The organism is Chitinophaga sp. GbtcB8 (assembly GCF_019091455.1).
Lineage (GTDB): Bacteria > Bacteroidota > Bacteroidia > Chitinophagales > Chitinophagaceae > Chitinophaga.
This window is the reverse complement of sequence record NZ_JAGXJN010000012.1, coordinates 115,343-164,633: the sequence shown is the minus strand read 5'-3', so window position 1 is coordinate 164,633 and position 49,291 is coordinate 115,343. Positions and strand designations below refer to the sequence as shown.

Sequence of the window (49,291 nt, the reverse complement as noted above, 5' to 3'; positions counted from 1 at the left end):
GGCTGCATTTGCTGCACCCTGCGGGAGGACCTGCTGCGCGAAGTAGCTGCCCTGGCGGAACAACAGCGCTTTGACTATTTGCTCATAGAATCCAGCGGTATCTCTGAACCCCTGCCGGTAGCACAAACTTTCTGTTACCAGGATGAGCATCATAACATAGACCTGAGCCGTGTAAGCCGCCTGGATACCCTGGTAACGGTGGTAGATGCCTATAACTTCAGCAAAGATTATGACAGCACCGCTTTGCTGCAGGACCGTGGTTTAACAGATGATGAGCAGGACCAGCGCACGATTGTAAACCTGTTAATAGAACAAATAGAATTTGCCAATGTAATAGTGCTGAACAAGTGCGACCTGGTAACACCCCGGATGCTCAATACCCTGAAAGCCTTGCTGCGCAAGCTGAATGCAGAAGCACGTATCATAGAAAGCATTAACGGCGCCATACCCCTGCATGAAATACTGAACACCGGTTTATTTGATTTTGAACGGACCTCCCAAAGCGCCGGCTGGATAGCGGAGCTGGAAGCTGTGCACACACCGGAAACAGAAGAATACGGCATCAGCTCTTTTGTATACCGCAGCCGGGAGCCATTTCATCCTGAGCGTTTGTGGCGTTATATAAATGAAGCATGGCAGGGCAACATTTTACGCAGCAAAGGTTTATTATGGCTGGCCTCCCGCCCGGATACAGCGGTTAACTGGAGCCAGGCCGGCGCCTCGCTGCGGGCCGATAAAGCCGGGTTCTGGTGGTGCGCTATTCCCAAAGCGCAGTGGCAAATGGATGCAGCAGCTTATGAATTACTGCGCAGCCGCTGGCACCCGCAGTTTGCAGACCGGTATAATGAAATAGTGATCATAGGCCAGGAGCTGGACCCCGCCCGCATTACCCGGGAGCTGGATGCCTGCCGCTGTACGCCTGAAGAGGTAAAGCTGTGGCAGAATGGTTACGTGTTTAAAGACCCTTTCCCGGAATTATAGATGCCATTGCCCTGCCAGGGGATCCGGGGATTTTTAGGCGTTCGGTGGAAGGTGGGAAAGTGATAATTCGTAATTTTATCCATGCGCTGTTTAATATCATTGGCGTTCTCCCTCTTACTTGTACACCCTGCCTCCGCCCAGGTGCACTATACTACTTTTGAAAAGCTGGATAGTGCGGTGCAGGCATCCCCGCGTAAAACTTTTGTATTTATTCATACCAGCTGGTGCGCATACTGCAATATGATGGAGCATACTACCCTGCAGGACAAGCCGGTGGTACAGCTGCTCAATAGCTGCTTTTACAGCATATCGCTGGATGCGGAGCAAAAACAAACCATCTTATTTAAAGGAAAAACCTATGCCTTTGAACCGCAGGGTATGAGCAGCGGGCAAAATGAGCTGGCTGCGTTGTTAATGAAGGGAGAGAAGGCGGCCTTATACCCGTCTTTTGTACTATTGGATGAGCAGTACCGTATTATTTACCGTTACGGAGGGTATGTGAGCAGTAAACAATTACTGCGTTTATTACAAAGAGCCTGTGCAGGGGAAAAAGATATTACGGTGCACCCACAACGGGATTCAGCAAAATGAACTATAACTTCAATCCCAGCTTAAGTCCCAGCTGTAAGCTGGGCAATATACTCACCAGCTTATCGTCCGTGGCCTGTACAATGCCGTTATTGTTCTCAAAATTGTGGTAGTAATAGATCTTACTACGAACGCCCAGGCCAATGTAGGGGTCAAAGACCACTTTGCCCTTGGTGAACTGGCGCCCCAGCAGGAACTGCAGGCCGTATACATCCTTACTGGCGGATTCTTTATACTTATTACCCAGGAGCTCCACTTCCTCATTGGGGTAAAACACTTTTTTAAAGAACAGCACCGGCTGAAAGTAGGTACCGCCTGCGCGGGAATTCCCATCGTAAATAGAAAATATGTACCAGCGTAGCGCCGCGCGGAAACCCAGTCCCCGGCCTTCCACAAACTGTTCGGTACTGATGTTGGGTTTCTTTTGGCCAAAATCTATCTTCTTGGCCAGGTAATAATCCGGGTAATCCGTATAAATGCCGGTAATACCCAGCTCCAGGCTTAACTTTTCGGTGAGCTCCTGTTCAATATATACATCCAGCTCATTAATGAGGGTAGTAGGGTTTACCTTAATGTAGGTGCCGTTGCGGAAGGTACCGGCCGGCTTGCGATCCTGTGCCCATGCGGTAACTGCATAACAGCAGATGAGCAGTAAAGCAAATAGTGTACGTTTCATAAACAGCAGCTGGGGAAATTTGCGCATAATAGCTATAGCTACAGGCTAATGGCTAACTGCTTCGTTGGTCAATAATCGTTCCACAATAACCGGGTACCAGGTATGTTCCAGCACCTGTACTTTTTTGGCCAGTGTCTCCGGCGTATCGCCCGGTACAATGGTGCAGCGCTCCTGTAAAATGGTGGCGCCGTCATCGTACTTTTCATTTACGAAATGAATGGTGATGCCGCTTTCCGCATCGCCGGCGTTGATCACGGCCTCATGCACAAAATGTCCGTACATACCTTTACCGCCATACTTTGGCAGCAGGGCCGGGTGAATATTAATAATACGGTTGGCAAATGCCTGCACCAGGTTGGCGGGTACTTTCCATAAAAAGCCAGCCAGCACCACCAGGTCTATCTGCTCCCGCTGTAACAGTTGTACATAATCATCTCCACGGAAAAAAGGATCTTTTTCAATCAGTATGGCCGGTATGTTCTCCTTCTCTGCTATCCGGAAAATTCCGGCGTCCGGTTTATTACACAGGATCAGGGTAACCCTGGCAATTGTTGAATCTGAAAAATGGTCTATGATCTTTTGGGCATTGCTGCCGGCACCTGAAGCAAAAATGGCAATATTTTTCAAAACGGCTGTAGTTTTTTAACCAGCGCAAAGATAGAATTACGGATTGTCAATTACGAATTACGAATTTGTTGACGCTGCTCACAAACCTATGCGGCAAAACCGTTATATACGCATGTAGGGTTTTATGTAGGGGGGAGGAGTTGCGCAGCAATGTCGCAGCAATTACGGGGCCTTTTTAGGAGGGGAGCATACCAGTTGCACCCGAATAGAAGGGCCATTAAACAGGGGGCCTGTTAACTACCGCAAATACTCCCCGCAACCCTTATAAGTACTATCCTTCAGCTGTACCTCCACCGCATAGGGGCGCATAAAGCCATTTACATCATCTATACAGGCGCTGTTGCGGATGGTAAGAATGAACTCCGCCTTTTCCGTTTTAGCGGTATATACCCGAAGGGTATCTGTGTCCGGGCGGGGGCGGGGTGCTGGTACGCGTACGGAATCGCCCTGCACCGTCTGGAAGAAGATGGTTTTCTGCCGGTCCATTTCCAGGCTCCAGGCAGGGTGGATACCTGCGGCCATAAAATCTATACCTTCGGCAGCTTTCTGCTGCAGGCGGGCGGGATCTCCACCCTTTACCGGGCGTAATATATAATTATCTGCCAGGGCGCCGGTAATGCGCTGGCCATGTTCATCCAGCTGGTAAAGCCTGCCGTCTTCAAACAGGAAGGTTTGTTTGGATTGTCCGCTGAGGGTAATGCGTACCATGGAATCCTGCTCCATTTTCCAGGTACCGGTATCTACCACCGGGCGGTTCTGGTTGCGGTCCCGGTACACCATCAGGGTTTTGTAGCGGTTATTGTCATACAGGCTGATCTGGTAATCAATGCCCGGGCAGTCGGCGCAGGGCAGCGTACCCTGGTAGCTGCCATTGGGGGTATTCGTACCGGCATCCGGTTGGGCAGGCGTTAGCAGGGCGCTGCTATCGGCCGCAGCTGGCGCTTGCTGGTTGCCGCCGCAGGCGGTTAATATTATTCCCAGTATGGAGGTAAAAATGAAAATACGGTATAACATGGGGAACTTTTTTAAGCAGGTTGGTTAAAATTACATCAATTAAAAACAAAAACTGACAAGCAAACTATGCCTTTATATTATAGGGGAGCCCGCACTTATAACAAATAAATTCATTACATGATATTTATCATAAAATTTGCCCTGTAAAGTGCTTATGTATAGAAAAAACAGTTTATAGCTGCAACCAAATAATTTTTTATTTGTTGATAAATTGTCAACATTGTGTCTTATTTTTGCTGGCACTTTTAAGAAACTAAGGTCAAATCTAAACTTAATAGGCTGTGTATCGTCGTGTTTCCATTCGTATGCGTAAGCATTTTGTGAGTGTTCTTATCCTATGCGCGGGTCTTGTACTCTCGGTTTCAACAACAGTTAAAGCGGCAGATCCGGGTAAGGGTAAGGCATTATTTCAACAGAATTGCGCATCTTGTCATAATGTACATAAAAGGGTAACCGGTCCCGCGTTGAAAGACGTTGAGGGAAGATGGTCTGATAAGAAATTATTGCACCAGTGGATCCACAACTCTGCTTCTGTGTTAGCGTCAGGCGACCAGTATGCCAATACGCTGTATAACGAATACAATAAGCAGGCGATGCCCGCTTTCCCTTCGTTTACAGATGAGGATATTGATAACATCCTCGCTTACATTGGGCAGGAAGGCGCCAAAGAACCCGGAGGCGGTGCTAAAACAGCTGTAGCTGCCGGCGGCGCAGAGGAATCAGGTGAGGACAACAGCCTGCTGTTTGGTATCATAACCCTGATACTGGCAGTAGTAGCCCTGATCCTGATGCAGATCAACAGCAACCTGAATAAGCTGGCTGCAGATAAAGAAGGCGTAGCTACGCCGGAACCCGTTCCCTTCTATAAGAATAAAGCTTACATCGCACTTGCAATAGTAGTATTGTTCATGGTTGGCGGTTACTTCACCATACAGGGGGCCATTGGCCTGGGCCGCCAGAAAGACTACATGCCTGAACAGCCTATCCACTACTCGCATAAAGTACACGCCGGCATTAACCAGATCAACTGTTTATATTGCCACGCCGGTGCGGAAAAGAGCAAACACGCTATGATCCCTTCTGAAAATATCTGTATGAACTGTCACAAAGCCATCAACGAATATCATGGCCCTGACCTGTTCACTGCAGAAGGCAAGAAGATCAACGGCAGTGCTGAAATTGCGAAATTATATGATTACGTAGGCTGGGATCCGCAGGCACAGAAATATACCAAACCCGGTAAACCTATTGAATGGACCAAGATCCACAACCTGCCTGATCACGTGTACTTCAATCACTCCCAACACATAGTAGCCGGTAAACAACAATGTCAGACCTGTCACGGAGCTATCCAGGAAATGGATGAGGTGCACCAGTTTGCCGACCTTTCCATGGGCTGGTGTATTAACTGCCACCGCACCACTAAAGTGCAGTTTGCAGATAATAAATACTACAGCATTTTTGAGAAGTTCCACCAGGATGTGAAAGATGGTAAAATTGACAGCGTAACCGTTGAAATGGTGGGTGGTACTGAATGTCAGAAATGCCACTATTAATATTTTAGATTTCAGATTTCACAAATCATAGATCATATCAAATCTGAAATCGTAATCTAAAATCACAAATAACAATCACGTAACTCGTAATAAATAACATGGAGCAGAAAAAGTATTGGAAAGGCCTGGAGGAGTTGCATAATACCAAAGCGCATCAGGAAATAGTGAAGAATGAGTTTGGAGAAGACCTGCCGTTTGATGAGAGTGATAGCCTGTTAGGCGCAACAACCCCCCGCCGGGACTTCCTGAAGTACCTGGGGTTCACAACTGCTGCCGCTACCATAGCTGCCAGCTGTGAAATTCCGGTGAAGAAAGCCATCCCTTACGTAAATAAGCCGGAAGAAATTACCCCCGGCGTACCTAACTACTACGCATCTACCTACGCTGTAGATGGCGAGTATGTGCCGCTGGTGGTGAAAACCCGTGAAGGCCGTCCCATCAAAATAGACGGTAACACATTAAGCTCCGTAACCGGTGGCGCTACCACTGCCAAAGTGCAGGGCGCTGTACTGGGCCTTTATGATACAGCCCGCCTGCGTTACCCTACTATCAACGGTACGGAAACCACCTGGGCTGAGCTGGACAAACAAGTAACCGCTGCCTTAGGTGCATTAAGCGGTCAGCCGGTAGTATTACTGAGCTCCACCATTTTAAGTCCCTCTACCAAAAAAGTAATTGGCGAGTTCCTGGCTAAATACCCCGGCTCCCGTCATGTAACATACGATGCAGTATCCTACTCCGGTATGCTGCTGGCTAACGAAGCTGCTTACGGTAAAAAAACACTGCCTTCCTACCATTTTGAAAATGCAAAGGTGATCGTAAGCCTGGGCGCCGATTTCTTAGGCACCTGGTTAAACCCGGCTGAATTCTCCAAAGGTTACGGTGCTACCCGCAAAATAGACCAGGAGAAGCCGGAAATGAGCAAACATTTCCATTTCGAAAGCACCATGAGCCTCACCGGCGCTAATGCTGACGAAAGATTTACCCATAAACCTTCTGAAACCGGTGCAATAGCACTGGCACTGTTTAGCGCATTAGGCGGTTCTGTAACAGCACCTGCCATTGCAGACAAACGTGTGGCAGACGGTATCAAAAAAGCAGCAGCAGCATTACAGGCCAGCCAGGGCAAAGCACTGGTAGTATCCGGCTCTAATGATGTGAATGTGCAGCTGATCGTAAACGCCATCAATAACCAGATAGGCGCTAACGGTACTACCATTGACTGGGCTACCACTGCCAACTACCGCCAGGGTGTTGACAGCGACATGGTGCAGCTGGTAACTGACCTGAATGCCGGCAGCGTTGGCGCTTTGCTGGTATTTGGCGTAAACCCTGTATATGATTACTTCGACGGTAAGAAATTTGCCGACGGTTTAAAGAAAGCTAAGCTCACCGTTACTTTCAATGACCGTAAGGACGAAACTTCTGAACTGTGCAAATACGCCGCTCCTGATCATCACTTCCTGGAAAGCTGGGGTGATGCAGAAGGTAAAACCGGCTACTTCAGCTTTACACAGCCTACTATCGCTCCCCTGTTCAAAACCCGTGCGTTTGAAGATACCCTGCTCTCCTGGAGCGGTAATACCGCTACCAACTGGGTAAGCTACCTGAAGAATGAGTGGATGAGTAAGCTGGGCGGACAGGAAGCCTGGGATAAAACCCTGCAGGATGGTGTAATAGAGCCCACTACCGCCCCTGCTTTGGCAGGTGCTACCTTTGCAGGTGATATTGCCTATGCAGCCTCCAAAATCACCGGCGCTAAAAAAGGCGGTGAAATAGAGCTGGTGCTGTATGAAAAAGTAGCTATCGGTAACGGTAAGCTGGCAAACAACCCCTGGTTACAGGAAATGCCGGATCCTATTACCCGCGCTACCTGGGACAACTACGCCTGTATCTCCAACTCACGCGCTAAAAAATACGATGAGGAGCTGGGCGATGATTATGAAATTCATGCCGGTAAAAAGGTATTGAAAATAACCGCTAACGGTAAAACAGTTGAGCTGCCCTTGCTGATAGTTCCCGGTATCCACCCTGACGTAATTGCGATTGCCGTAGGTTATGGCCGTAACATGAACGCAGGTAAAGCAGCCGGTGAAGTTGGTAAGAACGCTTATCCGTTTGTAAGTTATAATGGTCAAACCTTTGATTACTTTTCACCCGCCATTACCATAGAAGATGCCGGTAAAAAGTATGACCTTGGCTTAACCCAGACACACAACAGCTACGAGGGCCGTCCCATTATTAAAGAAACCACGCTGCAGGAGTTCATCAAGAACCCGAAAGCCGTGAATGAGGATCGCGAAGAGCTGAGCAAATACGGTAAAGATTTCCGTGCAGACGGTACTTTATATCCCAACCACCCTTACCCGGGTATCAAGTGGGGCATGTCTATTGACCTGAACACCTGCTTTGGTTGCGGCGCCTGTACCATAGCCTGCCAGGCAGAGAACAACGTTTCCGTAGTAGGTAAGGAGCAGGTGATCAAGGCGCATGAAATGCACTGGATCCGTATTGACCGTTACTTCAGCGGTGATGAAAATAACCCGGAAGTAGTGTTCCAGCCTATGCTGTGCCAGCACTGCGATAACGCTCCGTGTGAGAACGTTTGCCCGGTAGCTGCTACCAACCACAGTTCCGAAGGTATTAACCAGATGGCGTATAACCGTTGTATCGGTACCCGTTACTGCGCTAACAACTGCCCGTATAAAGTACGCCGCTTTAACTGGAGAGACTGGAATGGTGCTGATAGCTTTGAAAACAACCTGTACGATGTTTCCGATATGAACGATAACCTGACCCGTATGGTGCTGAACCCTGATGTGGTGGTACGCAGCCGCGGTGTGATGGAAAAATGTTCCTTCTGCGTGCAACGCCTGCAGGATGCTAAGCTGGCTGCAAAGAAAGCTGGCCGCCCTGTTAAGGATGGTGAGGCTAAAACTGCCTGCCAGCAAGCTTGTGCTGCCGATGCAATTGTTTTCGGTAACGTAAATGATAAAGAAAGCCGCGTATTCAAGATCCGTAACGAAGAGCAAACCGAAAGGCTGTTCTACGTACTGGAAGAAACCCATACGCTGCCTTCCGTTAACTACCTCGCTAAGATCAGGAATAAAGATGCCGCTCCGAAAGCTGAAGGTCAGCATGAAGAAGCTGCGCATCACTAAACCTGGATATAGCGAAGTCCGGTAAGGAAGTAAGAAGAAATCGATGAAGGAGATTAGATTCATCGAGGCCGTTGAAAAAGACGGAAGACTGTGAGATAAAGAGAATCAGAGATCATAACAAAGACAAGGGCTGCTAGCCAGCAACTAACAGCTAAAAGCTTTACGAACTATGCATTTAAAGTACGAATCCACACTGAGAGAACCTTTAGTTGATGGGGTAAAGGATTATCATAAGGTAACGGAAGATATCATCGGCCCCATTGAAGCCAAGCCTGGGAAGCTGTGGTATGTAGGTTTCTTTATATCGCTCTCATTGTTAGCGTTTGGGGTGTTTTCTGTAACCTGGGAAGTGTACTTCGGTACCGGGGTGTGGAATCTGAACAAAACGGTAGGTTGGGGTTGGGATATTACCAACTTCGTATGGTGGGTAGGTATCGGTCACGCCGGTACGCTGATCTCCGCCATCCTCCTGCTGTTCCGCCAGGGATGGCGTACAGGGGTGAACCGTGCGGCAGAAGCCATGACCATCTTTGCGGTAATGTGCGCCGGCCAGTTCCCGATCTTCCACATGGGCCGTGTTTGGATGGCCTTCTTTGTACTGCCTTATCCTAACACACGTGGTCCGCTGTGGGTAAACTTTAACTCCCCGCTGCTGTGGGATGTGTTCGCGATCTCTACGTACTTTACAGTATCCCTGCTGTTCTGGTACTCTGGCCTGCTGCCTGACTTTGCTACGGTACGTGACCGGGCTAAAACCAAGCTGCGTAAGCTGCTGTATGGTGTTGCCTCTTTCGGCTGGACCGGTTCCACCAAACACTGGCAGCGTCATGAATCCTTATCACTGGTGCTGGCCGGTTTATCTACCCCGCTGGTACTTTCCGTACACACCATCGTATCTTTTGACTTTGCTACCTCAGTAATACCCGGTTGGCATACCACCATTTTTCCGCCCTACTTTGTGGCAGGTGCTATCTTCTCCGGTTTTGCGATGGTAAATACACTGCTGATCATTACCCGTAAAATATTACACCTGGAAGATTACATTACCATCGGGCACCTGGATGCCATGAACAGGGTAATTGTATTAACCGGCTCTATCGTAGGTTGTGCCTACCTGACAGAACTGTTTATGGCGTGGTATTCAGGATCTCAATACGAATTTGCAGAATTCTATAAATACCGCGCTGCAGGTCCGCTGGGTTGGTCATACTGGATCATGATGACCTGTAACGTAATTACGCCGCAGGTGTTCTGGTTCCGTAAAATGAGAAGGAATATAATGGTCTCTTTCATTATGTCCATCATTGTGAACATTGGTATGTGGTTCGAACGTTTTGTGATCATTTGTACCTCTCTGTACCGCGACTACCTGCCTTCCAGCTGGGTGTATTACCGTCCGGCCTGGCCTGAAGTTGGTTTTTACATGGGTACTTTTGGCCTGTTCTTTACCTGTTACTTCCTGTTCGCCAAATATTTCCCGGTAATTGCTGTTGCGGAGATCAAGCATGTGCTGAAGACATCCGGCGAAAGCTTCAAGAATGATATGACGAAGTACGAGCAGGAAAGCCCGGAAAAGTTTGCACACGATCTGGAGCACGCGCACTAAAATAGTCCGCAGTTTATAGTAGGCAGTTTGCAGTAATTGTTACACTAAAATTGCCGGCAGGTAAGTAAAACGTTAGATATTTTAGACTCTGAATTTTTTAAATATGGCTGCAAAAAAATTTGTTGTAGGTTGTTTTGACGATGAGGCGGTGTTGTTTCCGGCAGTAAAGAAAGTACGTGCCGCAGGGTACAAGATCCATGATGTTTACACACCGTTCCCGGTGCATGGCCTGGACCAGGCCATGGGCCTGCGTGAAACCAGCCTGCACACGGCCGGTTTTATATATGGTATTACTGGTACCACTACAGCATTATCTTTTATGAGCTGGGTGTTTGTATCCGATTGGCCATTGAACATAGGCGGTAAGCCGCATTTTCCATTGCCGGCTTTTATACCCATTACCTTTGAGCTAACGGTATTATTCTCTGCGGTAGGTATGATGATGACTTTCTGCTACCTGTGCCAGCTGATGCCTTTCGTAAAGAAGCATGTCTTTCACCCACGGCAAACAGATGACAAGTTTGTAATGGTTATTGAAGTAACCAGCAAAAGCAATGCAGGAGAAATTAAAGATTTCCTGGCCAGCGTAGGCGCTGCTGAGATCAATGAGCAAATTGCTGAAACAGGCTGGTGGTATGGCCGCTTTGACCGTGAAGACCGTTTGTACGCTGAGCAGCCGGCACCCTTGAATGTATAATTAACGACTTAACAGAAAAGACGAAGAATTTTATATAAATGAAAAGGACTTCCAACATATTAGTAGTAGCTGCTTTGGCAGGCGGAGCTTTGCTGGCGGCCTGTAATACAGGAGAACATCACAGAAAGCCCGGCAGGATCTATATGCCAGATATGTATGAATCCCGTGCGTATGAGTTCTATAGCGAGCGTGTAGCCAGCATGAAACCGGTAGATGGTACTGTGAAAAGAGGCGAGCTGCTGCCCTATCACCTGAAAGCAGAAGATACGGCCCAGGCTAACCTGGTAAAGAACCCGCTGGTAATTGGAAAAGCGGATGTGGAGGAAGGAAAACGTTTATTTAATATCTATTGCGGTATTTGCCATGGTACTGCCCTGGATGGTAACGGCCCCCTGTACAAAGGTGGCGACGGTCCTTACCCGGCAGCACCCGCTAACCTGGTAAGCGGTCCTAAAAGCGCTTACTCAGAAGGCCGCCTGTTTCACGTAATGACCTACGGTTATAATGCCATGGGTAGCTACGCCAGCCAGCTGGATCGTGAGCAGCGCTGGAAAATAGCCGCTTATATTAAGACCATGCAACCCGGTGGTTCCAAACCGGCTGCAGATACTGCTACTGCTGCCCCGGCCGCAGGCGCCGCTGCACCTGCCGCTGACAGTGCTGCCGCAAAAAAATAGGATAAGAACTACCCTAAGGAAGTAAAAGATATAGTGACTCGAATAAAAAATTTCAAATGAAGGACCAATTTGTAGTACCGGCAAAATTAAAAACGACCAGCTTCGTGTTAATGGGCATTGGCGTACTCACTTTATTGATCGGATTAGTGGCCCTTGGCGGCGAGCATGGCGCTACCCGTTTTTGGGCAGGCATTTTACAGAACAGCACCTTCTTTCTGCTGATAGCACTGGCCTGTACTTTCTTTATTGGTGTTACTACCCTGGCGCATGGGGGCTGGCAAATAGCTTTTCGCCGTGTGCCGGAAGCTATTTCCATGACAGTACCTGTACTGGGCGGTATTTTGTTTGTAGTACTAATGATATTGGTTTTCGGAGAAAAAGATGGTGTATATCACTGGGTAAATGCTGAACATGTAAAGCATGACGCAATATTAAACGGCAAATCTGCCTTTCTGGGCAACACGTTCTTTACCACTGCTACTGTTATTACGCTCGGGTTGTGGATCTTTTTTACCATCAAGCTGCGTAACATGTCGCTGGAGGAAGATACCTGGGATCTGAGCCCTGAAACCGGCCGCCGCATTCTGTGGAGGAATACGGTTTGGTGTGGTGGTTTCATTGTGATCTATGGGCTGAGCGTAGGTTCTACTACCCCCTGGTTGTGGTTAATGAGCATTGACCCGCACTGGTTCTCTACCATGTATAGCTGGTATACATTTGCCAGCACCTGGGTATCCGGTCTGTCACTGATAGCATTATTTGTGATCTACCTGAAAAAGAACGGTTACCTTTCCTTTGTAAATGAAGAGCATTTGCATGACCTGGGTAAATTCATGTTTGCGTTCAGCATCTTCTGGGCTTACCTGTGGTTCTCACAATATATGCTGATCTGGTATGCGAATATGCCGGAAGAAACCGAATACTTTAAACCCCGTGTTTGGGGTGAATGGCGCCCGATCTTCTTCCTGAACCTGATCATCAACTTTATTTTACCGTTACTGCTGTTAATGAAACGCGATACCAAGCGTAACTATACTTCAGTAACCTATATTGCCATCCTGATCATCTTTGGTCACTGGCTGGATTTCTTCCAGATGGTTATGCCGGGTTCTGTTCATGAGCTGAACTTCCCCTGGTACGAGCTGGGAATAGGTCTGGGTTTTGTGGGTCTGCTTATATTTATAGTTGCTAACCAGCTGGCAAAAGCCCCGCTGGCGCCCAGGAATCATCCTTATCTGAAGGAAAGTATTGTACACCACACCTGATCAAAGGACGTGAACGATAGTAACAACGAAAAGCATTAGATAACTTAATTATTTCAAATAGCAATGTCAGGTTTTTTAGCAGTCTTAGTTGTTGTGCTCATATTCATAGTCATCTTCCAGATTGCGAAGGCGAGCGAATATGTGTCCATATTGAAAGGGGAAAAGAAGGCCCGCCAGCAGAATAACCGCATTAACGGCTTTTTGCTGATCGCTTTCCTGGTGCTGGGACTCATTGGCGTATATTACTGCAATGAGCTGTTGAAAGGTAAGATATTGGGCGAAGCGGCATCCGAACAGGGCGATTCCATTGATAACATGATCATGTGGACGCTGGTAATTACCGGGGTGGTATTTGTAATTACGCAAATACTGCTGTTCTGGTTCGCATTCAAATACCAGGAAAAAGAAGGCCAGGCTGCCTTTTATTTCCCGCACAATAACAAGCTGGAAGTGATCTGGACCGTGATCCCCGCCATTGCGCTCACCATACTGGTAGCCATTGGTTTGCGCCACTGGTTCGCCATTACCTCTGAAGCGCCTAAAGATGCTATGGTGGTAGAAATTACCGGCAAGCAGTTTAACTGGCTGATCCGCTACCCCGGTAAAGACGGGCAGCTGGGCAGCAAGTTCTTCAAGAATATTAATGATGCTACCAACCCGGTTGGCCAGGATTGGGATGATAACCTGAATAAAGATGATTTCATGGCTACTGAAATGCACCTGGTAGTAGGTAAACCGGTAAAGCTGATCATTGGTTCCCGCGATGTGGTGCATGACGTAGGTTTATCTCACTTCCGCCTGAAAATGGATGCGGTGCCCGGTATCCCTACCACCCTGTGGTTTACGCCTAAGTTCACTACTACGCAGATGAAAGACAAAACCGGCAACCCGGATTTTGTATACGAAATTTCCTGCGACCAGATGTGCGGCGCCGGCCACTACTCCATGAAAGCCAACATTGTAGTAGAAAGCCAGCAGGAGTTTGACGCCTGGGTAGCCAAACAGAAATCACAATACGGGCTGGCACATGAGGCGCAAGGTTCCGGTGCCCCGGCACAGCCTGTTGCTCCCGCTAAAGACAGCACCCAGAAGGCAGTAGCGGCATTATAATTCACTAAATTTGTGAACAGCATTATTTAAGACATAACAGTAAGATACTTCCAAATAGATCCGATTATGAGTAACGAAGCAACCCTGCACAGTCATCATGAGGTAACGCACGGCGCAGCGGCGCATGACCATGGCAACGGGCATGATGAACATCATCATGAAGACAGCTTCATATCGAAGTATGTTTTCAGCATGGATCATAAAATGATTGCCAAGCAATTCCTGATCACCGGTATCATCTGGGCGATCGTAGGCGCTGGTTTTTCAGTATTGTTCCGCTTACAGCTGGCTTTTCCTGACTCCACTTTCCCTTTCCTGGAATCTATCCTGGGCCATTGGGCTAAAGGCGGCCGTATTACACCGGAGGCGTACTACGCCCTGGTAACCATGCATGGTACCATCCTGGTATTCTTTGTATTGACGGCAGGTTTGTCCGGTACTTTCTCCAACCTGCTGATACCCCTGCAGGTAGGTGCGCGCGATATGGCTTCTCCCTTCATGAACATGCTGAGTTATTGGTTCTTCTTTATGGCCAGCGTAGTAATGACCTGCTCCCTGTTCGTACAAACAGGACCTGCTTCCGGCGGCTGGACATCTTACCCCCCGCTGAGCGCCCTGGGCGATGCTTCTATCGGTTCTAAAATAGGTATGGATCTTTGGTTAACCAGCATGGCGCTGTTCGTAGTATCGCAGCTGCTGGGTGGCCTGAACTATATTTCCACCATTCTGAATATGCGTACCAAAGGTATGAGCATGACGAAGCTGCCACTGACCATCTGGTCATTCTTCTTCACTGCTATCCTGGGCGTATTATCTTTCCCGGTACTGCTGTCAGGTTTCATCCTGCTGCTGTTTGACCGTCATGCAGGCACCAGCTTTTACCTGAGCGAGCTGTTCGTAGCCGGTAAAGCCCTGTCTAACGAAGGCGGTAGCGCCATCCTGTACCAGCACTTGTTCTGGTTCCTGGGTCACCCGGAAGTGTACATCATCATCCTGCCTGCAATGGGTATGGTGTCTGAAGTACTGGCCATCAATTCCCGTAAACCTATCTTTGGTTATCTGGCAATGATCGGCTCCCTGTTTGCAATTGCGATCCTGGCCTTCCTGGTATGGGCGCACCACATGTTCGTAACAGGTTTGAATCCCTTCCTGGGCGCATTCTTTGTACTCTTAACATTACTCATAGCCGTACCATCGGCCATCAAGGTATTTAACTGGCTCACCACTATCTGGAAAGGCAGCATACGGTTCACTCCGGGTGCGCTGTTTTCCATCGGTTTTGTGAGCACCTTTATCTCCGGCGGTTTAACCGGTATCTGGCTGGGTAACTCTTCTATTGATATTCACCTGCACGATACTTACTTCGTGATCGCGCACTTCCATATAGTAATGGGTGTATCTGCCTTCTTTGGGATGTTTGCCGGTATTTACCACTGGTTCCCGAAATTGTATGGCCGCTATCTGAATGGCACGCTGGGTTACATTCACTTCTGGATCACGCTGGTAGGCGCTTACTGCATCTTCTGGCCTATGCACTATGAAGGTATGGCCGGTATGCCCAGAAGGTATTATGATTACTCTAACTGGGAATCTTTCAAACAGTTTGCAGAGCTGAATAAGTTTATCAGTATCGTGGTATTTATTGTATTTGCTACACAGCTGCTGTTTGTGTTCAACTTCTTCTACAGCATTTTCAAGGGCCGTAAGTTAACCACTACCAACCCCTGGGATGCTACTACACTGGAATGGACCACCCCCATACACCCGGGGCATGGCAACTGGCCTGGTGAAATTCCGGAAGTACACCGTTGGGCGTATGACTACAGCAAGGACGGAAAAGACTTTATTCCGCAAACCGTGCCGTTGGGCCCTGACGAAACAGCGCATTAATAAACAGCTATTAGCTGTTAGCCATTAGCTCTTGGCAGCTAACCGCTAACCGCCAATAGCTACAGCTAAAAGCTAGAATAAGTGTTGCAAGAAAACTCCATAAAATTGTCGTTATCGTATGCAGTAGCCAGCAAGGCGAAGGATTACTTCCAGCTCATGAAGTTCAACCTCACGTTCATGGTGGTATTCTCCTGTGTGGTAGGCTATCTGCTGGTGCCGGGAGTGGAGTTTAACCTGGTAAAAGTTCTTTTATTATTTGCAGGCGGCCTTTTAGTATCCGGTTCTGCCAACACCATTAACCAGGTGTGGGAAAAGAATACAGATAAGCTGATGGCGCGTACCGCTAACCGCCCTTTACCAGCCGGCCGGCTTTCTGAAACAGAAGCCTCCGTGGTGGCAGTGGTTACAGGTTTGGCCGGCATTGGCATTATGGCGTATAGCTTTAACTGGCTGAGTGCTATTATAAGCTTAATCTCCCTGGTATTATACGGGTTCGTATATACGCCCTGGAAAAAGTGGAATTCACTGGCAGTGCTGGTAGGCGCTATTCCCGGTGCTTTGCCCCCGTTAATTGGGTGGGCAGCCGGTGCTAACCAGCTGAGCGAAGGTGGCTGGTCTTTATTCGCCATCCAGTTCCTGTGGCAGTTCCCGCACTTCTGGGCAATTGCCTGGATAGCGCACCAGGACTATACCAAGGCAGGCTTTAAGCTGTTGCCAGCTGCGGGCGGGCCCAATAAAATGACGGCATTGCAATCTGCTACCTATGCGCTGTTACTGATACCGGCAGGCTTAGCGCCTTACCTGTTAAAGATCAGCGGTAGCATATCTGCCATCATTTGCATACTGGCCGGCATTTTTTACCTGTACCGTGCAGTTACACTGTACCGGAAATGCGATGTGCCTGCTGCCCGTAAGCTGATGTTTGGTTCCTATATTTACCTGGTAATAGTACAGCTGGCATTGCTGGCTGATAAAGTATAAATGAAAAGAGCGTGATGCAGGCAATGAGTGTACAAAGAAAAAAAATACATCCGCATAAATATTCCCTGTGGATTGCTATGGGCAGCATAACTATGATGTTCATAGGTTTTACCAGTGCCTATGTTGTTAAACGGGCACAGGCGAACTGGCAGGTCTTTGATTTACCCCACATCTTCTGGATGTCTACCGCGGTGATACTCATCAGCAGTGGAACCATCCAGTTAGCTGTAAAGCAGTTCAAGCAAAGGAATATGCAGCGCTACAAGCAGCTCATAACCCTTACAGCCGCTTTGGGTGTGGTATTTGCAGCATGTCAGTGCCTGGGTTTTTCCCAGTTAAGCCAACGGGGCTTACCGCTGAGCGGGCCGGTATCGGCCTCCTTTATTTACGTGATCGTAGGCATGCATATGCTGCACGTACTGGGAGGTGTGGTAGCCCTGCTGATCATGTTTGCCCGGGCTTACAGAACAAGGGTGCGCGTATACAGCGCCGTACCTATTGAGGTAGCATCGCTCTACTGGCATTTTGTAGATGTGTTGTGGATCTACCTCCTGGTATTTTTAAGCATAGCCAGGTAAAACAAGGGTTCATTCAAACAATTGAATAAAGACATAAAACGCCGAAATAAATAACAACGAATTAAATTAAAAATGGATACAGCAGTTACAGCGAAGAAAAAATGGTGGGGTGGAGGATATTCTCCCTTTAATGTGAGCTATGGAAAGTTGATGATGTGGTACTTCCTGATGTCAGATGCTTTTACTTTTGGCGCATTACTGATCTCATACGGTACTATCCGCTTCATGAGCACCTCCTGGCCTGATCCTAATGAGGTTTTCCGTTCATTCCCGCTGATGGGAGAGGCACACATGCCATTGGTATTTGTGAGCTTAATGACCTTTATCCTCATTATGAGTTCTGTGACCATGGTATTAGCTGTACATGCCGGTCACCACAGGAACCAGAAAGATGTGGCCAAATGGCTCACCTGGACCATCATTGGTGGTATTGCCTTCCTGTCTTGCCAGGCCTGGGAATGGACACACCTTTTCCATGAAGGCGCCTGGTGGGGCCGTAATCCTTTCCCTAATGTGAATGGTACGGTAGCTTCTACCAACTTTACTAACTTCTTCTTTACCATTACCGGTTTCCACGGCCTGCACGTAACTTCCGGTGTGGTGCTGAACATTGTGATCCTGGCCAACGTACTGAAAGGTACCTACGAGGATCGCGGTCATTATGAAATGATTGAGAAAGTAGGTTTGTACTGGCACTTTGTAGACCTGGTTTGGGTATTTGTGTTCACCTGTTTTTACCTGCTGTAATAGCGGCAAAGGGAATTGAAGTTGTTATTTTAAATGTAGAATCTTAAAAAAATTATTGATAATGGAACATACACATACGGTAGAAGGGCATGAACACCAGGAGCATGAAGGCTCCACCAAAACCATCTGGAAAACGTTCTGGATCTTATTGTGTGTGACTGTAGTGGAAGTGGCGCTGGCTTTCTTACACCTGGAAACCGGCTTTCCCAGCCGCCTGGTGCTGAATGCCATCTATGTAAGCTTAACCATGGTAAAAGCTTTTTTCATTGTAGCTGAATTTATGCACTTGCGTCATGAGATCAAGAACCTGATCCTGACCATCATGATACCTTTAATGCTGTTCGTATGGTTTATCATCGCCTTCCTGGCAGATGGTGATTCCTGGAAGAACATGCGCAAGGATCTTTCTCCCGGTACGCCCCGTCAGGAATTACCTGCTGTGCATACTGAAGAAGGACATCACTAAAAGACACAACGCGTTTTTAATTTATAAAACGACATGTTATTTCACGCAGGGCAGTTATAGGATTAATGTTGGCGGTTTTATTACCGCTTGTAGGGTACCTGATAGTAGATCATTACGGTAGAAACGTGGTACCTGTACCACGTTTTTACATTCCGGAAAGAGTGGATACCGTGGTGAAGAATGGTGAAACCCGTTACGATACTGTGTTTCATACTATCCGCAATTTTACCCTTACCAACCAGTTAGGGCAGCAGGTAGGGCTGAAGAACCTGCCCGGCAAAGTAGTGCTGGTAGATTTCTTTTTTACTTCCTGTACCAGTATTTGCCCCACCCTTACCAAAAACCTGAAGAAAATACAGGATGCGTATGTGAAGAACGATACGCTGCTGCAGCTCCTTTCTTTTTCTGTAGACCCGGAACGCGATTCATCCGAACGCCTGCGCTGGTATGCAAATAAGAACGGCATTAGCCCGGATAACTGGTGGCTGCTGACAGGTCCCAAAAAAGAGATCTACGACCTGGCCCGCCATGATTTTTTTGTATCGGTAACAGAAGGCAGCGGTGGCCCGGATGATTTTATTCATACGGAAAAGCTGGTGCTGATAGATAAGAACGGCCATATCCGCGGTTATTATAATGGGCTGGATAGTAACGCCATCCGTCAATGCGCCAATGATATTGCCGTACTGCATTTAGAGAAAGACCGGAACCGGCCGCCTTTCTGGAAGCGGTTGTTTGCAGGTACTGAATCATTGAAGTGATATTTCAGGTATACGGGTTACGGTTTTAGGTCTTAAAAGATCTAAGATCGCAGATGTAAAATCGTACATGAGAATGAGTAGTCTTAAGAACAGGAACCTTAACCTTCCTATAACCATCATATCCATCGTAATACCGGTGCTGGTGGCCATCCTTTTTTACCTGCCCCGCCCGCATATGGAAGCAGGGTTTAATGTGCAGCTGCTGCCCTTATTCCATGCCATTTTAAATTCCATTACCGCGGTGCTGCTGCTGGCCAGCCTGTATTTCATCAAGAATGGGCATATTAAGGCGCATAAAGCCACTAATTTAACCGCGGTGGTACTAAGTGCCATCTTCCTGATATCGTACGTTACATACCACTTTTTTACCGAAAGCACTAAGTTTGGTGATACCGATCATAATGGTGTGGTGGATGCTATGGAAAAGGCCGCTGTGGGCGGCAGCCGCTATTTTTACTACTTTATTCTGCTTACCCATATTGTGCTGGCGGCGGTAATTGTACCGCTGGTACTGTTCACCTTACTGCGGGGCCTGCAATCTGATTTTGTAAAACATAAGAAAATAGCCCGTGTAACCTGGCCTATTTGGTTTTATGTATCCGTAACCGGTGTAGTGGTGTATATAATGATCTCCCCGTATTATTAATGGGCGTAATTTTGTAACCGCACTTTAAAGGACACACATGAAGCAGTTTGGATTATTTTTAATGATATTATTGTGCAGCGTGCAGGCAATGGCGCAGTGTTCCCTTTGTACCAAAACCGCGCAGCAGCTGGGAGAAGGCCCTGCCAAAGGCTTAAACAGTGGTATTCTTTACCTGGCCTTAACACCCCTGCTCATTATCGGCATTTTAGGCTACCGCTGGTGGCGCAGCAACCGTACGAATGAATAGTACTGCACCGTTTTAATTAATAATGAATAATTAAGAATTAATAATCGTTATTCAGTACTGCGGGGTATACCGTGCTTTCGTTTAGCTGATTGTTTCTCTTGGAGCACATACAAATAATTTCTCTCACTACTGCCCCTATTAATTATTCCCATGATTTAACTGCAGCTGCATACATCCTCACCTATTTCACCACCACCTCACGATTATTAATCCTTCATCCTTAATTATTAATTATTCTAATTCCTCCGTAGAAGGGAATCGAAACTCCGGGCAATCCACCCGCAGATCGCCGGCTTTTAGTGGAGACTTTACCAGGTTGCAATAATGGCCGCCGTTCTTTTGGGAATAGAACCTGCAGTTCTGGCACATCGTCTGAGGGGTGATCACCTCAGCCTGGTTCAGCTGGTAAATGAGCTGCAACAAGCTTTCCAGCAGGGCCGACTGCTTATCTTCCGTTAACTGGCTTACAACATCCAGCATGGGAACAGCAAACCGTTCCACCTTCCTGGCCATGGCCTTACCTTCTCTGCTCAGGTGCAGGCTATGGCTGCGGGAATCGCCTTCCGTAACTTTGCGGGTAAGCAATTGTTTGCTCTCCAGCGATTTTATGGCATCACTGATAGTGGCCTTGGTCATGTTGAAATAATGCGCCAGGTGTGTTACCGTCCTTTTTTCTTCAGGATAGTAAAGTAAAAATATGAGGAGCTGTACCTGTATAGGGCTTAGTCCGTGCTGCTTGGCCTCATTCCATAGCAATACCCGAAAGGTGGCTGACAGTCGTTCTAAAGCGGCTACCACCTTACTGGATAAATTTCCGGCTTGTTGTTCGGGGCTGAAAATTGAAGTTTTCCCCATCCTGCTTCCTGCTTACTTTTTGTAACCGGCTAATATACAGAAATTTTGGATCGTGGAAAATACAATCAATGTATTACTAGCAGCCTTCAATTTCATGGATGTAATATCCCTGCCGGGCAATTGTTTTTTCCCATACGGGTATTACCTCTTCAAGGTGGCAGAAACGGCAGTCCCGGGTAGAGATGTGCGGGGAGGTGCGTTGTTTGGATTGCAGGTAAGCTTTACCAAAAGTAAGCACGTGGTCATACTGTGTATTGGCGGCAACAATAATGTCAAAGTGCATGTATCCGCCGTTCTTCTTCTTTACGTAGGTGTCAAAAACAGCAACTTCCATAGTCTATGGTTATGGTTCAAATGGTTTTCAGCAGGATTCCAATAAGTTGATACGGGTAAATAAGGAGAGGTGCGTTAGCAGGGCTGTTGTGCAACAGGGTCAGGATACGTCCACAGGATTACGCTCAGGCTTACAGCTTTAAACCATGCCTGGTGCATTTTTTCAATTTCCTCAGGCCGGTGGCCGTTTTTACTCAGGAAAGGCCGGATAGCATTGGTTACCGGGTAAATGAAGGTGACCAGGTAGCGCAAAAAAACAGCCGGGAGGTCGGGCATTTGCGGGGTAGGCACCGCCTGATCCTGGTAACGTTGTGCAATAGCCTGTTCAAGCTGGGACCAGGGATTATCAGCAGGCCGCTGGCATAATTGCCGTATCCAGCTGCCAAAACGGGGACGCAGGGTCCGCAGGTATTCGGCATCCGGCTTACCATCCCGGGTAAAATAATGGGCCAGGTAATCGTTGGCAACCATGTGATCGTACCAAATGTCCAGTATTGTTTCTGATTGATCGGAAAGTATTTCACCGGCCATTTGTAAATACCGTTCATCTTCACGTGTAAACAGTAACATGCGTTTTATTAAAACTAGCTCCCGTAAACTCAAAGTGGATGAGGTAATACCGGCCGACGTACTTTCATAACGCTTGCCATTTATCATAGATGTATTTTTAGGTGGGGTCGCAACCCATTTTCGTACCTTACAAATATAATAAGGGCTCCTAACTAACAAAATCTTTAACATTTCGTTCACCCGGTTAATTTCATTGTATTCAGCTTTTATCGTATGTAAAATCAATTTATATACAGTTTATAATAATGAATACTGCAGTACTTGTCCAATTTAGCTTAGTATTTCGCTTAACAATTCATTAACTTATTATGTCGCACACGTCACGACAAACGCCGGGCCTATAATGGGGCTATCCACACTAATATTTATATATAATACTACCAGTGGCCCCATTTTATTTGCGGTTGTGGTCATCAGTATATAGTTTTGAGGTCTCTTACATATGCACCCGCGCTTTTTCTGATGCAAATTATATTACGAGATCATTGACCATGAAGAACATTTTTTTTACGCTTAACCGGAGTGGTATTCCGGTGTCTCCTTCTATGGACCCCGCGCTGGCAGATGCCCATGTGGCACAACCTCCCGCCGGGATCAACACCAGAAGGGTTTTGTATTTATCCGCTTTAACCGTAATGAATGCAGCCATTATCAGCTTAATTGCCAAGGTGCTGTTACTGCTCATTAACTTTATCACCAACCTGTCGTTCTATGGCCGGATTTCTGTAGGGGAAGGCACGCCTCTCCACAACCAGCTGGGTTATTGGGTAATAGCAGTACCGGTGATCGGCTCTGTGATTGTAGGCTTAATGGCGCGTTACGGTTCTGCCGCCATCCGTGGGCATGGTATACCGGAAGCTATGGAGCAGGTGCTGGTGAATAAAAGCCGCATTAAACCTATTATCACTTTCCTGAAACCTCTTTCCGCAGCCATTTCCATTGGCACCGGTGGTCCCTTTGGTTCAGAAGGGCCTATTATTGCTACCGGGGGCGCCTGGGGTTCTTTTATTGGCCAGGTATTAAAGATCTCAGCCAATGAGCGCAAGATCTTGCTGGCCGCAGGTGCTGCAGCCGGTATGAGCTGCATATTCGGGAGCCCGTTGGCAGCCATGATCCTGGCAGTTGAGCTATTGTTGTTTGAATTTTCTCCCCGCAGTATTATCCCGGTTATACTGGGTTGTATTACCGGTTCGGCCTTTCACCATTTATACTGGGGCGGTGCGCCGGTATTTACTATGCCGGATGTTACACCAGCCACCAATACTGCGCTGCTGGCCTATTCCGCCATTGGAGTGGTTATTGGCTTACTGGCTGCATTGGTTACCAAAGCAGTGTATGCTATAGAAGATGGTTTTGAAAAGCTGCCCATTCACTGGATGTGGTGGCCCACCCTGGGCGGTGTGGTAGTAGGGGTGGTAGGTTATTTTGCACCGGCCACTTTAGGTGTAGGGTATGTGAATATTGATCTTTTGCTGACAGGTAAGGTTACCCTTCACATGTTGTTTGTGCTGGGCGTGCTGAAGTTTATATCCTGGTCTTTTTCTTTAGGCAGCGGTACCTCCGGTGGAACCCTGGCGCCTTTGCTCACCATTGGCGGCGCTTGTGGCGTATTCATTGCATTGATGCTGCAAATGGTATTTCCCAACGTAGCTATCAACATATCTGTAGCAGCCTTAATCGGTATGGCGGCTATGTTTGCCGGCTCTACCCGCGCCTTGCTTACCTCTATTATTTTTGCGCTGGAAACTACCCGCGACGGGGATACCCTGCTGCCATTGATCGGCGCCTGCGTAGCTTCTTATTTCGTTTCCTTCTTCCTGATGCGCAATACAATTATGACGGAGAAAATTGCCCGCCGCGGCATTCTGACACCGCATACCTACAAACCGGACCCATTGGAAGGTATTCCCGTAAAAGAAGCCATGGTGAATAACCTGGTAATGATAAGCCAGGAGAATACTATTGGCGAGCTACGGAACTGGTTATACGAAAATAAGCTGGGCGGTTATGAGCTGGCCTACCCCGTGGTAGATGCGCATCAGCAGCTGATAGGTATACTCAGAATGGAAGATGTGCTGCTGCCTGATACGCCGGAAGATGCCTCTGTTACCTATGTTACCAATACCAATATGGTAACGGTGAAGGAAGATAGTTCCCTGCGTTTTGCAGTAGACCTGATGGCCCGACACCAGCAGGATATTTTACCGGTGATCAGCGGGCCTGATAAATTACTGACAGGGTTGATCAGCTACCGTACTGTGTTTAACGCTTACCACATTGCGAAAGATGCCGATGAGACGAGCAGCCGTAATATCTCCATTAAACGGCAGGTAATGAAAGTGCTGATCAAAAATGGGGTATTAAGATAACAGGAATGTAAAATGCAAAATATTAAATGTTAAATGTAAAAGGGGAATGCGGCAACTGATAGGCTGCATTTCCCTTTTACATTTATCTCGTTCATAAAGTCTTTTAAATGGTCTCTATGAACCTCCTTCGTCGGTTTGAAATTTTACATCTAATGTTTTACATTTTCCATCACCAGCTTATACAGGTTAAACGTACCCGCTTCCAGCTCCTGTAATATTTGTTGCTGCAGCTCCTTTTTATTTACATCCTGCATACGCCGGTGTTGTATCAGCTGCCAGGCCTTTTCCGCCAGCAGCAAGGCATGCCGCTCTTTATGATCCATTTGTTGCTGGTGCCGGTCAATGGCTTGTATCAATTCATCAATACCTTCATTGCGGGTGGCAATGGTTTTAAGCACAGGTATTTGCCAGCCGGTATTATGATGCCTTTCTGCAGATAACAGGCGCAGGTTTTTTACAAACGCATCTGCATTATCACGGTCTGCCTTGTTCACCACAAATATGTCGGCAATCTCCATCAGCCCGGCTTTCATCGTTTGTATCTCATCACCGGCTTCCGGTACTACTACTACCACCGTGGTGGTGGCAATGCCCGCAATATCCACTTCACTCTGGCCTATGCCAACAGTTTCTATAAACAGGTAATCGAATCCCGCGGCTTTAATTACATCACTTACCTCAATGATCTTGGGGCTCAGGCCGCCTAATGCACCCCGGTTGGCCATAGAGCGTATGAACACCTGTTCATTGTTAAAGTGCTGGCTCATGCGGATGCGGTCGCCCAGCAGGGCGCCAAAGTTAAAAGGGGAAGATGGGTCCACTGCTATAATAGCAACCCGCTTTTGCTGATCTGCCAGCGTTTGGATCAGCGTATTCACCAGCGTGCTTTTGCCGGCGCCGGGCGGGCCGGTAATGCCTATTACCCGCGTGGGGCTGTCTGCAGGCAATTGTTCCAGCAGCTGTGTATAACCCGGCGCTTCATTTTCTACCAATGAAATGCGGCGGGCCAGTGTTTTCAGGTCAGGTATCTCTGCCGGATGGTGCAACATAGGTGCAAAATAAAGATTTCCTTTATACCTTCGCTCCGGCACATTAATCATCATTACATGAAAGTAACGGGATTTACCTTTGTACGTAACGCCATAAAATATGATTACCCGGTGGTGGCTTCCATACAGTCTATTTTGCCCTTATGTGATGAGGTAGTGGTAAGTGTAGGTAATTCTGATGATAATACGCTGGAGCTTATTCAATCCATCGGTTCCCCCAAGATCCGCATTATACAAACCATTTGGGACGATTCCCTGAAAGAAGGCGGGCGTGTGCTGGCCGTAGAAACCAACAAAGCTTTTGATGCCGTAGGCGCTGATGCCGACTGGGCCTTTTACATACAGGCCGATGAAGTAGTACATGAAAAAGGCTATGACAACATACGCGCTGCCATGCAGCAATACCGGGATGATAAACGGGTAGAAGGGTTGTTGTTCAACTACGTGCATTTTTACGGTAGCTATGATTATGTGGGCGATTCACGCACCTGGTACAAAAATGAGATCCGCGTGGTCCGTAATAATAAGCAGATCCGCTCTTATAACGATGCACAGGGCTTTCGCAGGGAGGGGCAGAAGCTGCTGGTAAAACCGGTGAAGGCAGAGATCTATCACTACGGTTGGGTAAAAGACCCCGCATTACAGGCGCAAAAACAAAATAACTCTCACCACTTATATTACGGCAATAATGAGCAGGCCTTGCAGGAACGTTTGTTAACCAGTGAATTTGATTACGGCATGGTGGATTCCCTGGCCCTGTTCAAAGGCGCTCACCCACAGGTAATGCAAAGCCGCATAGCTGCGCGCAACTGGCAGTTTGAGCGCGACATTAGCCGTAAGAGCTTTTCTTTTAAAGATTCCCTGTTGTATTGGATTGAGCAGAAAACCGGCAAACGCCTGTTTGATTACCGGAACTATAAAATACTGAAATAGCTTAGTACAGGCTGCGGTATACATGCAGGTATTCCCGGGTCATACGGTCCCAGTTAAACTGGTGCGCATGGGCTATGATGGCCTGCTGCGGGTGCTGGGTGGCATATTGGTGCATACCTTCTTCAAACACCTGCTGCATATGCCGGGGATCAAAATCACGGAAGTAATAAGCATGGTTACCCCCTACTTCCGGCAGGCTGGTTTTGTCTGACAAAAAGACAGGCTTACCAAACTGCATGGCCTCAATAGGCGGTATTCCAAAACCTTCTGTAATGGAAGGGAACACGTATGCATAACAGTTTTTCAGGTACCAGTATTTATCCTGGTTGCTGATGGGGCCTAAAAGTTTTACGCGGTTGCTTACGCCAAATAAAGCAGCTTCTTCCTGTATCTTTTTAATATAATCGCCATGCGGGGCGCCGGCAATCAGCAGCTCGTACTGGTTATGCTGCAGCAGCGCAGGCAGCACATGAAAATTCTTTTTGGGCATCAGCATACCTACGGAGAACAGGAAGGGCGCTGCCGGCCGGTAACAGGGCTGGTCAAAGGAGGGGTATTCCTTAATATCGGCCCCGTTGTATATAATACAGCATTTTTCTTTTGCTACGTGTAAATGTTCCTGCACCGTATTAAACGTGAACCGGGAAATAGTAACAATGCGGTCCGCTTCATCTACCTGTTCCTGCAAACGGCGCAGCAGCAGGGTTTTGGTACGGTCGTCCTTTCTTTCGTCCAGTAAAAAATTAAGATCGTGGATGGTGAGCACCAGCTTGCCCGTACGTTTGCGGGGATAAACATTGGTATCCTGGTGCAGCGCATGCCATACGGCGGTTTTGGGCGGGTGGAAAAAATAGCGATGGTACCACTTGTAGTATAATGCTTTATAACATGCGTTATTCGCAAAGCCTTTAAAGCCGGCCGGCAGGTAGTACAATAGCTCTTCATCCTGCTCCAAAAGCGCGGGCAGGCGTTGGCCTAACTGCCAGCAAACTGTAAACAGTCCATTATGCGGATATTTTAATTTTTCCAGGTCCAGCCCTATTAGAGGCATAATTGTATTGTGCTATTGAATAATGAAGATATAATTTTCAACGTTTAAGTTCCGCCAAGGCGTATTTTTTGTTTAAATCTTAACGAATAATAAGGAGGCGCATTTAACGCTATCATCCATGCAATACGTGCATAAAAACCGCCTTTGTAGCACTTTTTCAGTAGTTTAAAGAAATACCACCACTTCAATACATGATAAGCGGGGGCGGAAAAATGTTTGGAAAAAAAATACATAAGGGAGTAATAATACTCCTGTAAAAACACCGCTTTCACCGTGGTGCTTTTACTCACAAAATGCACAAAGCGGGCCTCCGGTACCAGGTAGCAATGCCAGCCCTTTTCCCGGAAAGTGTAGGCCAGGTCTTCTTCTTCACAATAAAAAAAGTAGTTGGTATCCATACCGCCAATGGCTGCAAACATTTCATAACGGATAAACATAGATGCTCCGCTAACAAATGGCACCTGTAACGGTTGCATATATACGCCGTTGCGCCGCGGAAAGTGCTGAGGCCGTAACAGGCGCAGCAGGCCTGCGCCCAGGAGCTTTAATGAAAGCGTGGGAAAATAGCCAAAGGTGCGTATGGGCTGCCGTTCTGCATCCAGCATTTGCCCGCTGCACATGGCGGCATCCGGCTGCGCCTGCATAAAATTATACAGGATGGATAAGCAGTCATTTTCAAAAACAGTATCGTTATTCAGGAAGTACAGGTACCGGGCACGGGCATGCTGAACGCCTAACATATTGCCACCGGAAAAGCCCAGGTTAAGAATGCTTTTTACCAGGGTGATATTGGGGATGCCGGCTACAAAACCAGCCAGCCGCCGGTATTGCGCCGCTTCAGAATCATTGTCAACAATAACCATTTGCCAGCGTAAACCCGGTGCAGTATGCTGCTGTACTGATTGTATACAGCCAATCGTATAATCCGTAGAATTATAATTGAGTAAAATAATAGCTACTTCAAAAACAGTAACCTGTTCAGTTGTAGTGTCCTGCGTCATAACGTTTACTTTAAACCCGGATCCTGGTTGAAGTGATCAATATAACTAAAAATCCTTAAAACAAATTATACGCTGCTTAGCGTATAACAGGGGTAGGCTATTATTTTTTAACTTAGCAGCTGCTTATGACGAATTTCATTCCCATATTTCCTTTAGGCATAGTGGTTTACCCACAGGAGCAGCTGAACCTGCATGTATTTGAACCGCGGTATAAGCAGCTGGTACAAGAGTGTGTAAAAGATCAGAAGCCTTTTGGCATACCTACCGTGCTGAATAAAAAGATCGTAGAATACGGTACGCTGGTACAGGTGCTGCGCATAGAAAAAGAATATGAGAACGGTGAAATGGATATTGTAACCCAGGGCCTGAGTGTGTTCCGCATACTGGAAATAATTAAAACCATTCCCGATAAATTATACGACGGCGCTATTGTAAACTACCCTGAAAATAATAATAAAACCCACGCACGCCTGCGCCAGCAGGTGCTGCACGCCATCCGGGAGCTGCACCATATTTTGCAGGTAAGCAAAACCTTCAGCAAGGCCGATGAGGAGCTGAGCGCCTATGACCTGGCGCACCATGCCGGCCTTTCCCTGGAGGAGGAATATGAGCTGCTGCACCTGTTCCTGGAAATGCAGCGCCTGGAATATTTAAAGCGCCACCTGCTGAAAGTAATACCCCTGATGGCAGAAATGGAAAAGCTGAAAGAACGGGTAAAGCTGAACGGGCATTTCAGGAATTTATCGGCAGAAGGGCTATAAAAATAGCTGAATAGTCACTTTTTAACGACGTTTTAACAGTCGTCCATTTTGTTTTTTTTGCTTCCCACCCTAAAAAGTAGATATTTGCAGACTATTTTCTGTGGGTATTGCTATGTTAACTATTAGTGCGCTCGCTAAAACCAGTAAACCAATAATCGATCAACTCAATGCATAGAACTAAAGCTGGCATTCTTTGCTTACTGGCTTTTCTGTTTCTGTTAGCTAATAAGGCTGCTGCACAGGATAATTCCCCTTATTCCCGTTACGGTTTAGGTGATCAGAATATAAATCAGAATATTATTAACCGCGGTATGGGTGGAGTAGCACAGGCCTACAGCGATCCCCAATCCGTTAACTTTGCCAACCCGGCCAGCTATTCCAGCCTGCTATTAACCACGTTGGATATAGCAGTGGAAGGCGGCGCCCGCACAATTTCCAATGCAGATCAGAAGTTCCGTTCCGGTATTGGCAACCTCTCTTACCTGCAGCTGGGTATTCCCATTCGCCGCAAATGGGGCCTGGTAATGGGTTTACGCCCCGTAACCAAAGTATCCTATAACATACTGCAGAATAGTGAAACCACTTTTTTTGATACGCTGAAGCTGCCGGTTGCCTACCAATATGAAGGTAACGGCGGTTTGTACCAGCTTTATGCCGGTACCGGTGTTGGCATTGGTAACTTTAGCATAGGCGCCAATGTAGGCTACCTGTTTGGTAATATTGAGAACAGCACCAAAGCCATTTACCCGGCCAACCAGTATATATTCCCATCCAAACATACCCAGCGTGTAAGTTATGGCCACCTGTTCTATAATGTGGGGCTGCAATACAAGTTTAACCTGGGTAACGATCTGGACCTGACCGTGGGCGCCTCAGGCAGCCTTAAACAAACGCTTTCCGGCCGGCGGGAGCAGATGCGGGAAACCCTCATCTTTGATCCCGGCTCCAATGAATATACCACCCAGGATACTGCCTTTTACGCAAAGGGCGAGCGGGGTAAGATCATATACCCGCAACAGCTGGCTGGTGGTATTATGCTGCATAAGGCAGATAACTGGAGCATAGGTGCGGATTTTAGTACGGAACAGTGGGACCAGTTCCGCAATTATGATGTAAAAGACTCTGTACGCAACTCCTGGAAAATGAGCCTGGGAGGGCAGTTTATTCCCAATGCCCGGGCCATAAACGGTTACTGGAATAAAGTTACCTACCGGGTGGGTGGTTATTATGGTACCGACTATCTTAAGCTGAATGGGCAGGATATGACAGTGTACGGTTTTTCCGTAGGAGCCGGTTTGCCGGTGCGCAGGCAGGCCTACTCCAACCAATTCTCTGTAATTAATGTTGCTTTTGAAATAGGCCACCGTGGCAGTAAAGAAACCGTGCTGAAAGAAACCTGGTACCGTATGGTATTGGGCTTTACTTTAAACGACCGCTGGTTTATTAAGCGGAAATATGATTAATTTGCGGCGTTGAAAAGCGGTTCCAATATGATCAATGTCCGGAAAATGGCGCTCATGGCCATATTCCTTCTCTCGTTAGTAGCCTGTGAAAATGACATGCAGTCCATTATGCGGCTGGATCAGGGGGCGGCCGCAGTGGAAGAAGGGATTAAAATTGAAACCCTTTACAGCCAGGGAGGCCGGGTACGGGCCAAGCTTACCGCTCCCACTATGAAAAGATACATGGAGCGTCCTGCTTATGTGGAGTTTAACAATGGTTTAAAAGTATTATCCTATAATGACAGCCTGCAGGTGGAAAGTACCGTAACGGCTAAATATGGCAAGTACTATGAAAATGACGATAACGTTTTTCTGAGGGATAGTGTAGTGGTGATCAATAAAGAAGGCAAACGCCTGGACTGTAATGAGCTGAACTGGGATTCCAAAAAAGGAAAGTTCCTCTCTAAAAAAGCCGTACGTATCAGCACCCCAACAGATACTATTTACGGCACCGGCCTGGAATCTAACCAGGATTTTTCCGACTATAATATTATTAACCCCCGCGGGCAGGTAACGGTACAGGATAGCACACTGAATTAGCGGCATTCCCCTAAACGAAAAAAGCCCTCCCGATACCGGAAAGGCCCCTTTCGCTTTAACCTATTTTTTAACCTAAAATTTGTTCCTTTAAGTCAAGAACTGTGCCAAGCTGGGCTGTATTTGGCCTGCCGGAATGGCCTCTTTTACCAAACTCACCGTTCCACTGGAGAGCTGCCTATATAACACGCTCATAAATCTTTTATTATAAAGCGCTTCCCATCACTGCATTTCACATATGCAATTAATTCTGCAATCATAAAAAAAATTGCATTCAGCAGTACACAAGCACACCGTAAAAACGGGCTGGATATTCATACGGGGACATCTTTTGGCAGTTGGGTAATATTTCATGAACAAATTGAGGCTAAGCTGGTAAAACCAGCTTATGATTAAGAAAGGCGGTCCCGTTAAATAATCCCGGTCAGCAAGGGTAAACCAGCTTCAGTATCTATGGTTAATAAAGGGAACCTGCCAGGTAAGCCGGCTGGTTACAGGGCTCAAAACAAGATCAATAACGCGGCCTGGAAATATTGTTGAATAATCAGATCCCCTGCTGGCAATAATATTCATTGGTGAGGCTGGCTACAACAAGTATGTTATGATAGCTGTCTTACGGCTGTGAACAATAGCCGGTTTACGGTTGCCGGATGTTTATACTACGTTTAACCCCAAGATTGCAACGTTCATCCAGGCCATTATAAATGCCCTTCTAAGTAAACTATATACTAATATGAGGAGCAAAATTTGCAGCTATTTCATTAACAGCGTTATCTACATTAAGAAAATATAAAATTAATTTTTTCAGTTAATATAAGATTTTTCGTAATGCAACAGCTTAATTCCCAATCTTTCATCTTCACGAACTAAATTGCATCGTTCACGGAAATGGAAGAAAAACCTATATATGCTAATATATCTTTGTTCTAGGTTTTTCATAGGATATGGTTAAAATTATTACAAGGGCGGTATTCTTACCACCCTTTTTCTTTTTTAGGAAGCGCTGTAAAAAGCGCTTTTTGCTTTTAACTCCCTTTACCGGTATTTCCCGGAAAAACCTTTGCGTTGTGTCCGGAATGAGACATGTATCCGGTTTTTATAATTTATTGATTATCAATATCCACATTCTTTTCATTCTTACAACTTATCAAGCCTGTACTGAAATGGGCCTGCGTTTATCTGCATAAACGACACGTTCCCCAAGAAAAATATAGCATTCACTAGGTTGGGGGTGGTGATAATTAAATAAATATGATCTTTGTTTCAGGTTTTTCAATAAAGATATGGTTAAAATTTTTCGGGGCTGTAGTCTTGCAGCCCCGTTTCTTTTTTTAGAACCTTACTGAACTAATCACGATTTTTCCATCTCATAATAATGCAAAGGTCCCGCCTGCCATTGGTACGCGGGACTTTCCTTTTTCCGCAGGTTTACATGCGGAATACCCGCAGGCATTTACCAGCTATTGGCTAAATACTACCATCTGTTAAAAGATTGCCAGCGATTAATAACTATAATACGGATGTATGTGCCGGAACATTAATTTTGAATTGGTTTTCATAGGATATGGTCAAAAAAAGTAAAAGGGGATGTAGTCTTACATCCCCTTTTTTATTTTAGATACGATCATAGATCCTATTGGTTTTTTTCCGGTTTCATTTGCGGAAAGAACAGCACATCCTGGATAGAAGGCTGGTTGGTCATCAGCATGGTCAAACGATCAATACCAATACCAATACCGGAGGTAGGCGGCATACCGTATTCCAGGGCCCGCAGGAAGTCCGCATCAATATACATGGCCTCATCATCCCCGCGCTCCATTAGCTGCACCTGCTCTTCAAAACGCTGGCGCTGGTCCAGCGGATCATTCAGCTCTGTATAGGCATTGGCAATTTCCTTACCATTTACCATCAGCTCAAAACGTTCTACCACACCCTCTTTACTACGGTGTTTTTTGGTAAGCGGGCTCATTTCCACCGGGTAATCAATAATAAAGGTAGGCTGTACGTAATGCTCCTCACATTTTTCACCAAAGATCTCATCTACCAGTTTGCCCTTACCAATATTGGGGGCCACGGGAATACCAAGCTGTTTGCATACCCCGCGCAGCTGGGTTTCATCCATACCGGTAATGTCTATACCTGTATGCTCTTTAATAGCATCGTACATGGTTACGCGGCGGAAAGGCGCTTTAAAGTTGATCACCTGGTTGCCTACCGGTACCTCTGTAGTGCCATGCAGGGCCAGGGCTATTTTTTCCAGCAGGGCCTCGGTGGTTTCCATCATCCAGTTGTAATCCTTGTAGGCGGCGTACATTTCCATTACGGTAAATTCCGGGTTATGGGTACGGTCCATACCTTCATTGCGGAAGTCCTTTGCAAACTCGTATACGCCCTCAAAACCACCTACGATCAGGCGTTTCAGGTACAGCTCATTGGCTATGCGCATATACAAAGGCATATCCAGCGCATTATGGTGTGTAACAAAGGGCCTTGCAGTGGCGCCACCGGGAATGGGTTGCAGAATGGGGGTTTCTACCTCCAGGTAACCCAGGGCATTATAAAACTCCCGGATGGTTTGCAGGATCTTGGTCCGCTTGGTGAACACATCCTTTATCTGCGGGTTAATGATCATGTCTGCATAACGCTGCCGGTATTTAAACTCCGGGTCAGTTACGGCGTCAAAGGTTTCGCCTTCCTTTTCCTTTACAACAGGCAGGGGGCGCAGGGCTTTGGATAATATGGTAAGCTCTTTTGCATGTACAGAGGTTTCGCCGGTTTTGGTAATAAAGGCATAGCCTTTAATGCCAATGATATCGCCAATATCCACCAGCTTTTTCCAAACCGTGTCATACAGGGTTTTATCCTCGCCGGGGCAAATATCGTCGCGGCGTATATAAGCCTGTATACGGCCCACGTTGTCCTGTATTACAGCAAAGCAGGCCTTACCCATGTCGCGGATGCTCATGATGCGGCCGGCCAGGCATACTTCCTGGAACTGCTCTTTGGTAGCTTCCGAATAATGGGCTTTAATATTAACGGAAGTGTCGTTTACGGGGTATTGCGGGGCCGGGTAGGCATCAATGCCTAATTTCTGCAGCTCCTGCAATTTTTCCCGGCGTATGATCTCTTGCTCAGATAGTTGTGTCATGTATTACTCAAAATGGAGTGCAAAAATAAGGGTAATAGTTCAGAGTGCATAGCTGAATGGTCCGTGGGGCCGCCGCCCTGCCGTTTGCAAAGCCGTTGGTTCCGCTGCTGCGGGCCGTGGCGGAACGGTTGTAAACCGTGGTCAGCATCATTTGGCACCAAATTTTCTCTATATAAATGTTCCTTCCTCACATCAAAAACCTTGCAGAATGAAAACGATCTTAGTTCCCACTGATTTCTCCGAAGCGGCCTATAACGCCGCCCGTTATGCGCTGGGACTGGCCCGGCAGCTGCAAACCGCACGCATTGTGCTGTACCATGCTTATGAGCTGATAGTACCCATCCCGGATGTACCTACTACTGTACCCATGGTAAATTCCGACGAGCTGCGGGCCGCCAGCCTGGAAGGCCTGGAAAAAATGATCCGGGAGCTTAGCCCCCTGCTGCCGGAAAATGTGCAGCTGGAGCCCCGGGCAGAGAATCACCTGCTGCCTGCCAATATAAACCAGATGTGCCAACAGGAGCAGGCCGACCTGGTAGTGATGGGCATTACCGGCGGCAGCCAGCTGGAGGAAATGCTGATAGGCTCCAATGCCGTGGATGTGCTGAAACATACCAGCTGCCCGGTAATTGTAGTACCATCAGACGCCCGGTTCACCGCCATCCGCAAAGTGGTATTTGCGGCCGATTTCCGCAAGATAGTAGCGCACACGCCCATAGCGCCGCTGAAAAAGCTGCTGGATACCTTTAAGCCGGAGCTGCATGTGCTGAATATTGACCACGACAATAAACACTTTAATCCCGATACGCCTTATGAAACCTTGCTGCTGGATGCCCTGCTGGAAGGATATAACCCGCAGTTCCATTTTGTAGACAGCACCAATGTGGTACAGGGTATCATGGACTTTGCGGAACAGGAACAGGCAGACCTGATCCTCATTATTCCCCGCAAACACGGCCTTTTTGAGAACATTTTTAAACGCAGCCGTACTACCCAGCTGGCTTTTCACAGTCACATACCCCTGCTGGCCATTCATGAATAAACTGTTAAAGAAAGTTAAGATTTACCCTGAGGACTTGCACTTTAATTAATTTGATTAATTTTAATATATGAACCACAACATTATGAAGAAAGGGATTGTTTTCCTGCTGCCTGCATTATTTGCTTTACAGGTAAGCCAGGCACAGCTACTGAAAAAGTTAAACAAAGCGCTGAACAATGGTACCTCCACCAGCCAGAGTAGTAGTGGTAACACCGCCACCAATGTAACGGAGTCGGAAGCCGGCGCTGGTATTAAGGAAGCATTGGCCAAGGGTGTAAGCTCCGGTATTGCCATGCTGAGTAAGAAAGACGGATTTTTTGGTAACGAAGCTTATAAGATGTTCCTGCCGGAAGATGCGGTAAAGATCGAAAAAACATTACGCAGCATAGGCCTGGGCAGCCAGGTAGATAAAGCCATTCTGCAGATTAACCGTGCAGCAGAAGGTGCGGTTAGCCATGCGGCCCCCATCTTTACAGATGCTATTAAACAAATGACCGTAACCGATGCCCTGAAGCTGGTAACCGGTGGTAATAACTCTGTAACAAATTATTTTAAAGGCAAAACAACGGATCAGTTAACGGCCGCTTTTGCCCCTTCTGTAAAAGGCGCATTGGATAGCACCAGCGCTACCAAGTATTATACGGATATTGTAAATACCTATAACAAGCTGCCTACTACCATGAACAAGGTAAACCCGGACCTGCAGCAGTATGTAACCGCCCGCGCAGTAACGGCCCTGTTTGACCGGATCAGCAAAGAAGAAGAGAACATCCGCCAGAATCCTGCAGCCCGTACTACGGACCTGTTGAAGAAGGTTTTTTCTAAATAATATTGTGAGCAGTATGGATCAGGAAACACTTCCTGATCCATACTGCTCATTTCCCTATTCGGTTAACAATACCTGCCACGCTTCCCGCACTTTCCCCTCATCCAGCAGCTGCTGCGCATACCGGTGTAACTCTTTCCCCATTTCCTCCGGCATAATACTGTAATACTGTATAATATTTTTTAACTGGGTATCCTCAAAAGCAGGGTCTATTACCGGCATTTCATGCACATTGGCCAGCAGGCCCAAATGATTACCGGTTAAAATACGGCTGTTGCGGATGGCAAACGGCAACGCATCTACGCCAATGCCTAGCTGCAGGTTGGGTTTGGCCACTTCAAACACCGCGGGGCCGGAGGCGCGGCAATAATAATCAGCGCCCATGCGGGCCACCAGGTCTATTTTGTGAGGGTCTATCTGCCCGTGGGCATTCAAAATATTTTCATTTATGTGAATGAGCACCGGCTCGCAGATCACCAGGTTACCGGCGCCACCCTTTTCACCGGTGGCAATTACTTCCCGTACCACGCATTCCAGCTGTACCGGGCTTTCCTGCACACGCAGGGGTTTTACCTTTTCAGAAGGCAGGCCGGTAAAGCCGGATTTTTCAAACTCATTTACCCCCTGCGGGTACTCACAGCTGGAAAGCGACATTTGCTGCACCATGGCGTAGTTCACCACGTTAATAACCACTTCTTTGGTAGCATAGATATTTTCCAGGGTATGTTTGATGGTATTATCGCGCACGCGGCGGCTGGGAGAAAAGATCAGCGTAGGCGGGTTGCTGCCAAATACATTGAAAAAACTAAAGGGCGACAGGTTAGGCAGCCCTGCTTCATTTACAGTACTGGCAAAACAAATAGGGCGGGGCGCCACAGCCCCTAACAGATAAGCATGCAGCTCCCCTGTTTTTATTTGCCCGGGAGTAATAGAAAACATATGATGAATTGGGAATGAAAGCTTAATGCTTAACGCTCAACGCCGAATGCTTTATGCCTGGTATCGCTACACTATACGCTGCATTTAGCATTCAGCGTTCTGCACTCAATTTGTATTTTTCTTCAGTTGCAGTATTGAAAACTCCGAATCCTCTTCCGCCATGGTGTTCTTTAGCAGACCCAGGCCTTCTACTTCCATTTCCACCACATCGCCGGGTTGCAGCCACTGCTCCTGGTAGTTAGGGTCCTGCAGCTTGCCGGTACCGTTAAGCTCCAGGAAACAGCCGGTGCCTACTGTACCGCTGCCAATAATATCACCCGGCAGCAGGTTCACACCATAGGCGCAGCGTTCAATGATCTCTGCAAAGGTCCAGTCCATATCACCCATGCTGCCCTCACTTACTTGTACGCCGTTTACCTTGCAGGTCATTTTAAGTGCGTAGTTATTGCCGGTATGGCCTTCTTTGGTGGGCGCCTTAAAAGGTTCCAGCTCATCGGCCGTTACCAGCATAGGACCTACAGCAGTGCTGAAATCCTTGCCCTTGGCGGGTCCCAGGTTCAGCTTCATTTCTTCCGCCTGCAAGGTGCGGGCGCTCATATCGTTCATGATCATGTAACCGCCAATGTAATCATCTGCTTCGGCAGCCGTAATGTTACGGCCTGGTTTGCAGATCACTATAGCTACTTCCAGCTCAAAATCCAGCTTATTAAAATGGTCCGGCATGCAGTGTACATCGCCCGGGCCCTGGATAGCATTGTGGTTGGTAAAGTAAAAAATGGGATATTGGTCAAATTCCGGGATCATCTCCACCTTGCGGTTGCGGCGTGCAGCGGCTACATGCTGGCGAAAGGCATAACCATCGCGGCAGGAGGTAGGGAAAGGCACCGGCGCCAATACCTGCACGCTTTCATAGGGTATGCCTATGGCGCTGCTTTTATTTTGCCCGCTTTTCAGCTGTGCATCTGCATGCAGGGCCAGGTCTATTACCTCTTCCCACATCAGCAGGAACATTTGCATGTTGTTAGGCAGGTCAGGGTGCAGGTCCTGGGTGTTGTACAATAATCCGTTAACCAATATTGCCAGTTGGTCGGTTTCATCCCTTAAGTAAGTAACAAGCTTCATCAAGATAAATTTTTTGTTTTGGCCTATGTCAGCCAAATATATTATTTTTTATTTTTGAACATATGACGCGTATTTCGCTCACCCTTATTGCCACGTTTTTATTTCTGTCAGCCGGGGCACAACCAAAATCAGATAGTTTGCTGGAAGCACTTATACGCCGGCATGCTTCGCCAATGCTGCAGCATATCCTGCAATACCCGGATTCTTTCCGTTACCAGCTGATATATACCCAGATAGACCGCGACCGGCATAACCGTCCGCATTTTAAGCATTATTATTTCAATGTAAGCGCAGATAATTATTTTAACCCGGCATCTACCGTAAAGTTACCCATTGCCCTGCTATCCCTGGAAAAATTGCATGCGTTGCATAAACGTGGGCTGAACATGTATACCACCATGCTTACGGACAGCAGCTACCCCGGGCAGGTAAAAGTATATGCAGATGTTACGGCGCAGAACGGGCTGCCCTCCATTGCCCATTACATAAAAAAGGTTTTCCTGGTAAGTGATAATAATGCCTATAACCGTTTGTACGAGTTTGTAGGCCAGCAAACCATTCATGAAAACCTGTGGGCCAAAGGTTACCCGGAGGTGCGCATTGTGCGCCGTTTTATGCCGTTGGATGAGGAAGGGAACCGCCACACCAACCCCATTCGTTTTGTAAAGGACAATAAGCTGGTGTATGCACAGCCGGCCGCGTATTGCGCCCTGCCCTTTGATTTCAGCAAAACCATCTTACTGGGCAATGCGCATATGGACCGCAAGGATAGCCTTATTCACGCACCGTTTAATTTTACCAAGCAAAATAACTTTCCGCTGGAAGATATACAGCATATGATGCAATCGGTACTATTCCCGGAATCTGTACCCAAAGCGCAGCGGTTTAAGCTCACCAAAAAGGATTATCATTTCCTGTATCATTATATGTCTGCTCTGCCCCGGGAGTCTGACTTCCCGAAATATGATACCCTGGAATACTTTGACAGCTTTACCAAATTCTTCATGTTTAAAGCCCACCAGGGAAAAATACCGCCTAACATCCGCGTGTTCAATAAAACTGGCTGGGCATTCGGCTTTTTAACAGATGCAGCTTATATTGTGGACTTTAAGAACCACGTAGAATTCATGCTCACCGGCACGGTGTATGTGAACCGGGATGGTATATTGAATGACGACCGGTATGAGTATGAAACAGAAGGATATCCTTTCTTTAAAGAGATCGGGAATATAATTTATCAATATGAGCTGGAACGGAAACGCGCTTACATCCCCGATCTGAAAAAATTTGCAAACGTCCGGTAACATTACCCGGGAACTATATTACTGATACTGATAGCGAATGCGGCACCGCGCCGCCGTGCATCCATTGTACATCATTGATCATAACATGCGTTTAGTTTACTTATTGTTTTTGCTGCTGCCTTTTACCGTAACAGGGAAGGATAGCACTACTGCCTGGATAAGGATTAACCAGCTGGGTTATACGCCGCAGGGCAGTAAAATAGCCGTGTGGTGCGCCAAAACGCCCGCGCAGGCTAATGCATTTACTTTGCATGATGCAGCTACCAACCAGCAGGTCTGGAAAGGCAGCAGCAGCGCCGATTTTGGCGCGTACGGCCCATTCACACATACGCGGCGGCTGAACTTCACTGCGTTTAAACAACCCGGTACTTATTACCTGGCCTGCGGGGAGGCCCGCTCTCCCATTTTCCGTATAGGCCCCGACGTGTATAATGGCACTGCCGATTTTTGTTTGCAATATATGCGGCAGCAGCGCAGCGGCTACAACCCTTACCTTAAAGATTCCTGCCACACGCACGATGGATTTACCGTGTACGGCCCCATGCCGGATGGTACGCACATCAATGCAGCCGGTGGCTGGCATGATGCCAGTGATTACCTGCAATACGTAACCACATCGGCCAACGCTACCTATCACCTGCTGGCTGCCTGGCGCGATTTTAAACCCGTGTTTGGCGATACCTGCGAGGCCAATGGCACCCGGGGCAGCAATGGCATAGCTGATGTGCTGGACGAGGCCCGCTGGGGCCTGGACTGGCTGTTAAAAATGCACCCGGCAGATGACCAGCTGTTTAACCAGATAGCCGACGACCGTGACCACCGCGGCATGCGCCTGCCCACGCAGGATACTGCCGGTTACGGGCAGGGGCTGGAACGCCCGGTATACTTTTGTACCGGCCAGCCGCAGGGGCTTAAACAATACAAGAACCGCAGCTCCGGCCTGGCCTCTACGGCCGGTAAATTTGCCAGCGCCTTTGCATTGGGGGCAATAGTATACCAGGGAACTGATAGTGTGTATACTGCCCTGTTACAGCACAAGGCTGCTACCGCCTATGCACTGGGCGCGGCCCACCCCGGCGTATGCCAGACAGCGCCCTGCGGCGCGCCTTATTTTTATGAGGAGGATAACTGGATGGATGATATGGAGCTGGGTGCTGTTATGCTGGGTAAGCTTTCCCACCGGCAGGCGCTCACAAAACAAGCGCTGGCATGGGCCAAACAACAGCCCCTTACTCCCTGGATGGGTGCCGATACGGCCCGGCATTACCAATGGTACCCGTTTCACAACTTTGGGCATTATGAGCTGGCTACAGAAACCCCTGCTTTGCAAAAAACTGCCATGGGCTATTACCGGCAGGGCATACAGGCGGTATGGGCTAAAGCGCAGCACAATGCTTTTTACCGGGGGATTCCTTTTATCTGGTGTTCCAACAACCTTACCGTTAGTTTTGCCATACAATGTAACCGATACCGGCAGCTTACAAAGGATACCCGTTACCAGCAGCTGGAGCAGGCCTGTATTGACTGGCTGTTTGGCTGCAACCCCTGGGGTACTGCCATGGTAGCAGGCCTGCCTGTAAGTGGAGATTACCCTGAAGACCCGCATAGTTCTTTCAGCCACCTGTATCACTACCCGGTAAGCGGTGGTTTGGTAGATGGGCCGGTATACGGCAGTATTTATAAAAACCTGATAGGCATACAGCTGCATAACGGTGATGAATATGCGCCATTTCAGTCGGACCTGGCTGTGTATCATGATGACTTTGGCGATTACTCCACCAACGAGCCTACTATGGATGGTACTGCCAGCCTGGTATATTTGCTGGCGGCACAGCAATTTGAGGCATCACAACAACAGCCCCGGTCTGCTACGTATAGCCATGGAGCCATTATTCGTGGAGATAGTACCCAACGGAAAATTGCCCTGATATTTAGCGCCGATGAGTTTGCGGATGGGGGACCCGTGATAACAAAAATTTTACAGGAACATAACATACCAGCATCGTTCTTTTTTACCGGCCGCTTTTACCGCAACCCCGCACATGCTGCGCTTATACAGCAGCTAAAACATAAGGGTTATTATTTAGGCCCGCACTCTGATCAGCACTTGTTATACTGCGACTGGAACAAAAGGGACAGTTTGCTTGTTAATCAAAAACAGTTTAATGCAGACCTGCTGCAATGTTATCAAGCCATGGCCAAACAGGGCATTCAGAAAAAAAATGCAGCCTGGTTTTTACCACCATATGAATGGTATAATGATACAATTGCGTCCTGGGCACAACTTTTGCAGGTGCAATTAGTAAATTATACACCGGGTACCTTAAGCCATGCAGATTATACCTGGCCCCAACTAGGTAAGCAATACCGGAGCTGCGCCACCATCCTGCAGTCTATTAAAGAATATGAACAGCAACACCCCGCAGGATTGAATGGTTTTCTGTTATTGATGCATGCAGGCACAGATCCCCGGCGTACAGAAAAATGTTGGGATGAGCTGGATCATTTGCTGACCTATTTGCAGCAAAAAAATTATAAAATGGTTACAGTACCCACCTTGTTACAACGATAGTATGTACATGATAAGGTGTTATATATGAACATTCTACGTAAGCTAACGGGCATTGTTTATTTACATTTTGACGTAATTTTGCACAAAACCCAGGGTCTATGAAGTTCGAAAAGATAAAGAATAAAGGACAGGCCAGATTGTTTGAGAGTAAGTACCTGGAGATGCTCACCAAAACGCATCCGCTGATTATCTGGGGCATGTATATTCCCATTATTGGTTACATGCTTTATTACAGCAACCAGGCATTAGGTTTTAGCATAGGCAGGATAGTGTTGGTTTTTTTAGGCGCTATGTTTTTATGGTCTTTTTTTGAATACGTCATGCACCGGTTTATATTCCACTTTGCCAGTGACAATCCCAAAGTACGGCGGGTGGTATATGTAATGCATGGTAATCATCATGAATACCCGCGTGATAAGCAACGTTTGTTCATGCCCCCGGTCCCCAGCTTAATATTAGCTTCTGTCATCTTTGCCATACAGTATTTTTTTCTGCGGGAGTATACGTTTATGTTCTTCCCGGGTTTTATACTGGGTTACCTGATCTACGGCAGCATGCACTATGCTATTCATGCCTGGAACCCGCCCTTTAAGTTCATGAAACCCGTATGGCGTAACCATCATCTGCATCATTACAAAAGCGATGATAAAGGTTTTGGGGTAAGCACCTCTATATGGGACAAGATCTTCAGCACCAGCTTTGATCTTAAAACAGAGAAAGAAGACAAGGTAAAAGTGAGAGAGCTGATATTTGATAAATAGGAATTACTACCATCGTTCCTCCTCATTCTCCGGAGGATTGGTCTTATATATTTCCCGGCTTTTAATTTTTTGCAGCTGCCGCTCTATTAACAGGGCGGCAATTTTGTGATAAGCCCCTGCGCCGGCATCATTATCCAGTATAATACGGATCTGGTTTTCCGGTACATCAATACGGTACAGTAAAAAAACAAATTGCTCAAAGTGATGGCTAATGAGCGTTTCCACCCGTTGAGCTAACAGTTCTTCCAGCTGCTCGTAACTAACGGTATCCGGTAAACGAAGTTCCATAGTATCGCCCAGCTCCCGGGCCGTGGCCTGCAGGTATGGTTCAGGAACAAGCGTCATAGCAGTATGTATGATGGTTTATAAAACAGGCTTACTTCATCTGTTTGATCTTATAAGATGCGTTGGTGATCACCTTTACCGGTACTTTCAGATCGTTCTTCAGGCGTTTTGCCTTGTTGGCTTTATAAATGTAGTTACCGTTCATTTCCGTATTCTGTACGCAAATGCTGGGCATACCGGTGCTTTGGTCTATCAGGTAATTACTTTGCATGGTACCTTCAATTTCAGCAGTGGCCTGTATCCCGTCTTCAATGGTAAATTGTTCCAGCTTATTGGTTTTTACCTTACCGGTAGCATTGATCTTGGCGGTTTGGCTATCCCAGGTTTGCAGGTTCCAGTACAGGTCCATACGGCCTATCAGCCCGGTGCGCAAAGGCACGCTTTCTTCCCACTGGGTGCCGGTTTTAATGCCATGTGCAGGGTATATCACCAGCAGCTGCTCCAGCCAGGAGCGGAAGGCGTTGGTGCCAAACTGGTCTTTCATCAGCTTTTTATAGGCATCCTGCTCATCTTTCTTCAAACTGGAAAAGGTAGTGGAAGCGCTGTCCAGCAGGTTATCCAGCCCGTTCACACTGTTAATGTTACCGGTGGTCTGAATCTCTACCGTAAAGGGATGGTCCAGTATCTTACTCAGCGCGCCCTGGAAAGGTTCCTTATCATTGGGCGTTTTGGCATCTACAAAAATATTCTGGTTCTTACTGTTGAAGTTAAATTTCAGCTCTTTGTAGCGGAAGGTTAATAAGGTACGGCCGGGGTTTAATTCCGTTACTTCTATGGCAATGGTATTGTTAAAATCACGGGTTACACGTTGTACCACATCATTTACCGTGGTATAGGTTTCACTGCGGCTTTCCTGTTTCAGCTCAAACTGCTGGCCTTTCTGAAATTTATAATTCAGCTCTGTGTAGCTTTCCTGTGCGGCGGCTGGTAACACATATACTGCTGCCATCATGATCAAACCTAAAATCATTTTCATCTGCAAATATTATTTAGAATAGCCACAAAAGCAATGCAGCTCTTTTATTTAACGTTGCGCCGCTTAAACATATTTTTCTATTACCCCCAGGCCAAATAATGCAAAATCATATTTTGCGGGATCTTCCGGGTCCATGGCCCGCAGCCGTGCGGTAAGCTCCAGCGCGGTTTTCCAGGTAGCTTTGGCTTCGCTGATCAGCCCCAGGCGGGTGGCCACCCGGGCCACATGCACATCTACCGGGCATACCAGCTGGCTGGGTTTTATGTGTTTCCATAAACCAAAATCCACGCCATTTTTATCCTGCCGTACCATCCACCGCAGGTACATGTTCAGCCGCTTGCAGGCTGAATTTTTTTCAGGGGTGGAGATGTGTTTGCCGGTACGCTCCGGGTGCTCCAGCGCAAAAAAGATGCGCCGGAAGCCTATCAGCGCTTTTTCCACCGTTTCATCCTCCGGGGTAATATGCCCGCTAAAGGCAAATTCCAGGGAGGTAACATTGGTGTAATAATGCTGCAGGAACTCTACAAAATACAGCAGGTCCAGGCCATTAAAGGTCCGGTGGCAAAATTGCATCAGCTGCAGCCGCTCCTGGGGTTTATGGTGCAATAGGTAATCGTACGGTGCATTATCCATTAATGCCAGTAGCTCCGTGCATTTGTTGATAATGGTGGTACGGTTGCCCCAGGCCAGTACCGCAGCAAACAGCCCGGCAATCTCAATATCCTGCAGCTTGCTGAACCGGTGGGGAATGCAGACCGGATCATTCGCAATAAAGTCAGGATGATCATAGTATGCCGCTTTGGCATCGAGGTAACTCTTCAATTCACGGACATTCATAGCATAGCATCGGTTATAGGAAAAATCAGGCGATGGCTTTATCCAGATCTGCCAGCAGATCATCAACATCTTCAATACCCACACTTAACCGTATCAGTGAATCCACCAGCCCATTCTGCATACGCTCTTCCCGGGGGATGGAGGCATGCGTCATGGTTGCGGGGTGCCCGATCAGCGATTCTACCCCGCCCAGCGATTCTGCCAGGGAAAACAGGTGGGTGCTGCTCAGCACCTTCAGCGCTGCGTCCATACTGTCGTTCTTTAAGGTGAACGACATCATGCCGCCAAAACCACGCATTTGCTGTTTGGCAATGTCATGGTTCGGGTGATCTTCAAAACCACACCAGAACACTTTTCCTACTTTGGGATGTTCCCGCAGGAAACGGGCCACGGTGGCGCCATTTTCGCAGTGGCGCTGCATGCGTACATGCAGGGTTTTAAGACCGCGCAGCACCAGGAAACAGTCTTGCGGGCCAGGTACAGCGCCGCAGCTGTTCTGTAAAAAATACAGCTGTTGCGCCAGCGCTTCGTCTTTCACTATTACGGCTCCATGCACCACATCGCTATGGCCGCCCAGGTATTTGGTAGCGGAATGCACTACTATATGCGCGCCCAGGTTCAACGGGTTCTGGAGGTAAGGAGATGCAAAGGTATTATCCACGCTCAGCAACAATTGATGCTCCTGCGCTATCTGTGCACAGGCAGCTATATCAATAATGTTCATCAGCGGGTTCGTAGGTGTTTCTATCCAGATCATTTTCGTTTGCGCGTTCAGGTAATTGCGGATGTTTTGTGCATCCTGCATACCAATGAAATGGAACTTTATGCCATAACGCGCAAACACTTTGGTAAAAATGCGGTAGGTGCCGCCGTAAAGGTCACTGGAAACGATCACTTCATCGCCGGGGTTCAGCAGCTTGATCACTGCATCCGTAGCGGCCAGCCCGCTGCCAAAGCTAATGCCATGCGTACCATTTTCAATAGCTGCCAGGGCATTCTGCAATGCATCGCGGGTGGGGTTTTGTGTGCGGGCATACTCATAGCCTTTATGATGGCCGGGCGCGCTTTGTACGTAGGTAGAGGTTTGGTAAATAGGGGTCATTATTGCCCCGGTAGAGGGGTCTGGTGCTACACCGGCATGTATGAGCTTTGTTCCCAGCTTCATGTCTTCAATTATTTTATAATAAGTTATTTATTTACATAAGTTATGCCCAAAGGTACTAAAATAGCGTAGATTATAAGGTTAACAAGGGTTTTTACGCGGTAACGGCTATACGTAGAAATACGTTTTATGCAATAGGATGTTTGTCGGAATTTGGGGGTTATGATACTGATACGGGAGAATTTGTTACACTCACGACCTTTTTTGCTACGTTCGCCAAAACCGGGAAATCCCGTGTAGCCATTCCGTGTACTTTTGATCTAGGTTTTTCATAGGATATGGTTAAAATTATTACAAGGGCGGTATTCTTACCGCCCTTTATTTTTTTACCTATTTCTTCTTTACACTGCTTTTTTCACTAAACTTCACGGGCAGGGTGATCATAATATCATCCCAGGCCATCAGCAGATTCGCTCCTGCATCTGCCTTCTCAAAGGCCATGGTAAAGGTTTCTACCGGTGTGGTAAGCTTAGTTACCGGTAAGCTGGTTCTCACAACATCTTTGGCAGCATCATATTTATACGCACCCCAGATATCCGTTTCGCGGTTCAGGATGATGGTCCATTTATCTTCCTGCGGAATGGCATACATGGTGTAACGCCCTTTGGGAATGCTTTTGCCGCCAATAACGACAGGAATAAAGAACTCTACTTCAGTAGCTTCATTAGCGCCCAGGCGCCATACCTTTCCGTATTCTTCCAGCTCTCCGAAGATCTTTCTGCCTTTTTTCTGCGGGCGGCTGTAAATAACGCGGGCTATCAGTGAGCCGGACTCGCCTTTTACCTTTACCAGGTACGGATATACAGGCGGATAGTAGGCCATGTCCATAGGGCTGGCATCGGGAGGGGGTAATTTCTTATCCTGGGCCGTGGCAGTTTGCAGGCCGGCTGCGGATAATAACATCATCACGGCAAAAAAGAACGCTTGCTTCATTGTTGGCTGTAAATTTTTGATGGTAAATTATGGTTCCAGGGGCCAAACTTAGTAAAAAAGGTGAAAATGGAGCGTTCCAACCACGCAGAAGGGCAGGCAAAAGGTAAAGCGGTAAAAGAAAGGGCTAAGCGGCCTGTTTAGGGTAAAAGCGCCAGTTTTTCCTTTACAAATACTTCCAGCTCCGGGAAAAAGCCCCGGTAACAGCTTTCCAGCACATTGTAATGATCTTCAAATACGGCAAAGGGTACGCTTGCAGGCACCTCCAGGTAACGCGCCCGGCGTGTAATACCGCTGAAGGTGCGGTAAATACCGTCTGTAAGCCGGTAATTGTATAACCAGTTTTGTGTGCGCATATAATGGAATACCTGTAAAAATACGGGGGGCAGGCTCCCGGCATTGTTTTCCAGCAGGGTATATACGGATTGGGCAAACTGTTCCAGCTGCGCATCTGTAAAGCGTTGTATATCCCTGGCCAGGAAATGATCGTATACAATATCCATAAACACAGCGCCATACAAGCCGCAGGAGGGTTTAAAAAGCTCCCGGCCTTCTTTGGTGAGCGCATGCTGGTCTGTGAAAGTATCTATAGCGCGGTGTATGCGGATGCCTTCCTGTACGGCCGGCGTATGTTGCAGGATCTGTTTGCCTTTTACAAAATCGGCAATCATGTTGCCGATTACAATTGACGGATTATTGAAGGATAGGTATGCATGCGCTAGAAAATTCATCGTTGTAATTTACGAAATGATGTGCGGATATGCAGGCATCTAACCCATACGAAAGTCTGTTTCCGTTCATCTGTTAGCAGGCCCATTCATCCTAACCCTTATCAGTGCCCCGCTGTAAGCCAATCACCGGCTGCAATGCATTGCATTTCTACTGTGTGGTTTTTGATATTACCGTACATCATCACTCTTCCACTTTAACAAAAGCTTAACTCCGGCAGGTGCAACATTCGTTCTTTGCCTGCAAACGCTTTGCAGCGGCCGCCTCATACGAAAAAAAAGTGTACTTATAACCTAAGTGTTGCAACAGGTGTTTTTGCAAACTATTCAAGCTATACCATTAGCAACTATTGGGTTGTTGCGCGTATAAAGCCACTGTACCTTTGATGCATAAACAAACAAACACAAAAAATTCAACCCTAAAAAACTAAAAACTTCCGCCATGAAGAAAATGTTTTTAACACTATGTGTAGCTGCCGCCTTAATGTGCGGGCACACAGCCTGGGCTGCCCATGTCACTGAGACTGAAGCTACCGCCCGCCTGAAAACAGCATTAAGCCAATCTTTTGCCACTGCTACCCATATACGGTGGTATACGGATGACCAAAAGGTTTTTACCGCCAAGTTCCTGGTAGGTGAAACCCAGGTTTCTGCATACTTTGATGCAGATGGCAATTTACTTTCTACCCGCCGTTATATTACAGAAGAACAGCTGCCGCTGGCAGTGGTAACCAAAGTAAAGAAACGTTACCCTTCACACGAGATCCGCTCTACCGTGGAGCTGGATGCCGGTAACACCACCACTTACTACATTACGCTGGAAGCTGAAACCACCTGGATGGTAGTGAAGTCTGACAGTAACGGTCAGCTAAGTGTGTACCAGCGTTTGAAAAAAGCGTAGTCGTCAGCCATTCTATAAGCTGTTGTGTTGTTTTGCAGGTCCATAGTCATACTATGGACCTTTTTTTATGCCCCTTCTCCTAACTATATCTTAACTTTGCCCCCTTGCAACAAAACAGTAACTTAACAAAATGAACAAAGGGCCCATTTCACAGTTTATCCAGCATCATTACCGGCACTTCAATGCTGCTGCATTGGTAGATGCTGCCAAAGGATATGAAACACATTTGCTGGAAGGTGGAAAAATGATGGTAACGCTGGCAGGCGCTATGAGCACCGCCGAACTAGGTATTTCCTTTGCGGAAATGATACGCCAGGGAAAAGTGGATATTATTTCCTGCACCGGCGCCAACCTGGAGGAAGATATCATGAACCTGGTGGCACATACCCATTATAAAAGGGTGCCTAACTACCGGGACCTGAGCCCGCAGGATGAATGGGCGCTGCTGGAAAAGGGCTTTAAC

At 47.3% G+C, this 49,291-nt stretch carries 47 protein-coding genes (1 of these 47 only partly in view); 29 read left to right on the top strand and 18 right to left on the bottom strand.

What is annotated here, in order from left to right; translation table 11 throughout:
• Both KVT36_RS13500 and KVT36_RS13495 read left to right on the top strand, forming a co-directional pair.
• Positions 1 to 981 (top strand): GTP-binding protein (locus KVT36_RS13500; RefSeq protein WP_217604023.1); only part of this gene is annotated, 981 nt, incomplete at its 5' end.
• Positions 982 to 1,062: 81 nt separating this feature from the next.
• On the top strand, positions 1,063 to 1,572 hold the full coding sequence (locus KVT36_RS13495) for a thioredoxin fold domain-containing protein (protein ID WP_217604022.1): 510 nt from the start codon (positions 1,063 to 1,065) through the stop codon (positions 1,570 to 1,572).
• Between the two features lies 1 nt (position 1,573).
• On the opposite strand, the gene KVT36_RS13490 is transcribed toward KVT36_RS13495, so the two are convergent.
• From KVT36_RS13490 to KVT36_RS13480, 3 genes are all read right to left on the bottom strand, one after another.
• The gene (locus KVT36_RS13490) at positions 1,574 to 2,245 is read right to left on the bottom strand and encodes a hypothetical protein (protein ID WP_217604021.1); all 672 of its coding nucleotides are present in this window, start codon (positions 2,243 to 2,245) and stop codon (positions 1,574 to 1,576) included.
• 45 nt (positions 2,246 to 2,290) lie between these two features.
• Positions 2,291 to 2,872, bottom strand: a complete 582-nt coding sequence (gene purN / locus KVT36_RS13485; RefSeq protein ID WP_217604020.1) for a phosphoribosylglycinamide formyltransferase — start codon at positions 2,870 to 2,872, stop codon at positions 2,291 to 2,293.
• A 237-nt stretch (positions 2,873 to 3,109) separates the two neighbouring features.
• Positions 3,110 to 3,886, bottom strand: a complete 777-nt coding sequence (locus KVT36_RS13480) for a copper resistance protein NlpE N-terminal domain-containing protein (protein ID WP_217604019.1) — start codon at positions 3,884 to 3,886, stop codon at positions 3,110 to 3,112.
• A 305-nt stretch (positions 3,887 to 4,191) separates the two neighbouring features.
• Here KVT36_RS13480 and KVT36_RS13475 point away from each other — a divergent pair, with 305 nt between their 5' ends.
• From KVT36_RS13475 to KVT36_RS13405, 15 genes are all read left to right on the top strand, one after another.
• Complete coding sequence (locus KVT36_RS13475) at positions 4,192 to 5,442, top strand: c-type cytochrome (protein WP_217604033.1); 1,251 nt, start codon at positions 4,192 to 4,194, stop codon at positions 5,440 to 5,442.
• A 98-nt stretch (positions 5,443 to 5,540) separates the two neighbouring features.
• Positions 5,541 to 8,603 (top strand): TAT-variant-translocated molybdopterin oxidoreductase, encoded by a 3,063-nt coding sequence (locus KVT36_RS13470; protein ID WP_217604018.1) that lies wholly within the window; start codon positions 5,541 to 5,543, stop codon positions 8,601 to 8,603.
• Positions 8,604 to 8,772: 169 nt separating this feature from the next.
• A complete protein-coding gene (gene nrfD / locus KVT36_RS13465) occupies positions 8,773 to 10,209 on the top strand; it encodes an NrfD/PsrC family molybdoenzyme membrane anchor subunit (protein WP_217604017.1) in 1,437 nt (478 codons plus the stop codon).
• Positions 10,210 to 10,312: 103 nt separating this feature from the next.
• Positions 10,313 to 10,906: a DUF3341 domain-containing protein gene (locus KVT36_RS13460; protein ID WP_217604016.1), complete on the top strand. Its 594-nt coding sequence runs from the start codon at positions 10,313 to 10,315 to the stop codon at positions 10,904 to 10,906.
• Between the two features lie 38 nt (positions 10,907 to 10,944).
• Positions 10,945 to 11,583 carry a cytochrome c gene (locus KVT36_RS13455; RefSeq protein WP_217604015.1) on the top strand — a complete coding sequence of 213 codons (639 nt, stop codon included), beginning with the start codon at positions 10,945 to 10,947 and terminating at the stop codon, positions 11,581 to 11,583.
• A 56-nt stretch (positions 11,584 to 11,639) separates the two neighbouring features.
• On the top strand, positions 11,640 to 12,848 hold the full coding sequence (locus KVT36_RS13450; RefSeq protein WP_217604014.1) for a quinol:cytochrome C oxidoreductase: 1,209 nt from the start codon (positions 11,640 to 11,642) through the stop codon (positions 12,846 to 12,848).
• Between the two features lie 141 nt (positions 12,849 to 12,989).
• Entirely contained in the window at positions 12,990 to 13,958 is a 969-nt protein-coding gene (locus KVT36_RS13445) for a cytochrome c oxidase subunit II (protein ID WP_368670023.1), read from the top strand.
• Positions 13,959 to 14,024: 66 nt separating this feature from the next.
• Positions 14,025 to 15,848, top strand: coding sequence for a cbb3-type cytochrome c oxidase subunit I (locus KVT36_RS13440; protein ID WP_217604012.1), 1,824 nt, complete (start codon positions 14,025 to 14,027; stop codon positions 15,846 to 15,848).
• Between the two features lie 105 nt (positions 15,849 to 15,953).
• A complete protein-coding gene (gene cyoE / locus KVT36_RS13435) occupies positions 15,954 to 16,829 on the top strand; it encodes a heme o synthase (protein WP_254639983.1) in 876 nt (291 codons plus the stop codon).
• A 23-nt stretch (positions 16,830 to 16,852) separates the two neighbouring features.
• On the top strand, positions 16,853 to 17,407 hold the full coding sequence (locus KVT36_RS13430; RefSeq protein WP_254639982.1) for a cytochrome c oxidase subunit 3: 555 nt from the start codon (positions 16,853 to 16,855) through the stop codon (positions 17,405 to 17,407).
• A gap of 72 nt (positions 17,408 to 17,479) precedes the next feature.
• A complete protein-coding gene (locus KVT36_RS13425; protein ID WP_217604010.1) occupies positions 17,480 to 18,154 on the top strand; it encodes a cytochrome c oxidase subunit 3 in 675 nt (224 codons plus the stop codon).
• 61 nt (positions 18,155 to 18,215) lie between these two features.
• A complete protein-coding gene (locus tag KVT36_RS13420) occupies positions 18,216 to 18,620 on the top strand; it encodes a cytochrome C oxidase subunit IV family protein (protein WP_217604009.1) in 405 nt (134 codons plus the stop codon).
• A gap of 125 nt (positions 18,621 to 18,745) precedes the next feature.
• A complete protein-coding gene (locus KVT36_RS13415; RefSeq protein ID WP_217604008.1) occupies positions 18,746 to 19,381 on the top strand; it encodes an SCO family protein in 636 nt (211 codons plus the stop codon).
• 73 nt (positions 19,382 to 19,454) lie between these two features.
• Positions 19,455 to 20,027 carry a DUF420 domain-containing protein gene (locus KVT36_RS13410; protein WP_217604007.1) on the top strand — a complete coding sequence of 191 codons (573 nt, stop codon included), beginning with the start codon at positions 19,455 to 19,457 and terminating at the stop codon, positions 20,025 to 20,027.
• A gap of 37 nt (positions 20,028 to 20,064) precedes the next feature.
• Positions 20,065 to 20,274 carry a hypothetical protein gene (locus tag KVT36_RS13405; RefSeq protein WP_217604006.1) on the top strand — a complete coding sequence of 70 codons (210 nt, stop codon included), beginning with the start codon at positions 20,065 to 20,067 and terminating at the stop codon, positions 20,272 to 20,274.
• Between the two features lie 231 nt (positions 20,275 to 20,505).
• On the opposite strand, the gene KVT36_RS13400 is transcribed toward KVT36_RS13405, so the two are convergent.
• From KVT36_RS13400 to KVT36_RS13390, 3 genes are all read right to left on the bottom strand, one after another.
• Complete coding sequence (locus KVT36_RS13400) at positions 20,506 to 21,129, bottom strand: MarR family winged helix-turn-helix transcriptional regulator (protein WP_217604005.1); 624 nt, start codon at positions 21,127 to 21,129, stop codon at positions 20,506 to 20,508.
• Positions 21,130 to 21,205: 76 nt separating this feature from the next.
• Entirely contained in the window at positions 21,206 to 21,463 is a 258-nt protein-coding gene (locus tag KVT36_RS13395) for a DUF2024 family protein (RefSeq protein ID WP_217604004.1), read from the bottom strand.
• 74 nt (positions 21,464 to 21,537) lie between these two features.
• Positions 21,538 to 22,119 carry a protoglobin domain-containing protein gene (locus tag KVT36_RS13390; RefSeq protein ID WP_256449962.1) on the bottom strand — a complete coding sequence of 194 codons (582 nt, stop codon included), beginning with the start codon at positions 22,117 to 22,119 and terminating at the stop codon, positions 21,538 to 21,540.
• Positions 22,120 to 22,523: 404 nt separating this feature from the next.
• Between KVT36_RS13390 and KVT36_RS13385 the strand changes: the two genes are divergently transcribed.
• A complete protein-coding gene (locus KVT36_RS13385; protein WP_217604002.1) occupies positions 22,524 to 24,401 on the top strand; it encodes a chloride channel protein in 1,878 nt (625 codons plus the stop codon).
• A 149-nt stretch (positions 24,402 to 24,550) separates the two neighbouring features.
• On the opposite strand, the gene meaB is transcribed toward KVT36_RS13385, so the two are convergent.
• Complete coding sequence (gene meaB, locus KVT36_RS13380) at positions 24,551 to 25,450, bottom strand: methylmalonyl Co-A mutase-associated GTPase MeaB (RefSeq protein ID WP_217604001.1); 900 nt, start codon at positions 25,448 to 25,450, stop codon at positions 24,551 to 24,553.
• Positions 25,451 to 25,507: 57 nt separating this feature from the next.
• On the opposite strand from meaB, the gene KVT36_RS13375 reads away from it, so the two are divergent.
• Positions 25,508 to 26,383 carry a glycosyltransferase family 2 protein gene (locus KVT36_RS13375; RefSeq protein WP_217604000.1) on the top strand — a complete coding sequence of 292 codons (876 nt, stop codon included), beginning with the start codon at positions 25,508 to 25,510 and terminating at the stop codon, positions 26,381 to 26,383.
• Between the two features lies 1 nt (position 26,384).
• Here the strand turns inward: KVT36_RS13375 and KVT36_RS13370 are convergent, their stop codons facing one another.
• Positions 26,385 to 27,434, bottom strand: coding sequence for a glycosyltransferase family 1 protein (locus KVT36_RS13370; RefSeq protein WP_217603999.1), 1,050 nt, complete (start codon positions 27,432 to 27,434; stop codon positions 26,385 to 26,387).
• Between the two features lie 44 nt (positions 27,435 to 27,478).
• Positions 27,479 to 28,435: a glycosyltransferase family 2 protein gene (locus KVT36_RS13365; RefSeq protein ID WP_217603998.1), complete on the bottom strand. Its 957-nt coding sequence runs from the start codon at positions 28,433 to 28,435 to the stop codon at positions 27,479 to 27,481.
• Between the two features lie 125 nt (positions 28,436 to 28,560).
• Here KVT36_RS13365 and KVT36_RS13360 point away from each other — a divergent pair, with 125 nt between their 5' ends.
• The 3 genes from KVT36_RS13360 (at position 28,561) to lptC (ending at position 31,238) form a co-directional block, all read left to right on the top strand.
• Positions 28,561 to 29,196, top strand: coding sequence for an LON peptidase substrate-binding domain-containing protein (locus KVT36_RS13360; protein WP_217603997.1), 636 nt, complete (start codon positions 28,561 to 28,563; stop codon positions 29,194 to 29,196).
• 167 nt (positions 29,197 to 29,363) lie between these two features.
• Positions 29,364 to 30,659 carry a hypothetical protein gene (locus KVT36_RS13355; RefSeq protein WP_217603996.1) on the top strand — a complete coding sequence of 432 codons (1,296 nt, stop codon included), beginning with the start codon at positions 29,364 to 29,366 and terminating at the stop codon, positions 30,657 to 30,659.
• A gap of 54 nt (positions 30,660 to 30,713) precedes the next feature.
• On the top strand, positions 30,714 to 31,238 hold the full coding sequence (lptC, locus tag KVT36_RS13350; RefSeq protein ID WP_217603995.1) for an LPS export ABC transporter periplasmic protein LptC: 525 nt from the start codon (positions 30,714 to 30,716) through the stop codon (positions 31,236 to 31,238).
• Between the two features lie 1,630 nt (positions 31,239 to 32,868).
• Here the strand turns inward: lptC and lysS are convergent.
• Positions 32,869 to 34,383: a lysine--tRNA ligase gene (gene lysS, locus KVT36_RS13345; RefSeq protein ID WP_217603994.1), complete on the bottom strand. Its 1,515-nt coding sequence runs from the start codon at positions 34,381 to 34,383 to the stop codon at positions 32,869 to 32,871.
• A 208-nt stretch (positions 34,384 to 34,591) separates the two neighbouring features.
• Here lysS and KVT36_RS13340 point away from each other — a divergent pair, with 208 nt between their 5' ends.
• Positions 34,592 to 35,425 carry a universal stress protein gene (locus tag KVT36_RS13340; protein WP_217603993.1) on the top strand — a complete coding sequence of 278 codons (834 nt, stop codon included), beginning with the start codon at positions 34,592 to 34,594 and terminating at the stop codon, positions 35,423 to 35,425.
• A 67-nt stretch (positions 35,426 to 35,492) separates the two neighbouring features.
• On the top strand, positions 35,493 to 36,254 hold the full coding sequence (locus KVT36_RS13335; RefSeq protein WP_254639980.1) for a DUF4197 domain-containing protein: 762 nt from the start codon (positions 35,493 to 35,495) through the stop codon (positions 36,252 to 36,254).
• 54 nt (positions 36,255 to 36,308) lie between these two features.
• Here the strand turns inward: KVT36_RS13335 and KVT36_RS13330 are convergent, their stop codons facing one another.
• A complete protein-coding gene (locus KVT36_RS13330; protein ID WP_217603992.1) occupies positions 36,309 to 37,190 on the bottom strand; it encodes a flavin reductase family protein in 882 nt (293 codons plus the stop codon).
• A 105-nt stretch (positions 37,191 to 37,295) separates the two neighbouring features.
• Positions 37,296 to 38,312: a fumarylacetoacetate hydrolase family protein gene (locus KVT36_RS13325; RefSeq protein WP_217603991.1), complete on the bottom strand. Its 1,017-nt coding sequence runs from the start codon at positions 38,310 to 38,312 to the stop codon at positions 37,296 to 37,298.
• A gap of 137 nt (positions 38,313 to 38,449) precedes the next feature.
• Here KVT36_RS13325 and KVT36_RS13320 point away from each other — a divergent pair, with 137 nt between their 5' ends.
• The 3 genes from KVT36_RS13320 (at position 38,450) to KVT36_RS13310 (ending at position 42,949) form a co-directional block, all read left to right on the top strand.
• A complete protein-coding gene (locus KVT36_RS13320; protein WP_254639979.1) occupies positions 38,450 to 39,616 on the top strand; it encodes a serine hydrolase in 1,167 nt (388 codons plus the stop codon).
• 85 nt (positions 39,617 to 39,701) lie between these two features.
• Positions 39,702 to 42,188, top strand: coding sequence for a glycoside hydrolase family 9 protein (locus KVT36_RS13315; RefSeq protein WP_217603989.1), 2,487 nt, complete (start codon positions 39,702 to 39,704; stop codon positions 42,186 to 42,188).
• A 98-nt stretch (positions 42,189 to 42,286) separates the two neighbouring features.
• Positions 42,287 to 42,949: a sterol desaturase family protein gene (locus tag KVT36_RS13310; protein WP_217603988.1), complete on the top strand. Its 663-nt coding sequence runs from the start codon at positions 42,287 to 42,289 to the stop codon at positions 42,947 to 42,949.
• A gap of 6 nt (positions 42,950 to 42,955) precedes the next feature.
• Here the strand turns inward: KVT36_RS13310 and KVT36_RS13305 are convergent, their stop codons facing one another.
• The 6 genes from KVT36_RS13305 to KVT36_RS13280 all read right to left on the bottom strand — a co-directional run bounded on the left by KVT36_RS13305 (position 42,956) and on the right by KVT36_RS13280 (position 47,870).
• Positions 42,956 to 43,294 carry a hypothetical protein gene (locus KVT36_RS13305; RefSeq protein ID WP_217603987.1) on the bottom strand — a complete coding sequence of 113 codons (339 nt, stop codon included), beginning with the start codon at positions 43,292 to 43,294 and terminating at the stop codon, positions 42,956 to 42,958.
• A gap of 31 nt (positions 43,295 to 43,325) precedes the next feature.
• On the bottom strand, positions 43,326 to 44,270 hold the full coding sequence (locus KVT36_RS13300; RefSeq protein ID WP_217603986.1) for a DUF6263 family protein: 945 nt from the start codon (positions 44,268 to 44,270) through the stop codon (positions 43,326 to 43,328).
• A 63-nt stretch (positions 44,271 to 44,333) separates the two neighbouring features.
• Positions 44,334 to 45,107 carry a TIGR02757 family protein gene (locus tag KVT36_RS13295; protein WP_217603985.1) on the bottom strand — a complete coding sequence of 258 codons (774 nt, stop codon included), beginning with the start codon at positions 45,105 to 45,107 and terminating at the stop codon, positions 44,334 to 44,336.
• Positions 45,108 to 45,132: 25 nt separating this feature from the next.
• Positions 45,133 to 46,272 carry a cystathionine gamma-synthase gene (locus KVT36_RS13290; RefSeq protein ID WP_217603984.1) on the bottom strand — a complete coding sequence of 380 codons (1,140 nt, stop codon included), beginning with the start codon at positions 46,270 to 46,272 and terminating at the stop codon, positions 45,133 to 45,135.
• Between the two features lie 327 nt (positions 46,273 to 46,599).
• On the bottom strand, positions 46,600 to 47,202 hold the full coding sequence (locus KVT36_RS13285; protein WP_254639978.1) for a DUF2911 domain-containing protein: 603 nt from the start codon (positions 47,200 to 47,202) through the stop codon (positions 46,600 to 46,602).
• A gap of 137 nt (positions 47,203 to 47,339) precedes the next feature.
• A complete protein-coding gene (locus KVT36_RS13280; RefSeq protein ID WP_254639977.1) occupies positions 47,340 to 47,870 on the bottom strand; it encodes an ACP phosphodiesterase in 531 nt (176 codons plus the stop codon).
• 499 nt (positions 47,871 to 48,369) lie between these two features.
• Between KVT36_RS13280 and KVT36_RS13275 the strand changes: the two genes are divergently transcribed.
• Positions 48,370 to 48,828, top strand: a complete 459-nt coding sequence (locus KVT36_RS13275) for a hypothetical protein (RefSeq protein ID WP_217603982.1) — start codon at positions 48,370 to 48,372, stop codon at positions 48,826 to 48,828.
• A gap of 130 nt (positions 48,829 to 48,958) precedes the next feature.
• Positions 48,959 to 49,291, top strand: the beginning of a protein-coding gene (locus KVT36_RS13270) for a deoxyhypusine synthase family protein (RefSeq protein ID WP_217603981.1). The gene runs 642 nt beyond the window's last position; the window shows 333 of its 975 coding nt (coding positions 1–333); the start codon lies at positions 48,959 to 48,961; the stop codon falls past the right edge of the window.

What these genes read in the sequence shown, in the direction of transcription:
- KVT36_RS13315 (WP_217603989.1), top strand. Translation starts at nt 39,702, where the DNA reads ATGCGTTTAGTTTACTTATTGTTTTTGCTGCTGCCTTTTACCGTAACA.
- KVT36_RS13390 (WP_256449962.1), bottom strand. Translation starts at nt 22,119, where the DNA reads ATGATAAATGGCAAGCGTTATGAAAGTACGTCGGCCGGTATTACCTCA.
- KVT36_RS13495 (WP_217604022.1), top strand. Translation starts at nt 1,063, where the DNA reads ATGCGCTGTTTAATATCATTGGCGTTCTCCCTCTTACTTGTACACCCT.
- KVT36_RS13385 (WP_217604002.1), top strand. Translation starts at nt 22,524, where the DNA reads ATGAAGAACATTTTTTTTACGCTTAACCGGAGTGGTATTCCGGTGTCT.
- KVT36_RS13490 (WP_217604021.1), bottom strand. Translation starts at nt 2,245, where the DNA reads ATGAAACGTACACTATTTGCTTTACTGCTCATCTGCTGTTATGCAGTT.
- KVT36_RS13360 (WP_217603997.1), top strand. Translation starts at nt 28,561, where the DNA reads ATGACGAATTTCATTCCCATATTTCCTTTAGGCATAGTGGTTTACCCA.
- KVT36_RS13425 (WP_217604010.1), top strand. Translation starts at nt 17,480, where the DNA reads ATGGATACAGCAGTTACAGCGAAGAAAAAATGGTGGGGTGGAGGATAT.
- KVT36_RS13285 (WP_254639978.1), bottom strand. Translation starts at nt 47,202, where the DNA reads ATGAAGCAAGCGTTCTTTTTTGCCGTGATGATGTTATTATCCGCAGCC.
- KVT36_RS13290 (WP_217603984.1), bottom strand. Translation starts at nt 46,272, where the DNA reads ATGAAGCTGGGAACAAAGCTCATACATGCCGGTGTAGCACCAGACCCC.
- meaB (WP_217604001.1), bottom strand. Translation starts at nt 25,450, where the DNA reads ATGTTGCACCATCCGGCAGAGATACCTGACCTGAAAACACTGGCCCGC.
- KVT36_RS13470 (WP_217604018.1), top strand. Translation starts at nt 5,541, where the DNA reads ATGGAGCAGAAAAAGTATTGGAAAGGCCTGGAGGAGTTGCATAATACC.
- KVT36_RS13430 (WP_254639982.1), top strand. Translation starts at nt 16,853, where the DNA reads ATGAGTGTACAAAGAAAAAAAATACATCCGCATAAATATTCCCTGTGG.
- KVT36_RS13300 (WP_217603986.1), bottom strand. Translation starts at nt 44,270, where the DNA reads ATGAAAATGATTTTAGGTTTGATCATGATGGCAGCAGTATATGTGTTA.
- KVT36_RS13460 (WP_217604016.1), top strand. Translation starts at nt 10,313, where the DNA reads ATGGCTGCAAAAAAATTTGTTGTAGGTTGTTTTGACGATGAGGCGGTG.
- KVT36_RS13275 (WP_217603982.1), top strand. Translation starts at nt 48,370, where the DNA reads ATGAAGAAAATGTTTTTAACACTATGTGTAGCTGCCGCCTTAATGTGC.
- KVT36_RS13400 (WP_217604005.1), bottom strand. Translation starts at nt 21,129, where the DNA reads ATGGGGAAAACTTCAATTTTCAGCCCCGAACAACAAGCCGGAAATTTA.
- KVT36_RS13325 (WP_217603991.1), bottom strand. Translation starts at nt 38,312, where the DNA reads ATGAAGCTTGTTACTTACTTAAGGGATGAAACCGACCAACTGGCAATA.
- KVT36_RS13310 (WP_217603988.1), top strand. Translation starts at nt 42,287, where the DNA reads ATGAAGTTCGAAAAGATAAAGAATAAAGGACAGGCCAGATTGTTTGAG.
- KVT36_RS13340 (WP_217603993.1), top strand. Translation starts at nt 34,592, where the DNA reads ATGAAAACGATCTTAGTTCCCACTGATTTCTCCGAAGCGGCCTATAAC.
- KVT36_RS13370 (WP_217603999.1), bottom strand. Translation starts at nt 27,434, where the DNA reads ATGCCTCTAATAGGGCTGGACCTGGAAAAATTAAAATATCCGCATAAT.
- lysS (WP_217603994.1), bottom strand. Translation starts at nt 34,383, where the DNA reads ATGACACAACTATCTGAGCAAGAGATCATACGCCGGGAAAAATTGCAG.
- KVT36_RS13355 (WP_217603996.1), top strand. Translation starts at nt 29,364, where the DNA reads ATGCATAGAACTAAAGCTGGCATTCTTTGCTTACTGGCTTTTCTGTTT.
- KVT36_RS13420 (WP_217604009.1), top strand. Translation starts at nt 18,216, where the DNA reads ATGGAACATACACATACGGTAGAAGGGCATGAACACCAGGAGCATGAA.
- KVT36_RS13295 (WP_217603985.1), bottom strand. Translation starts at nt 45,107, where the DNA reads ATGAATGTCCGTGAATTGAAGAGTTACCTCGATGCCAAAGCGGCATAC.
- KVT36_RS13455 (WP_217604015.1), top strand. Translation starts at nt 10,945, where the DNA reads ATGAAAAGGACTTCCAACATATTAGTAGTAGCTGCTTTGGCAGGCGGA.
- KVT36_RS13480 (WP_217604019.1), bottom strand. Translation starts at nt 3,886, where the DNA reads ATGTTATACCGTATTTTCATTTTTACCTCCATACTGGGAATAATATTA.
- KVT36_RS13330 (WP_217603992.1), bottom strand. Translation starts at nt 37,190, where the DNA reads ATGTTTTCTATTACTCCCGGGCAAATAAAAACAGGGGAGCTGCATGCT.
- KVT36_RS13410 (WP_217604007.1), top strand. Translation starts at nt 19,455, where the DNA reads ATGAGTAGTCTTAAGAACAGGAACCTTAACCTTCCTATAACCATCATA.
- KVT36_RS13395 (WP_217604004.1), bottom strand. Translation starts at nt 21,463, where the DNA reads ATGGAAGTTGCTGTTTTTGACACCTACGTAAAGAAGAAGAACGGCGGA.
- KVT36_RS13475 (WP_217604033.1), top strand. Translation starts at nt 4,192, where the DNA reads ATGCGTAAGCATTTTGTGAGTGTTCTTATCCTATGCGCGGGTCTTGTA.
- KVT36_RS13440 (WP_217604012.1), top strand. Translation starts at nt 14,025, where the DNA reads ATGAGTAACGAAGCAACCCTGCACAGTCATCATGAGGTAACGCACGGC.
- KVT36_RS13405 (WP_217604006.1), top strand. Translation starts at nt 20,065, where the DNA reads ATGAAGCAGTTTGGATTATTTTTAATGATATTATTGTGCAGCGTGCAG.
- KVT36_RS13450 (WP_217604014.1), top strand. Translation starts at nt 11,640, where the DNA reads ATGAAGGACCAATTTGTAGTACCGGCAAAATTAAAAACGACCAGCTTC.
- KVT36_RS13335 (WP_254639980.1), top strand. Translation starts at nt 35,493, where the DNA reads ATGAACCACAACATTATGAAGAAAGGGATTGTTTTCCTGCTGCCTGCA.
- KVT36_RS13305 (WP_217603987.1), bottom strand. Translation starts at nt 43,294, where the DNA reads ATGACGCTTGTTCCTGAACCATACCTGCAGGCCACGGCCCGGGAGCTG.
- KVT36_RS13375 (WP_217604000.1), top strand. Translation starts at nt 25,508, where the DNA reads ATGAAAGTAACGGGATTTACCTTTGTACGTAACGCCATAAAATATGAT.
- lptC (WP_217603995.1), top strand. Translation starts at nt 30,714, where the DNA reads ATGGCCATATTCCTTCTCTCGTTAGTAGCCTGTGAAAATGACATGCAG.
- KVT36_RS13365 (WP_217603998.1), bottom strand. Translation starts at nt 28,435, where the DNA reads ATGACGCAGGACACTACAACTGAACAGGTTACTGTTTTTGAAGTAGCT.
- KVT36_RS13280 (WP_254639977.1), bottom strand. Translation starts at nt 47,870, where the DNA reads ATGATTGCCGATTTTGTAAAAGGCAAACAGATCCTGCAACATACGCCG.
- nrfD (WP_217604017.1), top strand. Translation starts at nt 8,773, where the DNA reads ATGCATTTAAAGTACGAATCCACACTGAGAGAACCTTTAGTTGATGGG.